Annotated in this window: 36 protein-coding genes (2 of these 36 running past the window's edge); 16 read left to right on the forward strand and 20 right to left on the reverse strand. The window is 67.6% G+C overall.

The window, feature by feature from the left end; genetic code table 11:
- The 8 genes from yddG to YS110_05455 all read right to left on the reverse strand — a co-directional run.
- Positions 1-665, reverse strand: partial view of an aromatic amino acid DMT transporter YddG gene (gene yddG, locus YS110_05420; protein ID UJB64233.1) — the 5' portion only. The gene continues 226 nt to the left of window position 1, outside the view; 665 of the gene's 891 nt are visible here — the first part of the coding sequence; the start codon lies at positions 663-665; its stop codon lies beyond the left edge, outside the window.
- Between the two features lie 96 nt (positions 666-761).
- On the reverse strand, positions 762-2,003 hold the full coding sequence (locus YS110_05425) for an NADH:flavin oxidoreductase/NADH oxidase family protein (protein UJB64234.1): 1,242 nt from the start codon (positions 2,001-2,003) through the stop codon (positions 762-764).
- Between the two features lie 163 nt (positions 2,004-2,166).
- Positions 2,167-2,625: a sel1 repeat family protein gene (locus tag YS110_05430; GenBank protein UJB64235.1), complete on the reverse strand. Its 459-nt coding sequence runs from the start codon at positions 2,623-2,625 to the stop codon at positions 2,167-2,169.
- On the reverse strand, positions 2,622-6,881 hold the full coding sequence (locus YS110_05435) for an RHS repeat protein (protein UJB64236.1): 4,260 nt from the start codon (positions 6,879-6,881) through the stop codon (positions 2,622-2,624). The genes YS110_05430 and YS110_05435 overlap by 4 nt, the downstream gene beginning before the upstream one ends.
- 27 nt (positions 6,882-6,908) lie before the next feature.
- Positions 6,909-11,252 (reverse strand): carboxypeptidase regulatory-like domain-containing protein, encoded by a 4,344-nt coding sequence (locus YS110_05440; protein UJB64237.1) that lies wholly within the window; start codon positions 11,250-11,252, stop codon positions 6,909-6,911.
- 11 nt (positions 11,253-11,263) lie between these two features.
- Positions 11,264-15,022 (reverse strand): hypothetical protein, encoded by a 3,759-nt coding sequence (locus YS110_05445; protein UJB64238.1) that lies wholly within the window; start codon positions 15,020-15,022, stop codon positions 11,264-11,266.
- A gap of 26 nt (positions 15,023-15,048) precedes the next feature.
- Positions 15,049-15,990 (reverse strand): hypothetical protein, encoded by a 942-nt coding sequence (locus YS110_05450; GenBank protein ID UJB64239.1) that lies wholly within the window; start codon positions 15,988-15,990, stop codon positions 15,049-15,051.
- Positions 15,991-16,001: 11 nt separating this feature from the next.
- Complete coding sequence (locus YS110_05455) at positions 16,002-20,501, reverse strand: DUF11 domain-containing protein (protein UJB64240.1); 4,500 nt, start codon at positions 20,499-20,501, stop codon at positions 16,002-16,004.
- A 506-nt stretch (positions 20,502-21,007) separates the two neighbouring features.
- On the opposite strand from YS110_05455, the gene YS110_05460 reads away from it, so the two are divergent.
- The 4 genes from YS110_05460 to YS110_05475 all read left to right on the forward strand — a co-directional run bounded on the left by YS110_05460 (position 21,008) and on the right by YS110_05475 (position 27,845).
- Positions 21,008-22,876 carry a hypothetical protein gene (locus YS110_05460; protein UJB64241.1) on the forward strand — a complete coding sequence of 623 codons (1,869 nt, stop codon included), beginning with the start codon at positions 21,008-21,010 and terminating at the stop codon, positions 22,874-22,876.
- A gap of 106 nt (positions 22,877-22,982) precedes the next feature.
- Positions 22,983-24,087, forward strand: a protein-coding gene (prfB, locus tag YS110_05465) for a peptide chain release factor 2 (GenBank protein UJB64242.1) whose coding sequence is annotated in 2 segments (ribosomal slippage) — positions 22,983-23,063 and positions 23,065-24,087 — 1,104 coding nt in all. Because the reading frame shifts where the segments join, the coding sequence is not laid out codon by codon here.
- A gap of 9 nt (positions 24,088-24,096) precedes the next feature.
- On the forward strand, positions 24,097-26,817 hold the full coding sequence (gene pepN / locus YS110_05470; protein UJB67362.1) for an aminopeptidase N: 2,721 nt from the start codon (positions 24,097-24,099) through the stop codon (positions 26,815-26,817).
- A 17-nt stretch (positions 26,818-26,834) separates the two neighbouring features.
- Positions 26,835-27,845, forward strand: coding sequence for a class 1 fructose-bisphosphatase (locus YS110_05475; protein UJB64243.1), 1,011 nt, complete (start codon positions 26,835-26,837; stop codon positions 27,843-27,845).
- 54 nt (positions 27,846-27,899) lie between these two features.
- On the opposite strand, the gene YS110_05480 is transcribed toward YS110_05475, so the two are convergent.
- Complete coding sequence (locus YS110_05480; GenBank protein UJB64244.1) at positions 27,900-30,074, reverse strand: EAL domain-containing protein; 2,175 nt, start codon at positions 30,072-30,074, stop codon at positions 27,900-27,902.
- Positions 30,075-30,297: 223 nt separating this feature from the next.
- Between YS110_05480 and rimO the strand changes: the two genes are divergently transcribed.
- The 5 genes from rimO to YS110_05505 all read left to right on the forward strand — a co-directional run bounded on the left by rimO (position 30,298) and on the right by YS110_05505 (position 35,201).
- The gene (gene rimO / locus YS110_05485) at positions 30,298-31,710 is read left to right on the forward strand and encodes a 30S ribosomal protein S12 methylthiotransferase RimO (protein ID UJB64245.1); all 1,413 of its coding nucleotides are present in this window, start codon (positions 30,298-30,300) and stop codon (positions 31,708-31,710) included.
- A 123-nt stretch (positions 31,711-31,833) separates the two neighbouring features.
- A complete protein-coding gene (gene dnaX / locus YS110_05490; GenBank protein UJB64246.1) occupies positions 31,834-33,735 on the forward strand; it encodes a DNA polymerase III subunit gamma/tau in 1,902 nt (633 codons plus the stop codon).
- 32 nt (positions 33,736-33,767) lie between these two features.
- Positions 33,768-34,100, forward strand: a complete 333-nt coding sequence (locus YS110_05495) for a YbaB/EbfC family nucleoid-associated protein (protein ID UJB64247.1) — start codon at positions 33,768-33,770, stop codon at positions 34,098-34,100.
- A gap of 3 nt (positions 34,101-34,103) precedes the next feature.
- Complete coding sequence (recR, locus tag YS110_05500) at positions 34,104-34,694, forward strand: recombination protein RecR (GenBank protein UJB64248.1); 591 nt, start codon at positions 34,104-34,106, stop codon at positions 34,692-34,694.
- A gap of 81 nt (positions 34,695-34,775) precedes the next feature.
- Positions 34,776-35,201, forward strand: coding sequence for an MAPEG family protein (locus YS110_05505; protein ID UJB64249.1), 426 nt, complete (start codon positions 34,776-34,778; stop codon positions 35,199-35,201).
- 35 nt (positions 35,202-35,236) lie between these two features.
- On the opposite strand, the gene YS110_05510 is transcribed toward YS110_05505, so the two are convergent.
- Both YS110_05510 and gloB read right to left on the reverse strand, forming a co-directional pair.
- A complete protein-coding gene (locus YS110_05510) occupies positions 35,237-36,742 on the reverse strand; it encodes a transglycosylase SLT domain-containing protein (protein UJB64250.1) in 1,506 nt (501 codons plus the stop codon).
- The gene (gene gloB, locus YS110_05515) at positions 36,739-37,515 is read right to left on the reverse strand and encodes a hydroxyacylglutathione hydrolase (GenBank protein ID UJB64251.1); all 777 of its coding nucleotides are present in this window, start codon (positions 37,513-37,515) and stop codon (positions 36,739-36,741) included. Before gloB ends, YS110_05510 begins: the two co-directional genes overlap by 4 nt.
- On the opposite strand from gloB, the gene YS110_05520 reads away from it, so the two are divergent.
- The 4 genes from YS110_05520 to bamC all read left to right on the forward strand — a co-directional run bounded on the left by YS110_05520 (position 37,514) and on the right by bamC (position 40,957).
- Positions 37,514-38,305: a class I SAM-dependent methyltransferase gene (locus YS110_05520; protein ID UJB64252.1), complete on the forward strand. Its 792-nt coding sequence runs from the start codon at positions 37,514-37,516 to the stop codon at positions 38,303-38,305. The genes gloB and YS110_05520 overlap by 2 nt on opposite strands.
- Before the next feature lie 2 nt (positions 38,306-38,307).
- Positions 38,308-38,757, forward strand: coding sequence for a ribonuclease HI (rnhA, locus tag YS110_05525; protein ID UJB64253.1), 450 nt, complete (start codon positions 38,308-38,310; stop codon positions 38,755-38,757).
- A 156-nt stretch (positions 38,758-38,913) separates the two neighbouring features.
- Positions 38,914-39,810 carry a 4-hydroxy-tetrahydrodipicolinate synthase gene (locus YS110_05530; GenBank protein ID UJB64254.1) on the forward strand — a complete coding sequence of 299 codons (897 nt, stop codon included), beginning with the start codon at positions 38,914-38,916 and terminating at the stop codon, positions 39,808-39,810.
- 43 nt (positions 39,811-39,853) lie between these two features.
- Positions 39,854-40,957: an outer membrane protein assembly factor BamC gene (bamC, locus tag YS110_05535; GenBank protein UJB64255.1), complete on the forward strand. Its 1,104-nt coding sequence runs from the start codon at positions 39,854-39,856 to the stop codon at positions 40,955-40,957.
- A gap of 188 nt (positions 40,958-41,145) precedes the next feature.
- On the opposite strand, the gene YS110_05540 is transcribed toward bamC, so the two are convergent.
- From YS110_05540 to YS110_05550, 3 genes are all read right to left on the reverse strand, one after another.
- The gene (locus tag YS110_05540; GenBank protein ID UJB64256.1) at positions 41,146-41,412 is read right to left on the reverse strand and encodes a hypothetical protein; all 267 of its coding nucleotides are present in this window, start codon (positions 41,410-41,412) and stop codon (positions 41,146-41,148) included.
- Between the two features lie 197 nt (positions 41,413-41,609).
- Positions 41,610-42,113 (reverse strand): hypothetical protein, encoded by a 504-nt coding sequence (locus YS110_05545; protein UJB64257.1) that lies wholly within the window; start codon positions 42,111-42,113, stop codon positions 41,610-41,612.
- 9 nt (positions 42,114-42,122) lie between these two features.
- Positions 42,123-43,247: a cupin domain-containing protein gene (locus YS110_05550; GenBank protein UJB64258.1), complete on the reverse strand. Its 1,125-nt coding sequence runs from the start codon at positions 43,245-43,247 to the stop codon at positions 42,123-42,125.
- Positions 43,248-43,299: 52 nt separating this feature from the next.
- On the opposite strand from YS110_05550, the gene YS110_05555 reads away from it, so the two are divergent.
- Positions 43,300-43,824 (forward strand): FKBP-type peptidyl-prolyl cis-trans isomerase, encoded by a 525-nt coding sequence (locus YS110_05555; protein ID UJB64259.1) that lies wholly within the window; start codon positions 43,300-43,302, stop codon positions 43,822-43,824.
- Positions 43,825-43,836: 12 nt separating this feature from the next.
- Here the strand turns inward: YS110_05555 and YS110_05560 are convergent, their stop codons facing one another.
- Positions 43,837-44,307 carry a glycine zipper 2TM domain-containing protein gene (locus YS110_05560; GenBank protein ID UJB64260.1) on the reverse strand — a complete coding sequence of 157 codons (471 nt, stop codon included), beginning with the start codon at positions 44,305-44,307 and terminating at the stop codon, positions 43,837-43,839.
- Between the two features lie 277 nt (positions 44,308-44,584).
- Here YS110_05560 and YS110_05565 point away from each other — a divergent pair, with 277 nt between their 5' ends.
- Complete coding sequence (locus YS110_05565) at positions 44,585-46,417, forward strand: diguanylate cyclase (protein ID UJB67363.1); 1,833 nt, start codon at positions 44,585-44,587, stop codon at positions 46,415-46,417.
- Positions 46,418-46,468: 51 nt separating this feature from the next.
- Here the strand turns inward: YS110_05565 and YS110_05570 are convergent, their stop codons facing one another.
- The 5 genes from YS110_05570 to YS110_05590 form a co-directional block, all read right to left on the reverse strand.
- Positions 46,469-47,848 (reverse strand): efflux transporter outer membrane subunit, encoded by a 1,380-nt coding sequence (locus YS110_05570; protein UJB67364.1) that lies wholly within the window; start codon positions 47,846-47,848, stop codon positions 46,469-46,471.
- Positions 47,849-47,909: 61 nt separating this feature from the next.
- A complete protein-coding gene (locus tag YS110_05575) occupies positions 47,910-50,999 on the reverse strand; it encodes a multidrug efflux RND transporter permease subunit (protein ID UJB64261.1) in 3,090 nt (1,029 codons plus the stop codon).
- Between the two features lie 792 nt (positions 51,000-51,791).
- A complete protein-coding gene (locus tag YS110_05580; GenBank protein ID UJB64262.1) occupies positions 51,792-54,893 on the reverse strand; it encodes an MdtB/MuxB family multidrug efflux RND transporter permease subunit in 3,102 nt (1,033 codons plus the stop codon).
- Between the two features lie 15 nt (positions 54,894-54,908).
- A complete protein-coding gene (locus YS110_05585) occupies positions 54,909-56,345 on the reverse strand; it encodes an efflux RND transporter periplasmic adaptor subunit (protein ID UJB64263.1) in 1,437 nt (478 codons plus the stop codon).
- A gap of 109 nt (positions 56,346-56,454) precedes the next feature.
- Positions 56,455-57,243, reverse strand: a complete 789-nt coding sequence (locus tag YS110_05590) for a TOBE domain-containing protein (GenBank protein ID UJB64264.1) — start codon at positions 57,241-57,243, stop codon at positions 56,455-56,457.
- Between the two features lie 94 nt (positions 57,244-57,337).
- On the opposite strand from YS110_05590, the gene modA reads away from it, so the two are divergent.
- Positions 57,338-57,671, forward strand: the start of a protein-coding gene (gene modA, locus YS110_05595; GenBank protein ID UJB64265.1) for a molybdate ABC transporter substrate-binding protein. The gene runs 419 nt beyond the window's last position; 334 of the gene's 753 nt are visible here — the first part of the coding sequence; the start codon lies at positions 57,338-57,340; its stop codon lies beyond the right edge, outside the window.

Raw genomic sequence — 57,671 nt, forward strand, 5'->3', positions numbered from 1 at the left:
AACGCCAGCTGGATGGCCGTGGGCACGCTCCAGTGCATGCCGCCGCCCCCGCCCGCCAGGAACTTGCCCCACAGCACCAGGGCCGTGAGCATGAAAAACAGCGTAATGCCGTTCTTGCCCTGCGCGATGCGCGCCGTGACGGCACAGTAGGCCGCCCAGATCACCGCGCCGGAGAAGGCCAGGCCGTAGCTCAGGGGGTTGTCCTGCACGTTCTCCAGCATGCCCGCCAGGTCCACGCCGCGCTCGCCCCCCAGCACCCAGCCAATGCCGGCCAGCGACACCAGCAGCCCCGGCACCACGAGCCAGTTGGCGCGCTGCCCGTTGAACAGGATGGCCGCCACCATGGTGAAGGTGGGCCAGAGGTAGTTGACCATGCCGACCTCGATGGCCTGCTGCCCCGTGTTGGCGTAGCCGATGGACAGCGACAGGCACAGCTCGTAGGAGACGAACAGCACGCTGCCCCAGAGCAGGTAGCGCCGGGGCATGTCGCGCAGCCGCGTGAAGCCCACCGTGGCCAGCAGCAGCACCGAGGCCACGGTGTAGATCATGGCCGCGCCCCCCGTGGCCCCCAGCCCCTGGCTGACGCCACGGATCAGCCCCACGATGGAGGCCCACAGGACGATGGCAATGAGGCCGATGAGCGTGGCTCTGTTCTTGCTGGTCATGGGCAGGGATTATCCGCAGGCTTGGAATATGCGGCATTTTGGCCCGGAAACCGCTTGCAGCAAGCGCGAGCAGCTATCAAAAACGAAGCCCGCACATCACCGCGCCGGGGCCTGCATCCAGCGGCGGTAGTGCCGGTTCTTCACCAGGGTGTCCCACTGCTGCGCCAGCAGCGCGCATCCGGGCAGCACATTGGGGCGGGTGCGCTGGCCCCGGCTCAGGCGGCGCATCTGGTGCTTGACCATGGCCATGTACGCCACCGACGCCAGCACCTTGTTCTTGAAGGTGATGGGCCGGAGCGCCGGCGCCACGGCAGGATCGGCACGCCACGCGCGCGGCAGGTGGGGATCGACGGCCAGCGCGGTGGCCATGCCTGCCATGGCGATGCCGCTGCCCACCACCTGCGCGGCCACCGGATAGCGGCGGATGCCCCCGGTCACCATCAGCGGCATGCGCGCCGCCGAGGCGATGTCCTGGGCGAACTCCAGGAAATAGGCCTCCCGGGCCAGCGTGCGCCCGTCACGCGCCTGGCCGTGCATGGCCGGCGCCTCGTAGCTGCCGCCGGACAGCTCGATCAGGTCCACACCGAGCGGATTGAGCAGCGCGACGACCTGCCGGGCATCGTCGGCGCTGAAGCCACCGCGCTGGAAGTCGGCCGAATTGAGCTTGACCGACACCGCGAAATCCGGCCGCACGGCCGCGCGCACGCCCCGCACGATGTCGATCAACAGCCGCGCCCGGTTCTCCAGCGCCCCGCCCCAGCGGTCCTGCCGCCGGTTGGTGAGCGGGGACAGGAACTGGCTGACCAGGTAGCCATGCGCGGCGTGGATCTGCACGCCGGTGAAGCCGAACGCCTGCGCCAGCACCGCCGACCGGACGAAGCGCGCCTGGACCTCCAGGATGCCGGCCTCGGTCATCTCCCTGGGCGGCGTGAACTGCCTGGAGAAATTGCCCAGGTCCATGGCAACCGCCGATGGCGCCCAGGTCTCCTGCCCCAACGCCGCAGGCATCTGGCGCCCCGGGTGGTTGAGCTGCATCCACACCTGCGCGCCCTGCGAACGCGCCGCCTGCGCCCATGCCGCGAAGCGCTCGCCGAACCGCGCCGACTCCAGCACCACGCCGCCCGGCCCGGTCATGGCGCGGCGGTCCACCATGACGTTGCCAGTGACCATCAGGCCAACGCCGCCCTCGGCCCAGGTGCGGTACAGCCGGATCAGGGCCTGCGACGGCGCATGGTCCGCGTCGGCCAGGTTTTCCTCCATGGCGGCCTTGGCCAGGCGGTTGGGAATGACAGCCCCATTGGGCAATGTCAGCGGTGAAAAAGGGGTGGGCGATGCCATGCCGTGCTCCATGCGTGTTTGCAATGGGAGAACGATAAGCTTCAAGTTCACTTGAAGGTCAAGCGGTTTTTAAGGATTGCCGCGCCCCGGCGGCGAGGTGGGTTTATAGCAAACCTGCTGACAAAAAAATAAATACCCAACCTTTTCTCTGCCTCTCCAAAGATCACAAAGGCGGTAGATCAATATATTTCCTCACAACCAAATTTCGCATCAACAAACTCAATTCAACCGAATTACTGCGAATCATAAATCTATCTGAAGAATAAGCCATTCGATGCCAAAAACAAGCCAATTCACTTTCCATTGGAATACCCAACCTACCCAGCTCATAGCATCGAGACAAGTAAAGACATGCACTACTCTGAAATGCATCTGCCGCAAGCCTTACAAGCAATAATCCTAGTCCTGCATCCTTCTCTATTCCATCCTCTCCATCCAGAAGCATACTGCCTGCATTCCACAAAGCCTCAGCATAGCCAGAGCAGGCAGATTTAAGGTACCATTTAAGAGCCTGCTTGTTATCATTACCATCAGTGGCATAGTAAACACCGAGGTAATTCTGGGCCTCAGCACTTCCTCGGCCAGCAAGAGCCGTCAAATTTTCCAATTCAGTTTTTTTCATTGGGGTTGGGGGCAGTGTATTTCTCTTCCATTAACAAAACAAGCAACTGCTTTACAGTGCCTCGCTTGGCAGCCTTTTGCCCCTTGGTAAGACAAATTTGCATTTGCATCTGATTGAGCTCTAGCATTTGCCTCTGTGAATGTTCCCCCATATGCATTACCTCCAATAAAATCCGGACAATTTTCGCAAACCACTTCTTTCTTCACATGACAACTAACATACACATGCCATGTATCACGTTTTCGCCAGGGACGATCATGGGGGTCAACTACTGGAATAGGAACTGGTACTCGACCTCCACCAGCACTACCTGCGCCAGATCCACCAGTCGCTCCCCCGCCGCTGCGCCCACCGCCACCACCGGTTGGTGACACTACCGCACCGCTGCCTCCGCCAACAGGGATGTGCTCCCATGGCCTCGTCCCTGGTTGAATCGCCCAAAGACCTTCAGGATCAATGCTGCCTAGTGGATCTCCATTCGCATAGGTAAAAATATTTACCCCCCCACTCAAGCCAATTGGATCACTCTGGATATATCTTCCCAATTCCACATTGTAGTCCCGCTGAAAATTGTAATGACTATTTGTTTCCCCATCCCAATATTGCCCTGGAAATCTCAGGTTCATCTCCGTTGCCCAGATATCCGACTTGGTTGCCCCAAATGCTTCTGATACTCCTTTCCATGTTATGTTACCTACCTTGTCCGTCGACAACATCGGCGTTGCCAGATGATCCGTATAAAGGTAGTGGTATGTACTAGCGCTACCAATAAGACTACCGCCACTCACTTCTGCCTGCCAAATAGGGTCTGTACTCCACCCCCCCTGCTGTGCCATCTCGGTGTTCCAACCATACGCTTTGATGAGCATGCCCTGGCTGTCCACCTCTCCCATCAACCCGATATCACTGTACAAGTAGTAAATGGGTTCACCCGAACTAGGATACCCGCTGTCCTTGATTATTCTACGCCCAAAAAGGTCATACCGATAGTTCGTCACCCTTCCATTATGGCTTATTTCCATTAACCGCTCAGCCGCATTATAGCGATAATCTCTCTGCCAAGCTCCAGACTTTTCCTGGGCCATATGTCCCTGCTGCGTGTAGCTCACCTGCGTGTCTTGGGATACCGCCGTGCTGAATGGCGCAATTCTAGGATATTGTGTCAGTTGATTATCCCTGTTATAAATCCAGGTGCCCGGTTGGTGGGCACTGCTCAGGCGGTTACCCACCGCATCGTAGCTGTATTGTTCTTGCGGCAATCCCAGCGCTTGCAAAATATTATCCGGACGGGCTTGCGTCAAGCGACCGAGTGAGTCGTAATTATACTCCACCCCACCTATATCGAACTGAATTTCCGCGATATTCCCAGAGGAATCATATTTATATTTACGACCAATCAAAAGTTGGCTCGTGTTATTGCGCACATCAATACTAATATACCGCTGCAAAGCATCGTATGCGATAGTACTAGTAGCCCCGGGCATCTGAATGCACGTAGGCTGCATCCATTGGTAATCCTGGTAGCTGATTCCACTGCCGTTGGGCAGTGTCACCTTGGCCAGGTGCCCATTAGCATAACTGTAGGTTTGCTGACTGCCATCCGGATAAGTATGACTGGCCAGTTGTCCATCTTGGTTGAAGCTCTGCCCCAGAGTGAAGTTCAATACACCGCTGCCATCCAGCTTGCCATAGGTGATGGCACTTTGGGCGTTTCGCCCCTGCGCATCTTGGGTATACGTAGCACTGCTAATCAGAGATCCGCTGCCATCGTTCTGTACATAGCTGATGAGCAATCCATCCTTGTCATATTGGTAAGAGATACGCTGATCCAGCGTCAATCCATTCAGCTTGTGTTCTTCCTGCACCAACCTTGCGGCGGCGTCATAGGTATAGGCCCTGGTATTACCGCCTGCATCCGTCCTCTGATTTATATTGCCTACCGCGTCATAGCTGTACAGGATGGCGCCGCCCATGGGCCGAGTTTCCTTGGTCTTATTCCCCCTCTTGTCGTATTCAAACCAGTGCGTATTGCCATTGGCATCCGTCAGACTCACAAGCTGGTCATGAGCATTCCATCCTTGCCGGGTGTGCTGTGCCATAGGGTCAGTGGTTTGCGCCACGCGGCCCAGGCCGTCGTATTGGTACAGCGTGGTGCGGCCTGCCGGGTCGGTGCTGCTGATACGCTGCCCCATGGCGTCGTAACTCTGGCGCTGGGTTCTGGTCTGGTCTGCGCTCAGGTGCTGGGTGGCGGCGGTCTGTCTGCCCCGCTGGTCGTACTGGTAAGTTTCCTTGTAGGTGGGGTAGTTGGTTGCTGTGAGTAAACCCGCCAGCGGACTGCCCTTGGCCCCGTATTCGTAGGTGGTGACGTTGCCCGCCGGGTCTTCTATTCGCGTGATACGCCCCTGGCTGTCGTAGCTGGTTTTCGTTACAAGGCCGCTCGGACTGGTGATCTGGCTCTGGTTACCTGCCTGGTCGTACCCGATGCGCGTTCCCTGGCCTGCGCTTTGTCCGGGGGCCATGGTTTCGGTAACCCGGCCTGCACTGTCATAAACCACGGCCTGTTTCCGCCCTTCGGCGCTGACGGTCTGCGTCTTGCGCCCCCTGGCGTCGTAGCCGTAGTTGACGGTTTCATTCAGCGCATTCGTGCTGCTGGTCCGGTTACCCGCCGCGTCGTAGGTGTAGGTGGTGGTGTAGCCCAGCGCGTTGGTCTGGCTCAGCACTTGGCCCAGACTGTTGTAGCTGTAGCGGGTTGCGTGTCCTTCCCCGTCGATGACCTTGGTCACGTTGCCCGCGTCGTCGTATTCAAACCTCTCGGTGATAGCGTCTGGCCCCCGCCCATCGCCAGCGCCTCTTGTTTTTGTGGTCATCTGGCCCCACTGGTCGTAGCCGTAGTGCGTGGCGCGCTGCTCCGGTTTTCCTTGCGCTTCCACGTATTGGGTGGTGTTGCCCTGCGCATCGTAGGCCCAGGTGCTGACGATGCCCAAGGCGTTGGTGTGCCGGGTCTTGCGGTTGTACACCGGGTCGTAGCTGCTGGTTTCGCTGCTGCCATCCGGGTGGATGGTCTTGATGGGCCTTTTGCTGCTGGCGCTGTCGTATTGGATGGTGGTGACCAGGCCGCGCGCGTCGGTGATGCGTTCCTGCGTGGCGCTGACTTTGCTGACTACGCTCAGCTCCATGCCGTCCACGCTGTTTTGCAGCAGTTTGCCGCCGCTGTCGTAGCGGCGCTGGTGCACGCTGCCGCCGGGCTGCTGGATGTTGACCAGGTATTCGCGGCGCACGCGGTCGTAGTCGATGCGGTAGTTGGTGACGCCGCCGGTTTCATCCGTCAGGCTGGCGATGCGCGGGGCCGGGGGCAGGCTGACTTTGGTGCTGCCGGTGCCTGTGCTGGCCATGCCGGTGGCCATGACGACGCGCGCGGGCTGGGTCATGTAGCTCAGGCGGATTTGCCCGCCTGCCGGGTCGGTGCGGGTCTGGATGTAGCCGCCTGCGGTGTAGGTGTAGCGCCAGGTGCCGCCGCGTGTGTCGGTGACCTGGGTGAGCAAGGCGGTGCCTATGCTGCCGTTGGGGCCTGTGCCTGCGCTGGCGCCGGGCACGCTCCATTCGTAGCGCACGCTGCGCCCGGTGTTGTCGCTGATGGTGGCGGGCTGGCCGCTGGCGTTGTATTGCAGGGTGAGGACTTCGCGCCCGTGGTGGTCCTTGACGGCGCTCAGGCGGCCCTGGCTGTCGCGCGCCAGCGTGACTTTGACGCCTGCGGCGTTGGCCCAGCCGAGCATGCGGCCCGTGGCGTCGTAGTCGATGGTGTTGCCTTCGCGGTCGTACCACTGCCAGCCGGTGAGGGGGGCGGCGTCCGGGCCGGTGGCCTTGATGATGTTGTTTTCGTCGAAGCGGTAGGTGGGCTGCGCGGTGCCGCTGACGCGGGTGTAGATGCGGTCGGCCCGGTTGACTGCGAGTACGCCGCCCAGCGGGTCGGGCTGCAGTACCAGGTCGGCCCAGCGGTCGTTGAGGTACCAGCGGCCGAATGTCCAGGTACGGTTGATGGCCACTTGCCCGCCCAGTACCTTGACCGCCAGGTCTTCGGTGCTTTCCGTGTAGTCCTGGTTGGGCAGGCTGACCTGGCGTGTGCTGGGTTGGGCGTGGGCCAGGCCGGTGCCCAGGCTCAGGGCCAGGCTCAACGCCAGGGCAGCGATGGATTTTAAGAAGAATGGGCCTCCAGCCCTTATGCAGCAAGCGCCAGCAGCTATTGTTTTGAGAGTCATTGCTTGTCCTGTGATGTTGTTTGTCTGTCAGTTGGCGCCCATGCTGGTGCTAGGGCCGCCTCCTGCGCCACCGCCTCCCGGGCCTGCGGAGCCTCCACCTCCGCCACCGCCGCCCCCTCCTCCGCCCGGGCCGCCTCCGGCCGAACAGTCAGTGCAGGTGGGCATGCAGGTGGGCACCAGGGGCATGGCGCCGCCAGCAGCCCACGCGCCGCCGCCCCAGACGTCTCCAATGCCTGATGTGGGGCCGCTGGTGCCGCCACTGCTGCCAGGCCCGCCGCACCCGCTGCCCGTGACCCGGCTGATGCTGCTGCATGCGCTGCCGCTGCGCTTGTCGCCCGCCGCGCAGTCGTAGTCGTAGGCCACGCACCCTTGCGTCTGGTAGCTGCTGCAACTGGCGGCCTTGGCGGCGGCCTGCACGGTGGCGGCGCTGCTGGCGGTTTTGTCGATGGCCTGGCTGTCACCCGTGCGCAGGAAGGCGCGTATGGCGTTTTGCACCGGGCCGGCGGGCTGCGGGGGTTTGCCGCTGGTGAGTTGCTCGAGCTTGTGCGCGGGCGCCAGGTTCAGCGCCACGCCGCTCTTGAGCGCCTGCAGCGCGGTGATGCGGTACGGGATGCTGACGCGGCTCTTGGCGGCGAGCTGGGTGGGGAGCTGGCCGAAGTATTCGTACTTGTAGTTCGCGTCGCTGGCGGGCAGCGCGTATTGCAGGTTGTCCGCGCGCACCAGGCCGTAGTTGCTCAGGGTGAGTTCGCCGGTGTGTTCTTCGCCTTGCTGCAGCGCGGGCAGGCTGATGCTCATGGGCTCCAGCAGGACGACAGGGGCCGGTACCTGGGTCTGGTACGTGGCGTCGAGCACGATGGCGTATTCGTCCTTGATGGTGGTCTCGGTCACGCTGAATTCGATGCTGACGACCTGGTAGTCGAGGAAGACGCGTTCGTTGGCGGTGACGCCGGGGTACACCGTGAGGCGCCCGCTGGCGTCCTGGTGGCGTGGGGCGCTGGCGCGCCAGCGGTAGTTGCCGGGTGGGATGGCGCTGTATTCGGCGATGCCCTGGGCGTTGCTGGTGGCGCTGCGGATGTCGCCGGTGAGGGCTTCGTTTTGCAGGGTGATGCGTGCGCCGGCCAGGCCTTCCACGGGCTGGCCCTGGGCGTCGAGGGTACCGGTGTAGATGTCCACGAGCTTGAAGCGCGCGGTGCCCTGGCCGTCGCGCGCGACGGCGATGGTGATGGGCACGGTGCCGCCGGCGTCGTTGGCGGCGCTGATGCGCAGTTGCAGCTGGTGGTAGCCGTCGGCCACGTCGGTGCCGGGGCGGGCGGTGATTTGCACCAAGGCGCTTTGCCCCAGGTCGATGGCGCCGATGTCGGGGGCGCTGTCGAGGCTGACCCATGCGGGGGCGGCGCCGCCGCCGCGTGCCTGCAGGGCCACCTGCACGTTTTGCGCGGGGGCGTAGCCTTTGTTGGTGAGGGTGAGTTTGCCGCTGATGCTCTTGCCTTGCTGCACGCCCAGCTCCAGCGCCGTGGGGCTGGGGGTGAGGCCGGGGCGCGCTTCGTGCAGGCGGTAGTCCAGGCGCAGTTCGGCGCGTGGCTGGCTGCCGCTCTCGGTGGCGAAGAGCTTGAGGAGGATGGTGCCGCTCTCGCCCGCGCCGGGGCCGCCGGTGAGCTGGATGTTGACGGGGGCGCTGGTGCCGGCGGCGATGTTGACGGGGCTGCCCAGGTCCAGCGTGATGCCGGGCGGCAGCGCGCCCGAGGGCTGGTCAGCGGCCAGCGCCTGCCAGTGCACGCCGGTGGCGCCGGTGCCGCTGCTGGCCGTGACGCTGAGCTGCGCCGTGCTAGCGAAGCCGCGGATGGCGTTCAGCGTGTACTGCGCGTAGTTCACACCCAGGCGGTTGATGGTGAAGACTGCCTGGGGCGCGTCCTTGGCGTAGGTGGTGACGTCGGGGTGGATCACGCGCACTTCGTAGCTGCCGGCGTCGTTGGCCTGCGGCGCGAAGGTGTAGGCGAAGCGCCCGGCGGCGTCGCTCACCAGGTTGAAGCGCCGCTCGAAGCCCTGCACGCGCAGCACCATGCGCAACGCCGCGTTGGGCATGGGCTGGGCGCCTTCGCTGGAGACGGCTTCGCCCTGGATTTGCACGCTGCTCTGGCCGAAGGAGAGCGCGGGCGTGGCGGTGACGCTGCGCGCCACGTAGGGCGGCGGGGGCGGGGGTGGCGGGGGCACCACCTTCTGCACCTGCACGCTGCGGCTGGCCTGGGCGGTTTTGCCGGCGGTGTTGGTGGCGATGGCCTGCAGGGTGTAGGCGCCGTCGGCCAGCGTGGCGGCGGGCCAGGACACGCTCCAGGGGGCGCTGGTGCGGCTGGCCAGGGGCTGGCCGTTGGCGAGGAATTCCACCTTGGCGATGCCGCCCGCGTCGAGGGCGCTGACTTCGAGCGTGGTATTGGCGCTGAGCACCGCGCCTTCGGGCGGGTTGACGAAGACCACGGTGGGCACGCTGGGCGCGTAGGTGACGGCCACGGCGCTGCTGGCCGGGCCCTGGCCCCGGCTGTTGCTGGCGCGCGCGCTGAGCTGGTGCGTGCCTTCGGCCAGGGTGACCTGGCCGGAGAAGGCGCCGCTGGCGCTGGCGGCCAGGGGGTTGCCGGTGCTCTGGCCGTTCAGGTAGAGCTGCACGCTGGCACCGGGCTGCGCCGTGCCCGCGACGCCGACCTGGGGCACGCTGACCTTGGCTCCGCCCGCCGGGGCGGTGATGGCCGGCGCGGGCGGCGCGTTCATGTCCAGCGTGAAGGGGATGGTGAGCAGCGTCTGGCCGCTGTCGGCGTCGGTGGCGGTGATGGCCAGGGTGTGGGCGCCGTTGGGCAACTGGGCGAAGTCGATGAACTGGCTGGCCGTGGCCGTGGGGGTGTTGGCGTAGGTCTGGCTGTAGAGGGGCGCGCCGTTCACGCTGGCCTGGATGCGCGCCACGCCCACGGGGCTTTGCGCGGTGATGGCGAGCAGGCCGGGGTGGGTGAGCATGGCGTTGGCCACGAGCGGGCTACCGCCAAAGGTGGCGCTGACCACGGCGCTGGGGCCGCCTTGCTTTTGCACGACCACGGAGCGGCTGGTGGTGCTGGTGATGCCGCTGGTGCCGGTGGCCTTGGCGTTGAGCACGTAGGTGCCGTTGGGCACGCTGGCCAAGGCCCAGGTGGTTTGATAAGGGGGCGCATTCCAGAGCGCGAGGCGCTGGGTGCCCAGGAGCAATTCGACACTGGCCACGCCATCGGGGTCGGTGGCGGAGAGGGACACGAGGGTGTCTTGCGCCAGCACAGCCCCGGCGGCAGGCTGATCGATGGTGACAAGCGGGCCCGCCGGGGCGTAGCCGATGGGCTGCGCCAGGGAGAAGATGTTGGCGCTGCCCTGCGCCGTGCGGAACTCGACGTGGAGCATCTTGTCGCCCGGCGTGGACGAAAGGGTGTAGCCGGCGAGCGTGGGCGTGCCCGCCATGTTCTGCCAGGGCTCGGTGGTGAAAGGGGTTTGCTCGGCAATGCGGTACTGCGCGGCCTGCGGGCAGTCCAGCCGCAGCGCGATCTGCCGCGTGCGGGTGAAGTAGCCCGCCGTGGGTGCCATGGTGCAGGTGAGCACGGGCTCGGCCTGCAGGTGCTGGCCGTAATCCACACCCGATGAAACGGCGCTGCCCTGCCCGCCTGGGTTGGCCACTGGGTCGCGCGGGCCGGTGGCGTGGCCCCACCAGTTGCCCTGCGCGCGCACCACGGCGGCAGGCTGGGTATTGCGCACACCGTAGTCGGTGTTGGCGGAGAGGTCGGATGCTTCTACCGCCGGGGCCGCGCCCTGCTCGGCCAGCAAGCCGGTGGCGTTCTGCACCAGGCGCGATTGGGAGAAGCTGGGCGCACCGCTGCCGATAACGCGCACGCCCACGGTGCTGTGCGTGGCCTGCAGGTTGGCGATGCCGTAGCCACCGCCCGGCAGCACCAGGGCCGCACCGCCTTGCACGCCTGCGGGCAGCCCAGTGGAGCCGCCACCGTAGCGCAGGGCCAGGCCGTTGATGCCCAGGGCCTGGGGTGTGACGCTGCCTTCGATCAGCAGGCCGAGCCAGTCGCCCCGCTGGGGCGTACCGGGAGCGGCCCGCACCTGGCCGCCCACCGAGTCGTCGGCCATGCTGGTGAAGGTGACGCCGGCGCCGGTGAAAAGCCGGTCGCGCACCTGCAGGCCCGCGCCGGGGCCGAACTTGACGACCACGCCGTTGGCGATGGTGAGCTGTGCCGGATCAGCGGCATGGGCTGGCGCGGTAGCCAGCGTGCCCACCAGCAGGGCTGCGGCGGCCAGGCTGGCGCGGGCCATGGCAGCAAACGACGTGGCGCAATGGCGCAGACGGATCAGGTTTGGCATGTCTGCGGCCCTCAGGGGTTGACGGTGATGTCACCGCTGGTCACGGGGGCGAAGCCCGGTGCGCTGGCGGTGATGCGGGTAGTGCCAGGGGCTGTGGCGGTGATGGTGCCGTAGGCGGATGTGTTGCTGCCCGCTGACCAAACCACGCTTGATGACACCGTGGCCGCCGAAGGGACGGAACTGGTGAGCGTGATGGTGATGGGCTGGGCCGGAACCGTGTTGGAGTTGTTGTAGATCGCACCCGGCACATAGGCGTGGAAATACGTGGAGGTGAATTTCTGGCCCACGGTCATGCTGCCTGGCAAGGCTGCGATGAATACCAGTTGCGGCGAGACGGTTTCCACGTTGATGGTTGCCGGCTCAAAGCCGGAGGCAGTCGCCTCGATCTGGGTACTGCCAACGTCCACTCCCGTTATCTGAACCGCGGCCTCGGTGCTGCCCGCTGGAATGGTCACCGTGGTGGGCACGGTGCACACGGTTTCCGCCACGCAGCGCAAGCTCACCGTAACGGCATCGGCTCCCGAGGCAACGGTACCGTTGATGACGCGCTGGACGCTCAGCTCCGATGCATAGCTTCGGAGTGATTTGCCAACGATGACCTTGGACTTGTTTTCTGCCTGCGACAACCGCAAGCCTTGGTTGGCCTCGGCCACGGTCTGCACGACGGACTGGCCCAAGGCAATCCCCGCAATGTCTGCGGCCACCCGGTAAGTCCCCGCCTGGGCGGGCTGCGCAACATAGATTGTGTCCGTATAGTTTCTCGATGCACCAATCACAATCTGGTTCACCACCGCACCGCCCGTGGCAGCGTTATAAATACCGCTCACCACCCCCGCAGGCATTTGCTCCGCCAAGCTCAGGCTGACAGTCAGAGGCGAAACAGCGTATTGCGACGTCGAGTAATAGGCACCTGGAACGCTCAGTTGCAAAGTGAAGTTGTCCCGCACGCTGGCCGTCGTGCGGGTGCCGTCCAGATTGCTGAAATTGACGACAGGTGACACCACCTCCACCGGTATCGGCGTAGCCGCTGTCACTCCCTGCGCCGTGGCTTCGATCACGGTGCTGCCAACACCCGTCCCAGTGACAGAAACAACCACCTGACTACTGTCGGCGGGAATCGTCACACTCGCTGGCACGCTACACACGCCGATATCAACGCAGCGCAAGCTCACCGTTAGCGGCTGTGCACCATTGGCCACTACCCCATTGACCACGCGCTGTACATACAACTCTCCCAAGTAGTCATAGTAGTTGTAGCTTCTCAGTCCTTTGCCGACCACGACCTTGGGTTGGTTGTTGGCTTGGGCAAACTTCAGGCCCATGTGGGCCTCGGCCACGGTCTGCACAGCAGACTGGCCCGAGGCAATCCCCGCAATGTCTGCGGCCACCCGGTAAGTCCCCGCCTGGGCGGGCTGCGCAACATAGATTGTGTCCGTATAGTTTCTCGATGCACCAATCACAATCTGGTTCACCACCGCACCGCCCGTGGCAGCGTTATAAATACCGCTCACCACCCCCGCAGGCATTTGCTCCGCCAAGCTCAGGCTGACAGTCAGAGGCGAAACAGCGTATTGCGACGTCGAGTAATAGGCACCTGGAACGCTCAGTTGCAAAGTGAAGTTGTCCCGCACGCTGGCCGTCGTGCGGGTGCCGTCCAGATTGCTGAAATTGACGACAGGTGACACCACCTCCACCGGTATCGGCGTAGCCGCTGTCACTCCCTGCGCCGTGGCCTCAATGACGGTACTGCCGATTCCGACTCCCGTCACAGGAATGGCCGCGTACCCGTTGTTGGCAGCAATCGTTACCGTAGCAGGCACTGTGCAAATGCTCACATCTACACAACGCAAACTAATGGTCAGCGGCTCCGCAGGATTGGAAACCACCCCCTTGACCATGCGCCCCACAAAAAGCTCTGCAGAAGAGTCGTAATAGGTATAGGTGCGCATCCCTTTGCCCACCACCACCTTTGATTGGTTATTCGCCATGAAGAACCTGAGGTCGATCTTCTCGCGCACCAGGACAGGCACGGCCTTATTTATCAACCCCGGAGCCGACAAATTGATCGCCACAGTACCCAGCCCGATTCCTTTCACCGTCAGCGGAACAAGCCCCAGGATCTGCCCCTGCGGCACGAACACCTCTGCCGGGCTCACGGTGGCAATGGCGGGATCGGCCGAAGCCACCTTGACGATGACGCCACCCGGCGGAGCCGCTTTGGACAGGATGACGCGGCGCGTCAGCACCTGGTCGATGCTGAGTGCCAGGTTGCCGCCCGGCTCGATATCGATTCCGATGGCATCGACCCGCACCGTGGCCTGCGCTGCCTGGTAGCCGCTTGCGCTGGCCTGCAAGGTGGTGGAGCCAAGGGCCACACCGGCGACGCTGAAACTGGCCTGGCTGCTGCCCGCCGCGACGGTGACGGTTTCAGGAGCGGAAGCAATGGATGACGCGCCCGTGTTCAGGCTCACGCTGAGGCCGCCTGCAGGCGCGGGCTCGGTCAGCTCCAGCGTTACAGGTGTCTGGGCACCGGGGGCAACCACTACGCTCCCCGGCAGCACCAGCGACTTGCTGCGCACGGTCACCGTCGCCAGGCCAGTGGCAAAGCCTTCGGCCTGGGCGCTGACCCTGCTGACACCCTCGACCAACCCGGTGACCTCGAAACTCGCGCCCTGCTGCCCTGCTGGCACGAACAGGCTTGCGGGGGCACGCACGACGGAGGTGTCGGAACTGCTCAACAGCACGGACAGCCCCCCAGCAGGCGCGGGCTGCGGCAGCTTAAGCAGCATGGGATAGGGCCGCTGAACCCCCACCGTGGGAGCGCCGGGTGCAATCTCCAGCATGGGCAGGTTGACCACTTCCACTTGCGCCACTGCCGTGCCCAGCGCGCTCTGGCTGGCCGTGATGGTGGTGGTGCCCACGGCGTTGGCCTGTACTTCCACGTCAGCACCCGCCTGGCCTGCAGCCACGGTGGCACGGGCCGCCACGGACGCGACGGAAGGCACGCTGCTGGTCAGGTCGACATTGAAGCCTCCCGCCGGAGCCGGTGCATTCAACGACAGGCGCAACACGGCGACCACGCCCGGACTCAACCGGAGCCGGGCGGGGTCGAGGGCCAGCGGCGCCTGGCCCACCTGCACCAGCCCGGACTGCACCAGGTAGGGTATGCCGACCAAACCCCACACGACCTGGCTGCGAATGGTGCCGCTGGGCACGGCGATGGCGTTGAGCGTGTTGCCGCTGGCGCTCAGGCCCTTGCCGATGGGGGACGCGGCAAGGTCGATGCCGATGGCCGGGCCGCTGTGGTTCTGGATGGCGACGTTGTTCAGCACCGGAGACGCGCCTTCGATGACCACGCCGCTGCCGTAGGCGATGCGCACGTTGTCCAGTTGCGTCTGTGCGCTCACGGTTCCGGCCGTGAAGCGCCACTGGCTCCAGTCTCCGGGCGCCGGTGTGGCTGCGTTCGATGTCACCACGATGGGCTGCGCAGCCGTGCCCAAGGCCTGCAACGCACCCCGCCTGAGCGTGAAGCTCGCCCCCGCCTCCATGCGCACTTCCACGCCGGGCTCGATGACCAGGGTGGCGTTGTTGTCGAGGATCACGTCGCCCTGCAGCACGTAGGGCGACTGCGCCGCCCGCCAGGTGGTGGAGGAACCGATCAGGCCCGACACCGGGGTGGCCGCATGCGCATGCGCCATGAGCAACGCCAGGGCACAGCACAGCCGCAAGCACCATTGCAAGAAGTTCACGGGGTTCCAGGTCAAGCGCATGGAGAGGTTTCCGTTGATGGGTTGTTCTAGAAGCCGCATAAACGCGGCAAGGCGTGGCCCGCATGGGCGGCCAGCCGGTGTTGTTGGGCGATGTAGCTGCGGTAGCCATCCAGGCCCCCTTGCAGCCACAGCACGGGCGGTGCCGATGCGGGTTGGGCGGGTTGCCGCTGCTCCCACAGCGCCTGCAGCCGGGCTTGCGCCGCAGCATCGGCGGCCACCGTGAGCCAGGCCGCTGGAGGTGCCGTCTCGCTGGCCGCTGCATCACCCGCCCCCGCAAGCGCCTGGCCCAACGCGCCCAGCCCTGCAGCGTCGGCGGCCGGCAGGGCGAGCACGGGCGGCTGTGCCAGGGCATGCGCATCCTCCGGCGCAATGCCCAAGGTGACGACGCGCCACAAGCCATCGGCCACGCCCTGCCGGTATTCGGCTGCGGATACCACGGTGGGCGGCTGCAGCGGCGTGGCGGCATGCGGGTCGGGCTGCACCGGCATGCCTGCCAGGCGCCAAGCCCGCACGCCGCCGAGGACGACGTGCACCGCGCCGAAACGGCCGCTTTGCCGCCAGGCGGCGCACTGGCGCGACAGTGCGCGCAGGTCGCCCGCGTCGCCCACGGCCAGCAGGTCCAGGCCGCGCAGCGCGGCCTTGTCGGCCACCTCGGCGCGCGGCACGGCCAGTGCGCCCGCCAGGCGCAGGCGCTGGGCCGCCCCGGCTTCGCGCACATCCACCCACGATGCGCCTTGGGCGGCGCGCTGCCGTGCCTCGCTCCAGCCGATCCAGCAGGCGCGCTCGGCCTCGGTGTAGGGCGCGGGGGGTGCCAGCGGCGCCAACGGCATATCGACGGGGTTGGGCGCCTCGGCATCGGCCCGGCGGCAGGTCTGTTCGGCGGGCGCAGGATCGGCCGCAGCCGCGCCTGGCCCGCTGGCCGCCAGCGGCAGGAGCGCTGCCGCGGCCAGGCGCAAGCGCCATTGCATGGGGCGGCCCATCACACCCGGCGGCCGCGCCACCCGGCAACGGCCATCCATGCCAGGACGCAGGACAGCAACGCGACCGCCCAGGGCGCCAGCCCGGGAATGGGGCGCAGCGCCGAGCCGTCGTCCATGCCGATGTCGCCCTGCGCGGGCCCACTCGGGTCGCGGATGGTGCCGTTGGCGACAAGGTCGTCGTCGCCCACCCCGCCGTCGCGGATGGTGTAGGTGACGGTGTTGCCCTGGATGCGCAGGTTGCTGGGCACGTACCAGATGGCGCGGCCGCGCGATGCCGGGGTCTGGCCGTACTTGAGGTAGCCGCTCATGCCGCGCAGGTCGGGCCAGGTCACGCTCACGGTGACTTCGCTGCCGGGCTGGCAGCCCACCAACTCGAAGTCGAACAGGCCGTGCGGTAGCAGGAATTTCTGCAGGGGCGTCCACACGCCCTCGGGCGGCACCATGCGGGTGGCCAGCGGGTTGAACGCGCAGGCATCGCCGCCGCCGCTGACCTGGGCCTGCACGGCACCGGTACCCGTGGCCGTGGTGCCGTCGAATTGCTTGCCCGCGCTGCCCAGGGGCAGGTTGGCCAGGTCGGCGGTCAGCACGGTGGCGGCGCCTGCCGCCGTGATGCGGGCCTGGTGCGTTCCCGGCACCGCGTTGGCGGTGAAAAGGGGCGAAATGGCCATGCCACGGGCATCGGTCACCAGCATGATGCGTTGCAGCCCGCCCGCGAAGGTGGCGCTGGGCCCCGCGTCGGCAAAGGCCATTTCCACGCTGGCACCTGGCACGGCGAGGCCGCTGGCGTCGAGCGCCTGCACGGACAGGGGGACGGCAAAGGCGCTGCCGGCCTGGGTGGCCTGGCCCATGCCGGATACGAGGCGCAAGGCCGCGGGCACCGGCCCCGTGCTGGCGGGCAGGTTGGTCAGCGCAAAGCGGGCTGCCTGCGCCACGCCCTCGACGGAGGCCGTGGCGTGGTAGCTGCCGGCGGTGGCATTGGCCGTGAGCGCCGGGCTTTGCGCCAGGCCCTGGGCGTCGGTGGCAACGTCCTGCGCCTGCGCCAGGGCCTCGAACACGGCTCCGGGCCCTTGCTCGGGCAGCCGGAAACGGACCAGCACGCCCGCCACGGGGTTGCCTTGGCCGTCCACCACCTTGGCCACCAGGGGCGCGCCGAAGGCCATGCCCACGCGGGCGCTTTGGCCCGTGCCGGACTGCACCAGGATCTGCGCCGCACCCGTGTCTGTGCCCGTGCCGGGCTGCCAGCGTGCCTGGGCCAGGCCCATCCAGCGCGCGGCGTCGAGCTGGAGCGCATCGAGGGCCAGGCCATGGGGAGGCTGCGCAAGCTGGCGCAGCGCGCTTTGCAGGGATGCGAGCGCCGTGAGCGCGGCGTCCCAATCGGGGGGCTGCGCCTGCTGCCCGGCGTTGGCAGCAGCAGCGGCGGCGTCGCGCGCATGCTGGATCAGCGCCAGGGTCTGCGGTTCGGCGCCCACGAGCGCCGCCAGGGCGGCGGTGGTTTGCGGGGCGAGCGTATCCAGGCCCACGGTCTGTACAGGCATGTCCTGCGTGGCGAGCACCTGCTGGCCCGTGGCATCCAGCAGCGTGGCCTGGAGCCGCAGGCTGGACGATGCCTGGGGCAGCACCAGGGTGACTTCGCCAGCTTGGGTCTGGCCGGGTGCGAGGCGCATGTTCCACCGCACCTGGCGGGACTGCGCCTGCGACGGCGCGGGCGTGGCGTTTTCGTGGGCCACGCCGTCGGGGATGTCGATGCGCAGGCTGACATCCTGGGCCGCCGTGCTGGCCGGCGCCATGTTCTCCACGGCAGTGCGCAGCGCCAGCCGCGCGCCGGCAAGCGCGGGGTCGCCACGGCCGGCCGGGGTCATGGCCTGCAGCCGTTGGTTCAGGAACCCGTCCCAGAAGGCGGCGGCTGGCCCTTGCAGCGTTTGCAGCACGTCGAAACCAGCCAGCCACGCCTGGCCCAGGCCGAAGCGGTGGCTCACCATGACGGGCTGGTCTCCGCTGCCGCCTTGGGCCAGGACGACGGCGCCAGGCGCCAGGGCCTCCAGGGCGTGCAGCGGCCCTACCGTGGCTTGCGCCAGGGCTTCGCCAGGCAGTTTCAGCGGCTGGCCGCTGCCCATGGACGGCAGCACCAGGCGCGCGCCCAAAACGTCGTCCAGGTGGTGGCTGCGGGGCTGCCCTGCGTCCTCTTCCACGGCCGCGCCTTCGATGACCAGGGTGGCGCCACGGCGCACGGCCGCGCGCACTTCAGCGAGCTGCTGGGCGTCGAGCTTGCCCGCGCCCGCATGCAGCCACAGCAGGTTATAGCGGCCGCCGCGCAGCGCCGTACGCCATGCGGCCGCGTCGGACACCACGGCCAGATGGCGCACCCTTGCCGCCAGTTGGGCATGCGCCTGCTGCTGCAGGCCGGATTCGCACGCGGCCTGCTCCTGCGCGGCGTGCGAGGGGCAGGAGACGAGCATCAGCACGTCGGCATGCGCTGGCAGGCTCTGGGTCAGGCCGAACTGTGCGGGCGCTTCCCCGGCCACTGTGATACCGAGCAGCGCGCTGTTGTTTGCCATCTGCGGGTCCGGGGTCTGGCTGGCGACGCTGGCCGGCCAGGAGATGGCCGCGTCCTTGCCGCCGCTCACGGCGTCGGCCTTCACCGTGAGGGTGAGCGTGGCTTCCTGGCCCTTGGCCAGGTCGCCAATGTTCCACGTGCCGCTGGCATAGCTGCCCAGCGCTGCCGCACTGCCTTGCAGGCTCAGCCCCGCCGGCACGGCCACCTGCGCCGCCACGGACTGCGCCTTGCCTTCGCCCAGGTTGCGCACCGTGGCGGTGACGGTCGTGGTCTCCCCGGCATGCAGCTGCGCGCGCACGGCTTTCAGGGCGATCGACAAGTCGGCCGCCGTTTCGCCGGTGTCCGGCTGGGGCAGGCGCTTGGCAATCCAGTAGCCCTGGGCGGCGGTTCCGGCAGCGAGAACGATGTCCGTGATCGCGCCGGGCTGGGCCGTGCCGCCGGCGGAGCCCGCGGCCCAGGCGCCGTCGATCCACCCGCTCACGGACGCGGCTTCGAGCTGGTAGCGGCCAGGCGCCAGGCCGGTGAAGCTGAAGGCGCCGTCCACGCCGGTATGCGCCGTCACCAGCACGTTGCGCCCCAGCCCATCGACGCCCTTGAGCGTGACGGCCAGATTGCCCTCGGCGGCCTCCCCGGCGTCACGTGTGCCGTTGCCATTGGCGTCGCGGTAGGCCAGGCCGGAGAGCGTGGCACTGGTGCCGCCTTGCGCGAATTCCAGCGTGTAGTCGCCGGTGGAGCCGCTGTCGAAAATGTGGAGGAAGTGCGACCAGCTCAGGTCGGCATTGCGGGTCTTGGAGAGCCAGTGGTTCTGCGGCGGCAGCACCTTGCCATCGCTGCGCACCACGCGGGCGATGGACAAGGCGCCCCCATGGGGATCGGCCACCTTGGCATGCACCAGGCCGGGGGACGGTGCGAAGGTCAGCCGCAGCTTGCCGCCGCTGGCGCTGGCAAGCCCGGCCTGGCGCGACACGTCGGCCACGGAGGCATCGCCACCCAGGGAGTCGTACACATGCACGTCGCTGCCGGCCTCGGCCAGGAAGTCCAGCACGTCGTCGTGTCCCGGCAGGTCGATCAGCACGTCATGCACCAGCCTGTGGGTGCGCACGCCCTGGATCAAGGAGGTGACCGCCCCGCCCAGCGAATCCGCATGGGTGTAGCTGGCGTCGAATTCCGTGAAGCGCCCCGACAGGGACGTCTGCATGGCCCAGCGCCCCATGCGGGCCTGCTGCCCGGGAATATCGCCAAAATCCAGCAGCAGGCTCTTGCCCTGCATGGCATTGCCGACGTAGCCGCCCAATATCTGGAAGTCGATCAGCAGCCCCTGCCTGTTTTCGACGATTTTTGGCTGTGCCGATTCAATGCTGGTCTTGGCCGAAATGCCGGCTCCGGCATTGAGAATGCGCACGCCCAAGGTGAATGGCACGGGAGGCTCGGTTTCGGGCGTGAAGGGGTCGTCGCCATACACGTCCCCGGGCAGAAAATAATCGAGCGCCAGCGACGGCTGGGGGCGCACGACCACATAGTCGGGAGTGACCTCCACGGTGGTGGTTGCCCCGTCCAGGGTATAGGTGACCCTGGCTCCCACGTAATACATGCGGCCGGAGGCGGTGTCCCCACCGGCCCCCTGCGCCGGAATGATGAGCCAATGGACATCGGCCGTGCTCTTGGGTGCGATGCTTGCTGAACCGTCCAGGGCGCCCAGGCCCGTGATCTGGTCGGTACGCTGAAAGAAAACCGCCCCCACGGCATTCGGGTCGGTGGTGACGGCCACCGGCTGCTGGTTCTGGTCGAGGTAGGTCAGCTCGATCTTGACGTTGCCGAGCGCGCTGGCATCCATGCCGTTGCGAATCACCATGCGTGCATCGAATGCCTGGCGTTCCAGCGAGAGTTTCTGTTCGATGACGATCTTGACTTCCGCGCAATCGGCATCCTGCGCCCGCGCCGTCAAGGGCCACCCTGCCAGCCATAGAAGCAGGAAACAACACGCCAGCCACCAAGGCGCCATGCGGTGCGCGGCCACCAGGCCCAATGCTCGGAATCTTTCCATACGCCTCCCCTTTGCTCCATGGTTTTATGCACGAATGGCTGTCATGGATACAGCGGAAAATACAAACCGCGCCTCTTTCCCCAAGAGGCCGATTCAATTCCGGAGGGCATTTGATATTCAAACCACCCATTCGATGTTGATTTACCGCAAATCCACGAACCAATGGGTGGGGCGTATCAGCTCTGCGATAAACCTGCGCTGCAGATATGAGAAATACCCTTTTGGCGGGGATGCTTGCGCTGTCCTTGCGAGATGGCGGGGGGTGCAGAGGCCACCGATTCCTGGGCGGCCTTTCCGGTGAAAAAAGGCGCCAACTTCCGTGGCCGTGCGTAATGCATTTGTACGATAGACGCCCCTGGCCCCGTTATCCAGACTCCAACGCACTCTCCAACACCAAGGATCTCCGCATGAAACGACGTACCCTGCTCCAGCACACCGGTGCCCTGCCCCTGCTGGGCCTGCTCACTGCCTGCGGCGGCAGCGGCCCCAGCGATGATTTACCGAGCACGGCGCAGACCACGCTGCTGGTGTATCTGGTGGCCTCGGACCTGCTGGATGGCAGCGGCGCCGAGCGCGACCTGCTCAACATGCTCAAGGCACACAACAGCGCCAACGTGAGCGTGGTGCTGCAGATCGGCGGCGGCGCCACGGCAGGCCAGTACCCGGGCATCGACATGCAGGAAACGCGCCGCTACCGCCTGGTGCCGCGCGCGGGCACGGCCGAAGGCTGGGCGCTGCAGGCCCTGCCCGATGTCCAGCAGCCGCCCGCCGTGGCCATGAACCTGCCGCAGACGCTGCAGGATTTCATCCAGTGGGGCACGCGCCTGTTCCCGGCCAGGCAGTACGCATTGGCGCTGTGGGACCATGGCGGCGGCCCCATCCACGGCTTCGGCAACGACAAGGCCCTGGGTGGCGGCAAGGCACTGTCGCTGGCGGACATTGCCTCGGCGCTGAAGAACGCGGGCGTGGGCTTCGAGCTGATCGGCTTCGACTGCTGCCTGATGGCCAGCCTGGAGGTGGCCTCGGGCCTGGCCCCGCACGGCCGCTACCTGGTGGGCTCCGAGGAGGTCACCACCGGCTGGGACTGGACCAAGGTGGTGGATTTCATCGCAGCCAACCCGCAAGCCAGGGGAGACGCCCTGGGCCGCGCCATCGTGGACAGCTACAAGGCGTTCGACGAAACCGGCCCGCTGGATTTCACGGCCTACTCGGTCTCCGATCTGGGCAAGACCGCGGCGCTGGTGCAGGTGCTGGACCAGGTGGCGCTCACGCTCCAGAGCGCCATTGCCTCCCAGGGGCTGCAAGCCTGGTGGGCCATCGCCGTGGCGCGGCGCGCGGCGCAGGACTTCCAGTCCAATCTGTTCCAGACCCAGGCGGATCTGGTGGACGTGAAGTCATGGATCCATGAACTTGCCAAGGTGGACATGCTGCCTTCGGCGCTGGTCAGCCAGTTCGACGCGGCCTTCGGCGCGATGGTGGTGCACGCCGATGGCGGCGAAGACGACGCCCACGGCCTGATGATGTACTTCCCGCTCTACTCCACGCTGAATGTCCAGCTGCTGGCGAAATACCGCGCGGTGCCGTTCTCATCGACCTACCACGCGCTCATCGATACCTATACGGCCTTTGCCGCCAGCGACCAGATGCCGTACATCGGCGTGGGCACGCCCCGCATCGAGGGCGGCGTGGCCGTGGCCGACGTGCGTACGGTGCCCCGCCCCACGCAACCAAAGGCGCTGCCGGTGCTGACGCGCCCGTTCGACGAAGGCTTTTGCGCCCTGGCCGTGGACGGCATGGCGGTGTCGATGCAGGCGGCCACCGTCCAGGACCAGCAGATACGCATGGCGCGCTACCAGCTCTGGCCCATGGTGCAAGGCCAGTTCGTCACGCTGCTGCCGGAAGACCCGCAGGACGACAGCCTGTTCCAGATTCCCGTGCTGCGGGTGGACGGCGGCCGCGACGACAACGGCCTGCTGATGGCCATGCGCGAAAGCGACGGCCGCCTGCGCATCCGCTGGTTCGTCGCGCACGACACGCTGGCGGGCTCCTCCGCCGCCATGCTCACGCTGTCCCCTGGCGAGCAGTACCAGCCGCAGCGCCTGAACCTGGAAACCCACGCCTGGGAACCCGCCGACGTCACCCTCACGGTGCCCGCGGGCGACTGGCTGGTGACCTTGCAGACTGCCCCGGCCCCGGTGGAGTACTACACCCTGCACATGGTGGCGTCGGACCTGACCGGCCAGTTGCGCAGCTCGGCCCCCGGGCTCGTGCTCTAACCCCAGCCCCCCGCCGCGCGCCCATGCCACGCTGCGCGCCGGGGGGAAAGGCATCCCATGAGAAAATCGCGGGTTATTTCACGTCAAGAATCAGGACACCCGCACCATGGAAGCAGAACGCACCAACCTCATCGGCACCACCCTCGAAGACCTGTCGAGCCGGACGCAAGAGTTACGGAGGTATCTTTGACTACGATGCCAAGTACGAACGCCTGCGCACGGTAAACGCCTCGCTGGAAGACCCCGGCGTCTGGAACGACCCGAAGAAAGCCCAGGAACTGGGCAAGGAAAAGAAGTCGCTCGACGCCGTGGTGCTGACGCTGCAAAAGCTCACCGCCGAACTGGCCGACAACGCCGAGCTCTACGAAATGAGCAAGGAGGAAGGCGATGACACCGGCCTGGAAACGATCGAGGCCGAGACCGCCAAGCTGCGCCCGCTGATCGAGGAGCTGGAATTCCGCCGCATGTTCAGCAACGAGGCCGATCCGCTGAACTGCTTCGTGGACATCCAGGCCGGCGCTGGCGGCACCGAGGCCTGCGACTGGGCCAGCATGCTGCTGCGCCAGTACCTGAAGTACGCCGAGCGCAAGGGCTTCAAGGCCACGGTGGAAGATGAAACCCCCGGCGACGTAGCGGGCATCAAGAGCGCGACGATCAAGATCGAGGGCGAGTACGCCTACGGCCTGCTGCGCACCGAAACCGGCGTGCACCGCCTGGTGCGCAAGAGCCCGTTCGACAGCTCGGGCGGGCGCCACACCTCGTTCGCCTCGCTGTTCGTCTACCCCGAGATCGACGACTCCATCGAGATCAACATCAACCCCGCCGACGTGCGCACCGACACCTTCCGCGCTTCCGGCGCGGGCGGCCAGCACATCAACAAGACCGATTCGGCCGTGCGCCTGACGCACATCCCCACCGGCATCGTGGTGCAGTGCCAGGACGGGCGCAGCCAGCATTCCAACCGCGACGTGGCCTGGCAGCGCCTGCGCTCGCGCCTGTACGACTTCGAGATGCGCAAGCGCATGGAAGAGCAGCAAAAGCTCGAAGACACAAAGACCGACGTGGGCTGGGGCCACCAGATCCGCTCGTACGTGCTGGACAACAGCCGCATCAAGGATCTGCGCACCAACGTCGAAGTCTCCGCCACGCAAAAAGTGCTGGACGGCGACCTGGACGTGTTCATCGAAGCCTCGCTCAAGCAGGGCGTTTAAGGAAGCATGATGAAAGAAGGACAAGCCACCGCCACCCACCGGCTCGACTATGCGCCTCCGGCGTACTGGATCGACACGGTGGATCTTGCATTCGACCTCGACCCCGCCAAGACCCGCGTGCTGAACAGGATGCGCCTGCGCCGCAACCCAGCCGTGGCGCCCCAGCCCCTGCGCCTCGATGGCGAGGAGCTGAACCTGGCGCGCGTGCTGGTCAACGGCAGCGGCACCTCGTTCAAGATGGAAGGCGGCCAACTGGTGCTGGAGAACCTGCCCGAAGGCGACGCGCCTTTCGAGCTGGAGATCTTCACCACCTGCGCCCCGGCCAAGAACACCCAGCTGTCGGGCCTGTACGTGAGCGGCGACGCCTTCTTCACGCAGTGCGAGGCCGAGGGCTTCCGGCGCATCACCTACTTCCTCGACCGGCCCGACGTGATGGCCAGCTACACCGTCACCCTGCGCGCCGACAAAGCCGCGTATCCGGTGCTGCTGTCCAACGGCAACCTGGTGGACAGCGGCGCGCTGGAAGACGGCCCCAACGGTCCCCGGCATTTCGCCAAATGGGCCGATCCGCACAAGAAGCCCTGCTACCTGTTCGCCCTGGTAGCCGGCAAGCTGGTAGCGCGCGAGCAGAAGATCAAGAGCCGCGCGGGCCGCGACCACCTGCTGCAGGTGTACGTGCGCCCCGGCGACCTGGAGAAGACCGAGCACGCGATGAACTCGCTCATGGCCAGCATCGCCTGGGACGAGGCGCGCTTCGGCCTGAGCCTGGACCTGGACCGCTTCATGATCGTCGCCACCAGCGACTTCAACATGGGCGCGATGGAGAACAAGGGCCTGAACGTCTTCAACACCAAGTTCGTGCTGGCCAGCCAGTCCACCGCCACCGATGTCGATTTCGCCAACATCGAGAGCGTGGTCGGCCACGAGTACTTCCATAACTGGACGGGCAACCGCGTCACCTGCCGCGACTGGTTCCAGCTCTCGCTGAAAGAGGGCCTGACGGTGTTCCGCGACCAGGAATTCAGCATGGACATGGCGGGCTCCCCTTCGGCGCGCGCCGTCAAGCGCATTGAGGACGTGCGCGTGCTGCGCACCGTGCAGTTCCCAGAGGACGCGGGCCCCATGGCCCACCCGGTGCGGCCCGACAGCTACGTCGAGATCAACAACTTCTACACCGTCACCATCTACGAGAAGGGTGCCGAGGTGGTGCGCATGCAGCACAACCTGGTGGGCCGCGAGGGCTTCGCCAAGGGCATGAAGCTCTACTTCGAGCGCCACGACGGCCAGGCCGTGGCCTGCGACGACTTCGCCCAGGCCATGGCCGATGCGAATCCCGGCAGCGAGCTGGCACAGCGCCTGGACCCGTTCAAGCGCTGGTACAGCCAGGCCGGTACGCCGCGCGTGCAGGCCGAGGGGCACTATGACGCCACCGCCCGCAGCTACACGCTCACGCTCACGCAAAGCTGCCCCGCCACGCCAGGCCAGCCCGGGAAGCTGCCCTTCGTCATCCCCGTCACGCTGGGTCTGCTGGCGCCCGACGGCACCGCCCTGCCCCTGCAACTGGCAGACGAAGCCGTGCCCGGTGCCGCCGAGCGCACCGTGGTGCTGGCCGAGCCGCAACTGACGCTCACCTTCGTGAACATTGACAGCGCGCCCGTGCCCTCGCTGCTGCGCGGCTTCAGCGCCCCGGTGGTGCTGGACTGCGCCTACAGCGATGCCGAGCTGCTGACCCTGCTGGCCCACGACGGCGATGCCTTCAACCGCTGGGAAGCGGGCCAGCGCCTGGCGCTGCGCGTTGCTATCAATGCAATAGCTGCTAGCGCAAGCCAGGAAAGCGCTGGAGCCGAAAAACTCTTGCAACCCGCGTTCGTGCAGGCCATGCGCGACGTGCTGCGCCACCCGCAGCTCGACGCCGCGTTCAAGGAGCTGGTGCTCACCCTGCCCTCCGAGGCCTACATCGCCGAGCAGCTCGGCGAGGTCGATCCGCAGCGCGTGCATGCGGTGCGCGAAGCCATGCGCGCCCAGTTGGCCCAGGAGCTGCACGCCGACTGGGCCTGGGCCTGGGAACAGCACCAGGACTGCGGCGCCTACCGGCCCGACGCTGTGAGCAGCGGCCGCCGCGCGCTGGCGGGCCTGGCGCTGTCCATGCTGTGCCTGGCGGCCCGCGCCAGCGGGGACACGGTATGGCCCGGGAAGACCTACCAGCGCTTCAAGATCGCTGCGAACATGACCGACCGCTTCAACGCGCTGTCGGCCCTGGTCGGCAGCGGCCACGCACTGGCCCAGCCGGCGCTGGCGCGTTTCCATGCCCTGTTCAAGGACGAGGCGCTGGTCATCGACAAGTGGTTCGCCCTGCAGGCCAGTGCGCCAGACCGTGGCGGCGACGTGCTGCCCGCCGTGCGCCAGCTCATGAAGCACCCGCAGTTCTCGCTCAAGAACCCCAACCGCGCGCGCAGCGTGATCTTCAGCTACTGCAGCGCCAACCCGGGCGCCTTCCACCGCGCGGACGCGGCGGGCTACGTGTTCTGGGCTGATCGCGTGCTGGAACTCGACGCCCTCAACCCCCAGGTGGCCGCCCGCCTGTCGCGCGCGCTGGACCGCTGGCGCAAGCTCGCCGAGCCCTACCGCACCGCCGCCCGCGAAGCCATTGCCCGCGTGGCCGCCAAGCCCGACCTGTCCAACGACGTGCGTGAAGTCGTGACGCGCGCGCTGGCCGACGGGACCGATTGACCAAGGAGTTTGAAACCATGAAGCAAAAGAACATCAGCCTGACCCGCTACCTGGTGGAGCAGCAGCGCGTGGACGGCCTCATTCCCGGCCAGCTGCGCCTGCTGCTCGAAGTGGTGGCGCGCGCCTGCAAGCGCATCGCCCTCGCCGTCAACAAGGGCGAGCTGGGCGAAGTCATGGGCTCCGCCGGCACCGAGAACATCCAGGGCGAAGTACAGAAGAAGCTGGACATCATCGCCAACGAAACCCTGATCGAAGCCAACGAATGGGGCGGCCACCTCGCCGCCATGGCCAGCGAGGAGATGGAAGGCATCTACCTGGTGCCCAACCGCTACCCGCTGGGCGAATACCTGCTGATGTTCGACCCGCTCGACGGTTCGTCCAACATCGACGTCAACGTCAGCATCGGCACCATCTTCAGCGTGCTCAAGAAACCCGAGGGCCACCCGGGCGTGACCGAGGACGACTTCATGCAGCCCGGCAACCAGCAGGTCGCCGCCGGCTACTGCATCTACGGCCCGCAGACCACGCTGGTGCTCACGGTGGGCGACGGCGTGGCCATGTTCACGCTGGACCGCGAGCAGGGCTCCTTCGTGCTCACGCGCGAGAACGTGCGCATTCCCGAGGACACCAAGGAATTCGCCATCAACATGAGCAACATGCGCCACTGGGACGAGCCCGTGCGCCGCTACATCGACGAATGCCTGCAGGGCAAGGAAGGCCCGCGCGGCAAGGACTTCAACATGCGCTGGATCGCCAGCATGGTGTCCGACGTGCACCGCATCCTGTGCCGCGGCGGCGTCTTCATGTACCCCTGGGACAAGCGCGAACCCAACAAGCCCGGCAAGCTGCGCCTGATGTACGAGGCCAACCCCATGGGCTGGCTCATCGAACAGGCCGGCGGCGCGGCCACCAACGGACGCCAGCGCATCCTGGACATCCAGCCCACGCAACTGCACGAACGCGTGAGCGTGATCCTGGGCTCGAAAAATGAAGTGGAACGCGTGACGAGCTACCACAACGGCGCATAAGCGCCACGCTGGGCGTGTTATGAGCCTGGGCTTGCCCCGAGCTCGTAACCCGCGCTAGGACCGCCCGGCAAGCCGATCAAAGTACGAGGCGAACGATTCCGCCGGCATCGGTTTCCCGAAAAGATAACCCTGCGCCTCCTTGCAGCCATACTGGCGCAGCTTTTCCCGTTGCGCCTCCGTCTCGACGCCTTCGGCGATCACCTCCAGATCGAAATTGCGTGCGATGTCGAGGATGGCCCGCACAACCGCGTCGTCCTGCCGTGACTCCAGGATCTGCTGTACGAAGGCGCGGTCAATCTTGAGGCGCGTCAACGGATAATGCTTGAGCAGGCTGAGCGATGCGTATCCGGTGCCGAAATCATCAAAGGCGATGCCGACGCCAATACCGTGCAGCGCCCGCAGCGGAGGAAGTACGATTTCTTCATTATCGAGTGCAATGTTCTCGGTGATCTCCAACTCCAGCGCGTGTGGAGGGAGCCTGTGCCGAGCAAGGGCATCCATCACCTTCTGCGACAGGTCTCCTGCCCGGAACTGTATGCCGAACAAATTCACCCCGATGCGAAAACGCTCCATGCCTGCTTTTCGCCAAAGCGCTGCCTGAGCGCAAGCGGTATCCAGAATCCAGTCTCCCACGGTCACCGCCAGCGGACCGCTCTCCAGCATGGGGAGAAATTCTCCGGGCGCGAGCAACCCGCGTTGCGGATGCGCCCAGCGGATCAACGCCTCGGCCCCGACAAGCGCGCCATCTTCGATATGGACTTGCGGCTGGTAGTGGAGCCGCAATTCACCGTTGTCCACTGCACGGTGCAGTTCGCTGTCGTACAGCCTGCGCGCGCTGGCGGCGGCCCGCAGCGCGGGCACGAAAACAGAGGCATGCCCCTTCAGTGCCCCCTTGGCATGGAAAAGCGCAAGGTCGGCATTCTCAATCAGCTCGATCGCTTCTGCCGCATGCCGTGGCGCCAAGGCAATACCACAACTGACGGCGACATGCACGTCTTGTCCATCGATGCCAATGGGGCGATTGATCGCCATGATCGCTTCGTCGGCAACTTGCTGGGCCTCCTTCACACTGTCCACATCGGAAAGATGGAATGCGAACTCATCGCCACCGATGCGTGCGACGACATCGCCAGGCCGGGCCACATTGCGCAACCGGTCGCCAATCTCGCAGAGGATGCGGTCGCCAACGGAGTGCCCGAGGGTATCGTTGATGTCCTTGAAATCATCCAGATCCAGCACCAGTGCCGCACTCACCCGGCCTGCAGCAATGCTGTCTTGAATCGACCGGTGGTAAAGCCCGCGGTTGGCCAGGCCCGTCAACATATCGAAATTGGCCAAGCGGGTCAGTTCCTCCTGCTGCCGCAGCCGTTCGCTGATGTCCTGGACAATGGCGCCAAACCGGATGCGGCCCTGCTCTTCCCAATAGGAAGCCGCCAATTCCGCGGGAAATTCGGAACCATTCTTGCGCAGGCCCGTGACTTCAATCGGCGTGCTCGATTGAATCTTCCGAAATGCCACCGCACTGGCAATGCGCAAACGGAACGCTGCCCGCTGGTGTTCAGGCATGAGTATTTCGATGCTGCGTCCCATCAATTCGGCGGGCTGGTAGCCAAACATTCTGGTGGCCGCAGCATTCCACGCAATGATCCGGCAGTCCCCGCCAAATGACACGATTGCCGATGGCGAATGTTCGGCCAAGGCATCGAAGCGGGATGCTCCCTGGTGTCCCGCCATCTCGATGCGCCGCAATTCCAGCTTGTCGCAAACGATGCGGGCCAGTTCACGCATGGCGCTCTTGTCGGCGTCCGATAGCCCGGCGCGGGGCTGATGGTCTATGACGCACAGCGCGCCCAGAGGAAACCCGTTGGGAGATATCAAGGGCACACCGGCATAAAACCTGATGCCCGACTCCCCTTGCACCAGGGGATTGTCATGAAAACGCTCGTCGTGCAGCGCATCGGGCACGACCATCACATCGTCCTGGGCAATGGCGTGGGCACAGAACGACACGTCCCTGCGCATATCGGCTTCGGCAATGCCGCTGCTGGCGGCAAAGAACACATGGTCATTCCCGACCATATTCACCACGGAAACCGGGGTATTGAAAATCCGGGTGGCCATGGATACCACAGGCCCCAGGCTGGGAAGCTCCTTGCCCTCGTCGAACTCGTACTCCGCCAATGCCGCCAGGCGCTGCGGTTCGTTATCGAGAATGGGTGGGCATCGCATGGGCTTCCTCCCGAAAAAGTGCGGCCCAATTTAGCGTAAACCTCTCCCTGCCTCAAGTTGATTTGGCCTTGCGCCGAATAATGAGGGCTCAATTACAGAAGTGGGCAGCATGATGCATTGGGCACACCCCTGCGGGTTGGGCCGTCGGCCTCCCGGGCAATCCGGCGGCCTGGCATAAAATACCGCCCCCACCTCATCCGCCAGGCCGCCCTGCGGAATTCCAATGAATTCAAATGCTTACGACGCAGCCGCGACTTCTGCGGCCGCCAAGACACCCAAGGTCGGGTTCGTCTCCCTCGGATGCCCGAAGGCGCTCACCGACTCCGAACTCATCCTCACGCAGCTCTCCGCCGAGGGCTACCAGACCTCCAAGACGTTCGAGGGCGCGGATCTGGTGATCGTCAACACCTGCGGCTTCATCGACGATGCCGTGAAGGAAAGCCTCGACACCATCGGCGAAGCGCTGGCCGAGAACGGCAAGGTCATCGTCACGGGTTGCCTGGGTGCGCGCGCCGACGATGGCGGCGGCAACCTGGTGAAGGGCGTGCACCCGAGCGTGCTCGCCGTCACGGGCCCGCATGCCACGCAGGAGGTGATGGAGGCCGTCCACACCCACCTGCCCAAGCCGCACGACCCGTTCCTCGACCTGGTGCCCGGCGCCTTTGGCGAGGCGGGCATCAAGCTCACGCCGCGCCACTATGCCTACCTCAAGATCAGCGAGGGCTGCAACCACCGCTGCACGTTCTGCATCATCCCCTCGATGCGCGGCGACCTGGTGTCGCGCCCCGTGGGCGACGTGCTCAAGGAGGCCAAGGCGCTGTTCGAGGGCGGGGTGAAGGAGCTGCTGGTCATCAGCCAGGACACCTCGGCCTACGGCGTGGACATGAAGTACCGCACCGGCTTCTGGGATGGCAAGCCGGTCAAGACACGGACGCTGGAGCTGGTGCGCACGCTGGGCGAGATTGCCGCGCCCTACGGTGCCTGGGTGCGCCTGCACTACGTGTACCCGTACCCGAGCGTGGACGACATCATTCCGCTCATGGCCGAAGGGCTGGTGCTGCCCTACCTGGACGTGCCCTTCCAGCACAGCCACCCCGACGTGCTCAAGCGCATGAAGCGCCCGGCCAGCGGCGAGAAGAACCTCGAGCGCATCCAGCGCTGGCGCGCCATGTGCCCGGACCTGGTGATCCGCAGCACCTTCATCGCCGGCTTCCCCGGCGAGACGGAAGAAGAATTCCAGCACCTGCTCGACTTCATGCGCGAGGCGCAGATCGATCGTGCGGGCTGCTTCGCCTACAGCGATGTGCATGGCGCCGACGCCAACCACCTGCCCGGCATGCTGCCGCAGGAGGAGCGCGAGGCGCGGCGCGCGCGCTTCATGGCCGTGGCCGAGGAGGTCTCCACCGCCAAGCTGCGCGGCCGTGTGGGCGCCACCATGCAGGTGCTGGTGGACCATGCCCCGGCCATGGGCCGCAAGGGCGGGCGCGGGCGCAGCTATGCCGATGCGCCCGAGATCGATGGCGTGGTGCACCTGCTGCCGCCCGAGAAGATCAGCAAGCAGTTCAAGGTGGGCGACTTCGTGCGCGCGCGCATCGTCCAGGCGCAGGGGCATGACCTCGTTGCGCAGCCGGTCTGAAACTTCATTTTTGATAGCTTCCAGCGCTTGTCAGCAAAGTGCTGGAGCCCGATTTCATGCCTAAACCTTGCCCCGGCAGGCCCCAGCGGGCCCCGGGATAGGGGCGGCTAGAATCCCCCTCCTATGTCCTATCTCGTACTCGCCCGCAAGTACCGCCCGCGCAATTTCTCGGAAATGGTCGGGCAGGAGCATGTGGTGCAGGCGCTGACCAACGCCCTCACGCAGCAGCGGCTGCACCATGCCTACCTGTTCACGGGTACGCGCGGCGTGGGCAAGACCACCGTGTCGCGCATCCTGGCCAAGTCGCTGAACTGCCAGGGGCCGGACGGCCAGGGCGGCATCACCGCCACGCCGTGCGGCGTGTGCCCGGCCTGCACCGCCATCGACAGCGGGCGCTTTCCCGACTACACCGAGCTGGACGCGGCCTCGAACCGTGGCGTGGACGAGGTGCAGGGCCTGCTGGAGCAGGCGGTGTACAAGCCGGTGCAGGGGCGCTTCAAGGTCTTCATGATCGACGAAGTGCACATGCTCACGAACACGGCGTTCAACGCCATGCTCAAGACGCTGGAAGAGCCGCCCGAGTACCTCAAGTTCGTGCTCGCCACCACCGACCCGCAGAAGGTGCCGGTCACGGTGCTGTCGCGCTGCCTGCAGTTCAACCTGCGGCCCATGGCGCCCGAGACGGTGCTGGAGCATCTCGCGCGCGTGCTGGCGCAGGAGAGCGTGCCCGCCGAGCCCCAGGCGCTGCGCCTGCTGGCGCGCGCGGCGCGCGGCTCCATGCGCGACGCGCTCTCGCTCACCGACCAGGCCATCGCCTTCGGCAGCGGCCAGTTGCAGGAAGCCGGCGTGCGCCAGATGCTGGGCGCCGTGGACCGCTCGCACGTGCTGCGCCTGATCGAAGCCCTGGCGCTCGGCGATGGCCGCGCGGTGGTGGAAACGTCGGACACGCTGCGCGTCAACGGCCTGTCCGCCGCTTCCACGCTGGAAGACATGTGCGCCGTGCTGCAGCGCATGGCCGTGCTGCAGGCCGTGCCGCAAATGGCCGAGGCCATGGACGGCAGCGACCCCGAGGCGGCGCAAACCGTGCGCCTGGCCCAGTTGCTGCCCGCCGACGAAACCCAGTTGCTCTACAGCATCTGCCTGCACGGGCGCACCGAGCTGGGGCTGGCCCCGGACGAATACGCCGCGCTCACCATGGCGCTGCTGCGCCTGCTGGCGTTCAAGCCTCCGGGGTTCGTGCCCGGCAGCGTGGAAAAAAAAACTCTGACGCCGGCTGAACCCGCGCCCCCGGCCGCCACGGCAACGCCTTCCACCAGCGCCGAGCCGGAACCTGCACCGGCCCTCAACGCGGAACCCGAGCCGCCTGCGCCCGCCGATAACGAGGCATTTGGCGCAACCGAAGCCCCCTTCGAGGAATCGTTCACGGCGCCGCAGCCCATGCCAACGGACGCCCCAGCGCCCATTGCCCTGCCCGTGCGCTCCATCGAGGAAGTGGCGCAGCGCGTGCCCGTGGAGCCCCCGGCCGTGCACGAGCCGCCGCCGGTCATGCGCATCCCCGTGCGCGAGACGCCCGAGCCTGGGCCGCGCCTGCAGCCCCAGGGGGCAGGCGGCGCCGCCGCCGCGCGTTTCACGCCCACGCCCGAAGGCACGTTCTGGCACACCACGGTGCAGGGGCTGATCGCGGCGGAGGCCATCACCGCGCTGGTGCGTGAGCTGGCGCTGCAATCCCAGCTCGTGGCCCGCGATGGCGGACACTGGATGATCCGCGTCGAGCGCGAGTCGCTCAACCAGCCCACCGCGCGCGAGCGCCTGCGCGCCGCACTGGAGGCCGCCGGCCACGCGCAGCAGCTCACCGTGGAGGTGGGCACCGTCACCGACACCCCGGCGCGCCGCAACGCCGCCGCCGCCGCCGAGCGCCAGCGCGTGGCCGAAGACATCGTGAACAACGACCCGACCGTACAGGCCCTGGTGCGCGAGCACGGCGCGAAAATCGTGCCCGGCAGCATCAAGCCCGTTCAACCCTAGACCATTCAAAGCACAAAGCAAGGAAACACGCCATGTTCAACAAAGGACAACTCGCCGGCCTCATGAAGCAAGCCCAGGCCATGCAGGAGAACCTCAAGAAGGCCCAGGACGAACTGGGCAACATCGAGGTCGAAGGCGAATCGGGCGCCGGCCTGGTGAAGGTCGTGATGACCTGCAAGCACGACGTCAAGCGCGTGACCATCGACCCCAGCCTGCTGGCCGACGACAAGGACATGCTCGAAGACCTGGTGGCCGCCGCCTTCAACGCCGCCGTGCGCAAGGCCGAGGAAACCTCGCAGGAAAAGATGGGCAAGCTCACCGCGGGCATGCCCGGCCTGCCCGGCGGAATGAAGTTCCCGTTCTGACCCATGGCTGACGCGGGCGCGCTCGATGCGCTGGTCCAGGCCCTGCGCATTCTGCCGGGGGTCGGCATCAAGTCCGCGCAGCGCATGGCGTTCCATCTGCTGCAGCGCGACCGCGCCGGGGCCGGGCAACTGGCCCTGGCCTTGCAGACGGCCGCCTCCTCGGTGCACCACTGCGAGCGCTGCCACACCTTCACCGAAGCGCCGGTGTGCGCCACCTGCCTCGACCCCGCGCGCGACCGTGCCCGGCTGTGCGTGGTCGAGACCCCGGCCGACCAGGCAGCCATGGAGCGCACCGGGGCCTATGCCGGGCTGTACTTCGTCCTCATGGGACGCCTGTCGCCCCTGGACGGCGTGGGGCCCAGGGAAATCGGCCTGACGCAGCTCATCGAGCGGGCCTGCGACGGGCAGGTGCAGGAAGTGATCCTGGCCACCGGCTTCACGGCCGAGGGCGAAGCCACGGCCCATGCCATCAGCGAAGCGCTCAAGCGGCGCGGGCTGCACGTTACCCGGCTGGCGCGCGGCGTGCCGGTGGGCAGCGAGCTGGAATACGTCGATCTGGGTACCATTGCCCATGCGCTGGTGGACCGGCGCTGAGTGCTCCGCGCCTCTCATCGCTCACCTATTCATAGCACCTGGCGCACGGCTGGCGGGCGCTGGAACCCTCAAAGGCTTGAAATGAACACCACCTTGCATGTTGCACGCTTCACGGTGGCCTACTGGTGCGTGCTGGTGGCGGCCGTGCTGCCGCTGGCGTGCGCCTTGCTGGCCAAGCGCGCGGGCATGGGCAGATCCTCCCGCGAGGGCGGCTACGACAACCACGACCCGCGCGGCTGGCTGGCGCGCCAGACGGACTGGCGCGCCCGCGCCAATGCGGCGCAGGCCAACAGCTTCGAGGCGCTGCCGTTCTTCATTGGCGCGGTCGTCATCGCCCATCAGCTGGGCGCGCCCCAGACCCCGCTGGATCTGCTGGCGTGCCTGTACATCCTGCTGCGAGGCTTCTACATCATGATGTACGTGGCCGACATGGCCACGGCGCGCAGCGCCGTGTGGGGCGCAGCCTTTCTGGTGAACATCGGCATTTTCTTCATCGGCTACCGCTGACGGCCGCCGGCGCCACGGCCAGCGAGCCCGATGCCTCAGCGTCGCTTCACCTTCGAGGGCGTGCCGCCCCGGCGCTTGGGCTTGCTCTCCTTGGCCGGCGCCTGGGCGGTCTTGCGCGTGCCGCCGCTGCCCTTGCCGGCGCTGGCACGCACGGGCAGGTGCAGCACCACCTGCTGGCCCGCCTTGAAGGCAGCGCCCAGCTTCACGTCGTTCCAGTCCGCCACGCTGGCGGCACTCACCCGGTAGCGCTGCGCAATGCTGGCGACGGTGTCGCGCTTGCCAGCGCGCACCGTGGTACGCCTCGTGACGATTTCCGGCGCGAGCGCGAGCTGGCCGTTGTCGGCCAGGCGGCTGTTCACGTCCTCCTGGATGGCGCTGCCGCGCGGCACGATCAGGGCCGAGCCGGCCTTGATGAGCATGCGGGGAGGGATGTCGTTGAGGCTGCGCAGCGCGCTTTCGCTCATGCCCACGCGCTGCGCTGCGTCGGTCACGCTGAGGGTGCGTGGCGCGGTCCAGACGGTCCAGCTCGCGTACTGGCCCTGGTCATAGGCCTCCAGGTTGCGGCGGAACACCTGGGCGTTGTCCCAGGGCAGCAGAACCTGCGGCGTGCCTGCTGCGAAGATCACCGGCTTGTTGAGCGACGGGTTCAGCGCGCGGAAGTCCTTGAGGTCCACGCTGGCCAGCCTGGCCACCAGTTCCACGTCGATGTCCCGGTCGATCTCCACGCTCTGGAAATAGGGGTGGTTGGCGATCAGCGGCAGCTCGGCGCGGAAGCTGTCCGGGTCGGCCACGATGTTCTTCACCGCCTGCAGCTTGGGCACGTACAGGCGGGTCTCGGCGGGCATGTTCAGCTCGGTGTAGCTGGTGCCCAGGCCCAGGCGCTGGTTGCGGGCGATGGCCCGGCTCACGCTGCCCTCGCCCCAGTTGTAGGCGGCCAGGGCCAGGTGCCAGTCGCCGAACATGCCATAGAGCTTTTGCAGGTAGTCCAGCGCCGCGCGGGTGGAGGCGAGCACGTCGCGCCGGTCGTCGCGGAAGGCGTTCTGCTTGAGGTCGAAGTAGGTGCCCGTGGCGGGCATGAACTGCCACATGCCGGCGGCCTTGGCGCTGGAGACGGCCTGCGGGTTAAAGGCGCTTTCGATGTACGGCAGCAGCGCCAGCTCGGTCGGCATGCCGCGGCGCTCCAGTTCCTCGACGATGTGGAACAGGTACTTGCTTGAGCGCTGCGTCATGCGCAGGATGTAGTCGGGCCGGGTGGAGTACCACTGCTCGCGCTCCTGCACCAGATCGGTCTGCAAATCGGGCATGGCGAAGCCGCGGCGGATGCGCTCCCACAGGTCGGCAGGCGGCGTCAGCGAGGCCACGCCGGCGCGGCGCGCCTGCGCCGGTGTGATGGGCTGCAGGGGCTGCGAGGGGATGAGGCTGGTGGAGGTGCTTTTCAGCTCCGCAGCGGCTTCGCCGGAGGGGTTGCCACCGCCCTGGGTGGTGGCGCAGCCCGTGAGCCACAGCAGGCCGGCGAGCAAGAGAACGTGCAATGACTTCATCGAAAATCGTTTTTCCAAGCACGCAGCGCGGCCAGCACCGCAACTGCATTGTGGGGATCCACCTGGGGGTCATGCGCCTGGGCGCTGGCAGCCACCGCCTTTTCGCGCGTGCGCAGGAAAGGGTTGATGGCACGCTCCTGGCCCATGCGCGCGGGCAGCGTCGGCAGGCCCTGCGCGCGCAGGGCCTCGCAATCGGCCTGGTAATGGAGCAGCGCTGCGTTGCCAGGTTCCACGGCATGCGCGAATCGCAGGTTGGAAAGTGTGTATTCGTGCGCGCAGCACACACGGGTGTCGTCCGGCAGCGCCGCCAGTTGGTCGAGCGAGGCCAGCATCTGGGCCGGCGTTCCCTCGAACAGCCGGCCACAGCCGCCGGAGAACAGCGTGTCGCCGCAAAAGAGCAGCGGCGCGGCATCGCCCGGCGCGGCGTAGTAGGCGATGTGCCCGGCCGTGTGGCCCGGAACGTCGAGCACCTGCCAGGAGTATCCCAGGAGATCCAGGCGCTGGCCCTGGGCCAGGCCGGTGAAGGGCCCCGGGATGGCTTCGCGCGCCGGGCCATACACGGGCGCCCGGGTCGCCTCGCGCAGCCGTGCCACGCCGCCGACATGGTCGCCATGGTGGTGGGTGACTAGAATGGCCTGCAACTGCAGCCGGTGGCTTTGCAAGGCCTGCAGCACCGGCGCGGCATCGCCTGGATCGACCACGAGGGCCTCGCGCCCATCGTGCAGCATCCAGATGTAGTTGTCGGCAAAAGCAGGCAGTGGCAGCAAATACATGAGCGACGAAATTATAGGTTTGCACCATTGGTTCGAGTCCGCCCCGGGCCGTTACCTGCTCGAATGGGAACAGGCGCGCCTGGACGATACCGTGGCCGATGTCTTCGGCTACCACGCATTGCAGCTGGGCATGCCCTGGCTGCAGGGGCTGCGCGCCAACCGCATGCCGCACCGCTGGCTGGCGCTGGGAATGGAATACCAAACACAGCCCGTGCAGCAGCCTGCGCTGTGGGCCGATCCCGTGGCCCTGCCCTTTCCTGCCAACAGCCTGGATCTGGTGCTCCTGCCCCACGCCCTGGAGCACAGCCCCGACCCGCATGCAGCGCTGCGTGAGGTGGCGCGCGTGCTGGTGCCGGAGGGACGGGTGGTGGTGTGCGGCATCAACCCGGCCAGCCTGTGGGGGTTGCGCCAACGGCGCGCACGCCTGTGCCAGCGCCTGGGCTGGGGCCAGCTGTACCTGCCGGATGCCGGCGAGTTCATCGGTTACTGGCGCCTGCGCGACTGGCTGCGGCTGCTCGACTTCGAGGTCGAGAGCGCCAGCTTCGGCTGCTGGCGCCCCGCCGTGCGCAGCAGCCAATGGCTGGAGAGATTTCGCTGGTTTGACGCCTGGGGCAGGCGCTGGTGGCCGATACTCGGGGCCGCTTATTTCGTGGTGGCGGTCAAGCGCGTACATGGCATGCGCCTGCTGGAGCCCGCATGGCGCGGCCAGCGCCAGCGTGCCGGGGCTTCCGTGCCGCTGGTCAGCCGCGCACCGGGCTCTTGGGCCGGCCACCACCTTCACAAGGACTGAGTTTGAACCAAGTCGAGATCTATACCGATGGCGCCTGCAAGGGCAATCCAGGGCCCGGAGGCTGGGGCGTGCTGCTGCGCGCGGGCAGCGTGGAAAAAGAGTTGTTCGGCGGTGAGCTGGGTACCACCAACAACCGCATGGAACTGCAGGCCGTGATCGAAGCCCTGTCCGCACTCAAGCGTCCCTGCGCCGTCACGCTGTACCTGGACAGCGAGTACGTGCGCAAAGGCATCACCGAATGGATCCATGGCTGGAAGGCCAAGGGCTGGCGCACAGCGTCCAAGCAGCCGGTGAAGAACGTCGAGCTGTGGCAGCAGCTCGACCACCTCGTGGGCCAGGCGGGCCACCGCATTGAGTGGCGCTGGGTGAAGGGCCACGCGGGCGACCCTGGCAACGAGCGTGCCGATGCCCTGGCCAACAAGGGCGTGGACCAGGCGCTGGGACGGCGGTAGAGCGGCAGCACGGACCGCCATGGCGAGCCCGAAGGGCCTTGATGAGGCTTTTGTCGGGGACAAGTTTCATTTTCCAGGCGGACGCAACACCCACGCGAGTGGTTCGTACAGACCATCCCTGGCTAGAATGCTCCTTTACCGTTTTTTCCTGCGGACATGACCTCTCCCAGCGCCCCCCTCACCGGCAGCATCGTCGCCCTCGTCACGCCCATGCACGAGGATGGCAGCGTGGACTACCCCACCCTGCGTACATTGATCGACTGGCACATCCAGGAGGGCACGGACTGCATCGGCGTGGTCGGCACCACCGGCGAGTCCCCCACGGTGAACGTGGAAGAGCATTGCGAGATCATCCGCGTGGCCGTGGAACAGGCCGCCAGGCGCGTGCCCATCATGGCCGGCTGCGGCGCCAACTCGACGGCCGAAGCCATCGAACTGGCCAGGTTCGCCAAGAAGGTCGGTGCCGACAGCCAGTTGCAGGTCGTGCCCTACTACAACAAGCCCACGCAAGAAGGCCAGTACCAGCACTTCAAGGCCATTGCCGAAGCCACCGGCGACCTGCCCATCGTCCTGTACAACGTACCCGGCCGCTCGGTCGCGGACATGCAGCACGACACGGTGCTGCGCCTGGCGCAAGTGCCGGGCGTGATCGGCATCAAGGAAGCCACGGGCAACATCGAGCGTGCCCAATGGCTGATCCGCGACGTGCCCAAGGGCTTTGCCGTCTACTCGGGCGATGATCCGACGGCCGTGGCGCTGATGCTGTGCGGCGGCCAGGGCAACATCAGCGTGACGGCCAACGTGGCGCCGCGCCTGATGCACGAACTGTGCGTGGCCGCCATCGCGGGCGACGCACGCCGCGCCATGCAGATCCAGTTCCAGCTGATGCCAGTGCACAAGCACCTGTTTGTGGAAGCCAATCCCATCCCCGTGAAGTGGGCGATGTCCCGCATGGGCCTGTGCAAGGGCACCATGCGCCTGCCCATGACCCCCCTGAGCACCGCCAACGAACCAGTGGTCGAAGGCGCGCTGCGCGCCGCCGGCCTGCTGTGACCCGGCACCGCTTCACCCGTACCAGACAACCGAGGACGACCGCGTGAACACAACGACCCGTGTAGGCCTGCTGGGCGTAGCCCTGGCCCTGAGCGCCTGCGCCAGCAGCTCCTTCGAAGGCGACAAGATCGACTACAAGAGCGCCGTCAAGGGCTCCACCCTGGAGGTGCCGCCCGATTTGACGCAGCTCTCGCGCGACAGCCGCTACACCACGCCCGACGGTGTGGTATCGGCCGCGGCCTACCAGGCCGGCCAGGATGCCAAGCCGGCCTCGCCCACCGCCAAGACCGGTGCCGTCAGCCTGGGCGATGTGCGCATCGAGCGCGACGGCAACCAGCGCTGGCTGGTAGTCAAGCGCCCGACCGAGGCCCTGTGGGATCCGGTGCGCACCTTCTGGGCCGACAGCGGCTTCAACTTGGCCACGGAAAATCCCGACATCGGCATCATGGAAACCGAGTGGGCCGAGAACCGCGCCAAACTGCCGCAGGATGTGATCCGCCAGACCATCGGCAAGGTGTTCGACTCGCTGTACTCGACGGGCGAGCGCGACAAGTTCCGCACCCGCCTGGAGCGCAACGCCAACGGCGACACCGAGATCTATATCAGCCACCGCGGCATGGTCGAGGTCTACAGCTCGGAGCGCAAGGATTCGACCGTGTGGCAACCGCGTCCGGTCGATCCCGAACTGGAGACCGAATTCCTGCGCCGCCTCATGGTCAAGCTGGGCGTGAGCCAGGAAGAGTCCAAGGCCCTGGCCAGCACCCCTGTGCAGCGCCCGGCCTCGGCGCGTTCCGTGACCTTGAACGGTGCCCCGGCGATCGAAATGGACGAAGGCTTCGACCGCGCATGGCGCCGCGTCGGCCTGTCGCTGGACCGGACCGGCTTCACCGTGGAAGACCGCGACCGCAGCCAGGGGCTGTACTTCGTGCGCTACGTCGACCCCGGCAGCGCCGACAAGAAGGAACCCGGCTTCTTCGGCAAGCTGTTTGGCGGTTCGTCGGCCGCCACCCCGCCGCTCAAGTACCGCGTTCAAGTGCGTGGCGAAAGCGCGAAGTCCACGGTCACGGTGCTCAACGCCACTGGTGCCCCAGACAGCTCCCCCAATGCGGCACGCATCGTCAAGGTGCTCGCCGACGACCTCAAGTAATTCCCCTTTCTCCATCCGTCGATCCAGATCTCGGATCTCGATGAATGGAGAAACGGCATCGCGTTGATGCGCAGTGCCGCGCGGCCTGAAACCCAAACCCCAATAAAAAACCCGATCACAGTTCATGCGATCGGGTTTTTTATTGGCCTGCACCAGGCCCCGCGGAGGCCGTGGTGCAGAGACAGGAATTACTTGGCTTCGGAAGCAGCGCCAGCGGCAGCCGTGGCGGCCGCATCGGCAGCAGCCTTGGCAGCGTCCGCAGCAGCATCCGTGGCGGCGGAAGCGGCAGCCTCGGCAGCGGAAGCCGCTGCTTCGGGAGCGGGGGCCGCTGCTGCGGGTGCTGCTTCAGCGGGGGCAGCAGCAGGAGCCGGTGCCGGAGCGGGTTCTTCCTTCTTGCCGCAAGCAGCGAGGGCAGCAGCAGCGATCACGGCAGCCAGGACGAGGGACTTGTTCATTTCAGTTTCCTAAAAAGGGAGGGAGAGAATCTGGAAATGCCATAACGGCCCGGTTTTCAGCCGCAGTCGCTCTGGCAGAGTCGCTAGGTACGCGAATTTGACTCAGCTCAGAATTATAAGAATATTCTGTCAATAGTGGCTAACACCGAGGGTTAGACCTCACGTTCCAAAACGCAAATTTATGCAAACGCTCGATGCTAAAGCCCCAGGACCGTCGCCGGAAAGCCTGGTGCACTGCGCCGCAGCAGCCACTCATCCAGCGTTTCCCGGAGCAACACCCGGCGATCCGGCTCGTTGCCCGTCACGCCAACGCAGCGCTCGGCATCGAGCCGGTGCAACACCCAGGCAGGGGACCACAACGCGCTCGGCACATCGGCAGGGTTGGCGGCTGGGCTGCGCCGGCAGGTGATCTTGTGGTCCCAGGTGCCACGCCAGCGCACGAAGCGCGCATGGCGGCGCACCACCTCGTCGTAGGTCCGGGCGAGCAGCGTCAGGCGCCGCCCCTGGCGGACCCAGGCATTCAGCGCGTCGATCACCACGCTTTCACCCAACGGCCAGTCCCAGAAATCCGCGTCGCTCAAGACCAGCTCGGACCAGCCTTCGCGCGCGGCGCAATCCAGTGCGGCACGCACCAGTCCCTGGAAATCCTCACGTCCGGCGAAACGCCCCAGGGGCAACAGCGCTGGCTGCGCGTCCGTCATGGCCGCAACTCAGCGGGCGTGCGCCCAGCCCGCCTCGCACCAGGAAGCCAGCAATTCCAGCGCATCGTCGCTGGCCTTTGCCAAGTCAGCGGGGGACAGAGTTCGCGCATCGGCCAGCCGGCGCATCAATGCGGCATCCTTGCCCGAGGCAAGGTAGCTTTCGCCATTGACGAATACGTGCTTGGCGTCGTACATCATGCGCGTGCGCCGGTCGAGCGCCACGGCCTCCATCATGCCCCTGGGCTCGCCCGGCTCGAACCACACGTTCGGCTTGGGCTCGGTCATGTATTCGCCCAGCGCACGCTCCAGTGCCAGGGGCTGGGCCAGTGCACGTTGCAGGGCCTCACGGGCGAATTCCTGGAGTGCGGCGGGAATGGCGCCAGGCTGGCTCACTGCCTCCTGCTGCGGGTCGCGGTAAACGACCGGATGCTTGCCGTCATCCTCTTCATCCTCATCGGTCAGCCGCAGCAGCAACTCGCGCGCCATCTCGCCGCGCTCGGGCGAGCGAAAGCCGATGGAATAGGTCATGCATTCCCCTTCCGCGATGCCGTCGTGCGCCCAGCGCGGCGGCAGGTAGAGCATGTCGCCCGGCTCCAGCACGTACTCCTGCTCCGGCACGAAGTCGGTGAGGATCTTCAGCGGCACGCCCTCCTGCAGGTGCAGGTTCTTCTGGCGCCCGATGCGCCAGCGGCGCTTGCCATGGGCTTGCAGCAGGAACACGTCGTAGCTGTCGAAGTGCGGCCCCACGCCACCGCCGTCCGTGGCATAGCTGATCATCAGATCGTCCAGGCGTGCCTCGGGCACGAAACGGAACTGCTGCATCAGCGCATGCACGGCATCGTCGTGCAGATCCACGCCCTGCACCAGCAGCGTCCAGCGCGGTGTTTGCAGCGTGGGCAAGGCCCGGCGCGCGAAAGGGCCGTGGCGCAGGGTCCAGCCCGCCTCCTGGTGCTGGATCAGGCGCGACTCGACGCCCTCCTGTCCCGCCAGCGCCAGCAACTGCGTGCGCAGAACCGGCGGCGCGAAGCCCGGGATGGCCTGGCGTACCAGCAGGGGCTTCTTGTGCCAGTGGCGCTGCATGAACTGCGCGGGCGTCAGGCCGCCGAGCAGGGTGAGGGGTTGGTCGGTTTTCATGGCAAAGGCAGTCAGCCCCGCGGGGCATGGGTCAAGCTGCGACAATTCTCCTATGGAAATCACCCCCCAATGCGTGGTCGCTTTGACCTGGATCTTGAAAGACACACTGGACGAGGAACTGGACGTCCTGGCCGAGCCCGTCGAGTTTCTCGTGGGCGGCGACGATCTGCTCGCCCGCATCGAGGAAGCCCTGCAGGGCCACCGTGCGGGCGCCACCGTGGCGCTGCACCTGGAGCCCGAGGAAGCCTTCGGCGACTACCAGGACCAGCTCATCTTCCTGGAACCCCGGGGGCTGTTCCCCGATGCGCTGGAGGAAGGCATGACGTTCGAAGGCAGCGCCCTGCCCCAGGGCTGCAGCCCGGCCGCACCGCGCGATTCCCTCTACACCGTGACGGACATCTACCCCGAGCATGTGGTGCTCGACGGCAACCACCCGCTCGCCGGCATCGCCCTGCGGCTGACCCTGATGGTGCATGGGGTGCGCGAGGCGACCGAGGAAGAGATCGGCAGCGGCTCTGCGGGCACGGGGTTCTTTCGCATTCAGCCCGGTGCCGCAGGAAGCGGCCTGCTGCACTGAGCCAGAGCTGCGTCAATAGCGCGAGATCTGTCCATTGACCATGCGCACGCGGTCGCCCACGCGCAGGTCGCCGGGCGAGCTGACATCGTAGGCGCGCATGCCGCCCTGGTCGAGCTGGATGCTGATGCGGTAGGCCTGGGTATAGCCCTGGTTCATGCGCCCTTCGATGGTGTTGCCCGCCACGGCACCGCCCACGGCGCCCAGCACCGTGGCGGCCGTGCGGCCGCTGCCGCCGCCGATCTGGTTGCCCAGAATGCCCCCCACCACGCCGCCGAGCACGGCACCGCCGCCCGAGGTGTTGCCGCCCTGCGGCACCTGCATGACGTCGATGCGCGAGACACGGCCATACTCGGTCGGGTAGGCCTGCTGCGGGTACGAAGGATAGGACTGGTGGTGCTGGCGCGGCGGCGCGGCGCATGCCGCCAGCGTGGAGGCCAGCACGATGCTGGAGATCAGGGATACACCGCGAGGGATGGAAGGCATGGAATTCTCCTGTGTTGTGGCAGCCGCCGGTTTCGGTGGCGCTGCGCTTGGTGGGTGGGATGGGCCCTTCGCGGCAATGTTCCCATGATTTTGTTGCAGAGTTGCACATGCCGGCCCGCCTGCCCTGGGGGCATCGGTGCCGCCAGGCCTTCCAGCGCTACCATGCGCCAAGACAAACCATCGCCCGCCCCAAAGCCTGGAAAGCCACGCCATGACGCCCCACCCGCCAGGTGATGACCCCGGCCGCGATGCGCCTGCCGCCCCGTGGCGTGGCCGCATGGCCGCACCATGGCGCTTCACCGTCGTGCTGGTGTGCGCCCTGGCCGTGGCCGGCATCTGGCTGGCCACGCTGCAGCGCATCACATTCGAGCGCGAGCAGGCCGCCAGCGCGGCCATGCAATCCAATGCCAACCTGGCGATCGCCTTCGAGCAGCAGATGTTCCGCACCCTCAAGGCGGCGGAGCAGATCGCCGCCTTCGTGCGCGAAGAATACCTGCGCAGCGGCCCCGGCATCCCGCTGCAGCGGTGGGTGCAGGACGATGTGATCCGCGAGGAAATGTTCACCATCGTCAGCGTGGTGGACGAAGCCGGGAACGTCGCCGCCAGCAGCCGCCCGCCCACGGGCCCGGTGAACTATGCCGACCGCGATTTCTTCATGGCGCAGCACAACGAGCGGCCCGACCACCTCTTCGTCAGCCCGCCGGTGCTGGGCCGCATCTCGGGCCTTTGGCAGGTGCCGATGTCGCTGCGCATCACGCGCCCGGACGGCAGCTTCGGCGGGGTGGTGGTCATGTCGGTCGATCCGTCCCACCTCACCGACTTCTACCGCCAGGCGCGCCTGGGCACGCAGGGCCTGCTGGAAGTGAGTGGCCTCGACGGCATGGTACGCGCCCGGGAAACCGGCGGACAAGCCCGCTTCGGCATGCCGGCGCACGCCATGCCCTGGATGCAGCGCCAGGCCGCCATTCCCGAGGGCAGTTTCGTGGACAGCGGCCAGGCCAGCGACGGCGTGGCGCGCATCGTCAGCTACCGCACCATGCGCGACTATCCCCTGGTGCTCGCCGTGGGCACGGCCTATGCGCAGGCCATGGCGCCGGCGCAGCAGCGCCGCAGCAGCTACCTCGCCGTCGCCGGCGGCGCCACGGCGACGCTGCTGGGCGGCACCGGGCTGCTGCTGTGGGTGCTGGCACGCCAGCGCCGCGTGGCGCAGGCCCTGCACGCCAACGAGGCGCTGTTCCGCGCCACCTTCCACCAGGCGGCCATGGGCATCGCGCACATCACGCCGCAGGGGCAGATCCTGCGCGCCAACGAGAAATACTGCCGCATGCTGGGCTACGACGGCGAGGCGCTGCGCACGCGCACCCTGTTCGACCTCAGCGAAGGGCCAGCCCGCGACGCCGCCCGCCAGTTCCTGGCCGAGCGCCTGGCCGACCACTCCCAAGCGCTTTCGCCGGAGATCGAGAAGCCCTACCTGCGCAAGGACGGCTCGACCCTGTGGGCCTGCGAGGCGCTGGGCGTGGTGCGGGACGCCGGCGGCAAGCCCGACTTCCTGGTGGCGGTGGTCCAGGACATCACCGCGCGCAAGAACCTGGAGGCGCGCCTGGCGCACGACGCGCGCCACGACGCCCTCACCGGCCTGCCCAACCGGCTGCTGTTCCAGGACCGCTTCACGCAGGTGCTCGATTCGGCGCGCCGCCATGGCCGGCGCGCCGCCGTGCTTTACCTGGACCTCGATGGCTTCAAGGCCGTGAACGACCTGCACGGCCACGCGGCGGGCGACCTGCTGCTGCGCCAGGTGGCGCAGCGCCTGCAGGGCTGCGTGCGCGCCGAGGACACGGTGTCGCGTTTCGGCGGCGACGAATTCGGCATCGTGCTGGCCACGGCCGACGCAGCGGACGACTGCGCCCAGGTGGCCGCCAAGGTCCTGCGCGTGCTGGCGCTGCCCTTCGACCTGGATGGCGTCCGGGTGCAGGTATCCGCCAGCGTGGGCGCGGCGCTGTTCCCCGACCATGGCGACGACATCGACACGCTGGTGGCGCGCGCCGACGGCGCCATGTACGCGGCCAAGAAGGCCGGCAAGAACCGCTTCTGCAGCCACGCTCCTGATTGAATAGCTGCTAGCGCTTTCTGGATAAGGGTTTGCGCCGTTTTCCATACCCAATCACTGCGCCGCCGCCACCTCCCAGCGCCCCGCCACGTTCTTGAGCAGCGTGGCCGCCGCCGCCAGGCGCCGGTTGCGCACGCCGATCAGGCCGTTCTGCGCCGACAGCACCTGCGCCTGGGCGCTGAGCACGTTCAGGTAGGCCACGGTGCCGGCGCGGTACTGGTTGTTCACCACGTCGAGCGCACGCTGCGCGGCCGCCACGGCCTCGGCCTGCACAGCCTGTTCGCGCTCCAGCGCGGCGCCGGCCACCAGGTTGTCCTCCACCTCCTGCAGCGCCGTCAGCACCGTCTGGCGGTAGCTGGCCGCTGCCTGCGCCTGCGCGGCGCGGGCAGCGTCCACGGCGGCACTGCGTGCCCCGCCGTCGAACAGCGTGGCCGCCAGCGCCGGGCCCAGGGACCAGACCAGGTTGGGCGCGCTCACCAGGTCGCCCCAGGACGTGCCGCGGTAGCCCGCCGAGGCCGAGAGCGTGAGCGCGGGGAAGAACGCCGCACGCGCCGCGCCCACCTGGGCGTTGGCCGCGGCCACGCGCCGCTCGGCGGCGGCGATGTCGGGGCGGCGCTCCAGTAGGCGCGAGGGCAGTTGCGCCGGCACCGGCGGCGGCACGGGCAGCGCGGCCGTGGGCGCCAGGCTGAACGCGGCGGGCGCCTGCCCGGCCAGCGCGGCCAGCGCGTGCTCCAACTGCGCGCGGCTGGTCTGCGCCTCGATGCGCTGCGCCTGGGTGGACAGGTAGGTGGCCTGGGCCTGCGCCACGTCGGCACTGGAGGCCACGCCGGCGCGGTAGCGGTTTTGCGTCAGGTCCCAGTTGCGCTGGTAGGCCGCCAGGGTTTCGCCCAGCAGGCGCTCCTGCGCCTCGGCGGCGCGCAGCGCGAAATAGGTCTGCGCCACACTGGCCTGCACCGACAGGCGCATGGCGGCCAGGTCGTCGGCGCTGGCCTGCAGGCTGGCCTGGGCAGCCTCGGCGCCGGCCGAGAGGCGCCCCCACAGGTCCAGCTCCCAGCCCGCCGCCAGGCCGATGCTGTCGGCCGTGGCGATGCTGCGGCCCGCGCTGCCATTGCTGCGCGCGCGCGTGCTGCCGGCATTGGCCCCGAGCGTGGGCGCCAGCGCGGCGCGGCTGCCGTCCAGCGCCGCATGGGCGGCGCGCAGGCGGGCCAGCGCCAGGGCGATGTTCTGGTTGGCCTGCTGCGCCTGCTGCTGCAGTTGGTCGAGCACCGGGTCGTTGAACAGCCGCCACCAGTCGTCGGGTACGGCATCCTGCGGCTGGGCGGCCTGCCACACGCCGCTGCCCGGCACGCCCTCCTTGAAGGCGGCGGGCACGTCCAGCGCCGGGCGTTCGTAGGGCTGCACCGTGCCGCAGGCCGCCAGCCCTACCAGGTTCATCAGCAAAAAAGCCCTCCAGCCCTTGCTGGTCAAGCGCTGGCAGCTATCAAAACGGGAGTCGTCAAACGGCATGGGGAATCTCCTTGCGGCGCGGGCGCAGCACGCGCTGGCGCAGGCGGTCGAGCACCACGTAGACCACGGGCGTGGTGTACAGCGTGAGCAGTTGGCTCACCAGCAGGCCCCCGACCACGGCGATGCCCAGCGGCTGGCGCAACTCGGCGCCGTCGCCCCGGCCCAGCGCCAGCGGCAGCGCGCCCATGGCGGCGGCCAGCGTGGTCATGAGGATGGGGCGCAGGCGCAGGCTGCAGGCGCGGTAGATGGCCTGCGCGGCCCCGGCGTGGCCCTGGCGCTGCCGCGCGAGGGCGAAGTCGATCATCATGATGGCGTTCTTCTTCACGATGCCGATGAGCAGGATCACGCCGATCAGCGCGATGAGCGAGAACTCGGTCTTGAACAGCATCAGCGCCAGCAGCGCGCCCACGCCGGCCGAGGGCAGCGTGGACAGGATGGTGAGCGGGTGCACCAGGCTCTCGTAGAGCATGCCCAGCACCAGGTAGATGGCCACCATGGCCGCCAGGATGAGCAGCGGCTGCCCCGCCAGCGCCTGCTGGAAGGCGCCCGCCGTGCCGCTGAAAGACCCGCGCACCGACACCGGCACGCCGAGTTGCGCCACGGCCTGGTGGATGGCCTCGGTGGCCTGCGACATCGACACACCCGGCGCCAGGCTGAAGCTCACCGTGCTGGCGGGCGTGCCGCGCTCGTGGTTGACGGACAGCGGCGTGTTGGTCTGCGTGATGCGCGCGAACGCCGTCAGCGGCACGCGCTCGCCCCGGCCGTTGACGAAGAAGAAGCCGCGCAGCGTCTCGGGGCTCTGCAGGAACCGGGGCGCCGCCTCCATCACCACGCGGTACTGGTTCAGCGGGTTGTAGATCACGCCCACCTGGCGCTGGCCGAAGGCATCGTTCAGCGTGGCATCGATCTGCGCCATGGTCAGGCCCAGGCGCGCCACGGCGTCGCGGTCCACCTCCAGCGTGGTCTGCACGCCGTAGTCCTGCACGTCGCTGTTCACGTCCTCCAGCTCGGGCAGTTGCGCCATGGCCTGGCGGATGCGCGGCTCCCAGGTGCGCAGGTCCTGGATGTCGTCGGCCTGCAGCGTGAAGTCGAGCGAGCCGCTGCTCTGGCGCCCGCCGATGCGGATGTCGCGCTGCGGCACCATGAACAGGCGCGCGCCGGGCTCGTCCTTGAGCTGCTGGCGCAGGCGCTCGATCACCTGCTCGGACGACGCCTGCCGCTCGGCCAGCGGCTTGAGCGACATGAACATCATGGCCGCGTTGCGCTGCCCACCGCCGGTGAAGCCGGTGACATGCTCCACCGCCGGGTCGGCCTGCACGATGGCCAGGAAGCGCTTGAGGCGCTGCTCCATGGCCTGGTACGAGCTGGCCTGGTCGGCGCGGATGAAGCCCATGACGCGGCCCGTGTCCTGCTCGGGCATGAAGCCCTTGTCGATGGCCACGTACAGGTGCACGTTCAGCGCCACCACGCCCGCCAGCGCCAGCAGCACCAGCGGCTGGTGGCGCAGGCACCAGGCCAGGCTGCGCCGGTAGCCGCGCAGGCAGCCCGCCGCCAGCGCATCCAGCCAGCGCCCTGCCCGGCCGCGCTGCGGCGCGCGCAGGGGCTGGCGCAGCAGGTGCGCGCACATCATGGGCGTGGTGGTGAGCGACACCACCATCGACACCAGGATGGCCGCCGACATGACGATGGCGAATTCGCGGAAGAAGCGCCCGACGATGCCGCCCATGAACCAGATGGGCACGAACACGGCGATCAGCGACAGGCTCATCGACACCACGGTGAAGCCGATCTCGCGCGAGCCCTGCAGCGCTGCCTCGAGCGCGCCCATGCCGCGCTCCATGTGGCGCATGATGTTTTCCAGCACCACGATGGCGTCGTCCACCACGAAGCCCGTGACCACGGTGAGCGCCATGAGCGAGAGGTTGTCCAGCGTGTAGCCCGCCAGGTACATCACGCCGAAGGTGCCGGCCAGCGACGCAGGCACGGCCACGCTGGGGATGAGCGTGGCGCGCCCGTTGCGCAGGAACAGGAACACCACCAGGATGACCAGCCCCACGGCCAGCGCCAGCGCGCGCTCCACCTCCACCAGCGAGGCGCGCAGCGTGGGCGTGCGGTCGGAGACGATGGTGATGTCGATGGCCTCGGGGATCGAGGCCTTGAGCTGCGGCAGCAGCGCGCGCACGCGCTCCACCGCCTCCAGGATGTTGGCGCCCGGCTGCTTGTACACCTGCAGCAGGATGGCCGGCTTGCCGTTGGCCACGCCGTAGTTGCGCACGTCCTGCACCGAATCGGCCACGTCGGCCACGTCGGACAGGCGCACGGCGTTGCCACCGGCCCAGCGCAGCACCAGCGGCGCGTAGTCGGCGGCCTGGCGCGCCTGGTCGTTGGTGGCCACCTGCCAGTAGTGGTCCTCGCGCTCCACCGCGCCCAGGGGGCGGTTGGCGTTGGTGCCGGTGATGGCCGCGCGCACCTGCTCCAGCGAGATGCCGTTGGCCGCCAGGCGCACCGGGTCCAGTTCCACGCGCACGGCGGGCAGCGCGCCGCCGTTCACGGTGGCCTGGCCCACGCCCTCGACCTGCGAGAGCTTTTGCGCCAGCACGGTGGAAGCGGCGTCGTACATCTGCCCGCGCGTGAGCGCGCCCGAGGTGAGCGCCAGGATCATGATGGGCGCGTCGGCCGGGTTCACCTTGCGGTAGGTGGGGTTGCTGGGCATGCCCGAGGGCAGCAGCGTGCGTGCGGCATTGATGGCGGCCTGCACGTCGCGCGCGGCGCCGTCGATGTCGCGGCTCAGGTCGAACTGCAGCGTGACGCGCGTGCTGCCCTGCGAGGAACTGGAGGTGATCTCGTTCACCCCGGCGATGGCGCCCAGGGCGCGCTCCAGCGGCGTGGCCACGGTGGCGGCCATGGTGTCGGGGCTGGCGCCGGGCAGGCTGGCGGAGACGGAGATGGTGGGGTAGTCCACCTGGGGCAGCGGGGCCACCGGGAGCAGGAAGAAGGCCACCGTGCCGGCCAGGACCAGGCCGAGGGTCAGCAGCAGTGTGGCGATGGGGCGGTGGATGAAGGGGGTGGAGAGGCTCATGGGTGCTCTCCAATTTGGCGCAAAGGCTTATCTGTCTTGCGCGGGCAGCTCTCTTTTTTGCAGTATTTTTGTGGGTTTGCTTCCCGGGGCCGGGACTCGCCCCGGCGGGCGACCTCCTTTTCTTGCTCGTGCAAGAAAAGGAGGCAAAAGAAGCACGCCCCTGCTGTCCGTATCCCCTTCGCTGGCGCGAAGGGGCAGCCTGCGGTGCTCGGGCGCGGGGCGGTGCCGCGTAACTCGCTGCGCGCCTGCGGCGCTCCGCTCAAACAGACGCGGCAAGTCAGTTCACGAAGCGCGTGTGTCCTTCGGCACACGCGCCCGCCCCACGCCCTGCGCTCCTCGGTACGGCCAGAAGGGGGTTGACGCCCGACACGGGCCATCGCTGCGCTCGGCCTGGCGCGCAGCGCCTGCGTGTTGGGGGCCGAGCGCAGCGATGGCCCGTGTCGTCTCCACCCCCTTTCAGGCTGCGCCTGGGGCGAGGCGCTGGCGGGGTGGCATGCGCGAAGTCGCGCATGCTTCGTGAACTGACTCGCTGCGGCTGTTTGAGCGAAGCGCGCAGCGCGCAGCGAGTTCCGCAGCGCACCCCGCCAGCGTCTCGCCCCAGGTGTGCCCCCACGCTCAGCGTGGGGGTCGCAGACTGCGGGGCGCGTTTCTTTGGGTACTTTCTTGTCGCGTGACAAGAAAGTACCTCGCCCGCCGGGGCGAGTCCCGGCTCCGGGAAACAATCTCACAAAAACACTACAAAAAAGAGAGCTGCCAGCGCAAGCCACATAAGCTCTGGATCCCCAAAAAGCATCAACCATCACGCCACCTCTGCACCCACCCCTCGAACGTGAGGTAAATGACCGGCGTGGTGAACAGCGTGAGTAGCTGGCTCAGGATCAGTCCCCCCACCATCGTCACCCCCAGCGGATGCCGCAGCTCGCTCCCCACCCCCGTGCCCAGCATCAAGGGCAGCGCCCCCAGCAAGGCCGCCAGCGTGGTCATCAGGATGGGCCGGAAACGCAGCAGGCACGCCTGGTAGATGGCATCGCGCGCACTCAGCCCCTCATGCCGCTGCGCGTCGAGCGCGAAGTCGATCATCATGATGGCGTTCTTCTTCACGATGCCGATCAGCAGCACGATGCCGATGATGGCGATGATGTCGATGGACAGCCCCGCCAGCAGCAGCGCCAGCAGCGCTCCCACCCCGGCCGACGGCAGCGTGGACAGGATGGTGACCGGGTGGATGGTGCTCTCGTACAGCACCCCCAGCACGATGTACATGGTGACCACCGCCGCCAGGATCAGCAGCAGCGTGTTGGTCAGCGACGCCTGGAACGCCAGCGCAGCGCCCTGGAACGACATCTCCACCGACAGCGGCATCTGCCCCTCGGCGTGCAGCGCGTCGTGCGCGCGCTCGATGGCCTTCACCGCCTGCCCCAGCGACACGCCCGGCGCCGTGTTGAACGACAGCGTGGCGGCGGGCAACTGGCCCACATGGTTCACCGCCAGCGCGGTGCTGCGCTCCTCGATGCGCGCCACCGACGACAGCGGCACCGGCGCCCCCAGGCTGGAGGGCACGTGGATGCGCTCCAGCGCCTCGGGCCCGAGCTTGAACTGCGGAGCGACTTCGAGCACCACGCGGTACTGGTTGGACTGGGTGAAGATGGTCGAGATCAGGCGCTGGCCGAAGGCGTTGTACAGCGCCGTGTCGATGCCCGCCACCGTCACGCCCAGGCGGCTGGCCTGCGCGCGGTCGATCTGCACATACGCCTGGCGGCCCTGGCTCTGCAGGTCGCTGGCCACGTCGGCCAGCTCGGGCGCGGCGCGCAGGCGCTCCAGCAGCGCGGCGGTGCTGCGCTGCAGCTGCGCCATGTCGGCCGACGACATCAGCACCTGGTACTGGGTGCGCGCCACGCGGTCCTCGATCGTCAGGTCCTGCACCGGCTGCGCGTACAGGCGGATGCCGGGCAGGTCCGCCGTGTCCTGCGCCAGGCGCCGCAGCACCACGCCCAGCGCGTCGCGCGCGCCATGGGGCTTGAGGTCGATCTGCATACGCCCGCTGTTCAGCGTGGTGTTGGTGCCGTCCACGCCAATGAAGGACGACACGCTCTGCACCGCCGGGTCGCGCAGCACGCGCTCGGCCAGCGCCTGCTGGCGCTCGGCCATGGCGGCGAACGAGATCGACTGCCCGGCCTCGGTGGTGGCCTGCAGCGTGCCCGTATCCTGCGCGGGAAAGAAGCCCTTGGGCACCACCAGGTACAGCAGCGCCGTGAGCGCCAGCGTGGCCAGGAACACCAGCCAGGTCAGGCCCCGGTGCGCCAGCACCCAGCCCAGGGCGCGCCCGTAGTGGGCGATGGTGCGCTCGAAGAACTGGCCCGTGGCCCGCGCCAGGCGACCCTGGCGCGCCTCGCCGCCGGGCTGGTGGCGCAGCAGGCGCGCGCACAGCATGGGCGTGAGGGTGAGCGACACCACGGCGGAGATCAGGATGGCCACCGCCATGGTGATGGCGAACTCGTGGAACAGCCGCCCCACCACGTCGCCCATGAACAGCAGCGGGATCAGCACCGCGATCAGCGAGATGGTGAGCGAGATGATGGTGAAGCCGATCTGCCGCGCGCCCTTGAGCGCGGCCGCGAGCGGCGGCTCGCCCTGCTCCACGTAGCGCGCGATGTTCTCGATCATGACGATGGCATCGTCCACCACGAAGCCGGTGGAGATGGTCAGCGCCATCAGCGTCAGGTTGTTGATGGAAAAGCCCATCAGGTACATCACGCCCAGGGTGCCGATGAGCGACAGCGGCACCGCCAGCGCCGGGATCAGCGTGGCCGTGCCGCTGCGCAGGAAGACGAAGATCACAGCCACCACCAGCGCGATGGCCAGCAGCAGCTCGGCCTGCATGTCCTTCACGCCGGCGCGGATGGTGACGGTGCGGTCGGTGAGCACCTGCACGTCGAGCGAGGCCGGCAGCGTCTCCTGCAGTTGCGGCAGCAGCGCCTGGATGCGGTTCACCGTCTCGATCACGTTGGCGCCGGGCTGGCGCCGGATGTTCAGGATCACCCCGGCCTTGGCGCCCGCCTGCGGCGTGCCGGCCCAGGCGGCCAGGCGCGTGTTCTCGGCGTCGTCCACCGTCTCGGCGATGGCCGACAGGCGCACCGGGCTGCCGTTCTTGTAGGCGATGATGAGGTCGCGGTACTCCTGCGCCGACTGGAGCTGGTCGTTGGCGTCGATGGTGGAGGCGCGCTCCGGCCCGTCGAAGCCGCCCTTGGGCTGCTTCACGTTGGCCGCGGTGATGGCGCTGCGCACGTCCTCCAGCGTCATGCCCAGCCCCGCCAGGGCCACCGGGTTGGCCTGGATGCGCACGGCCGGCCGCCGCCCCCCGGCGATGGCCACCAGCCCCACGCCGTTGACCTGCGAGAGCTTGGGCGCGAGGCGGTTTTCCACCAGGTCGTTGACGCGGATCACCGGCAGCGACGGCGAGGTGATGGCCAGCGTGAGGATGGGCGCGTCCGCCGGGTTCACCTTGCTGTACAGCGGTGGCATGGGCAGGTCGCTGGGCAGCAGGTTGGAGCCCGCGTTGATGGCCGCCTGCACCTGCTGCTCGGCCACGTCCAGCCCGTAGTCCAGCGCGAAGCGCAGCGTGATGACCGAGGCACCGCCCGAGCTGGTGGACGACATCTGCGCCAGCCCCGGCATCTGGCCGAACTGGCGCTCCAGCGGCGCGGTGACGTTCGAGGTCATCACGTCGGGGCTGGCGCCCGGGTACAGCGTGGTGACCTGGATGGTGGGGTAGTCCACCTCGGGCAGCGCCGAGATGGGCAGCAGCCGCCAGGCCAGCAGCCCGGCGATCAGCACCGCCACCATGAGCAGCGACGTGGCGACCGGGCGCAGGATGAAGATGCGCGACAGGTTCATGGCATCCGCCGGGGGTCAGCGCGAGGCAGCGGGGGCCGGGGCCGCGCCCTGCGCGGCCCGTGCGTCACGTGCATCGCGCAGGCTGCGGAAGTAGGCGCGCCGCTCCTCCTGGCCCATCCTGGCGAGCTTCTCGCGCTGCTCGGGCGTCAGGTTCTTCAGGAACTCGGCGCGGCGCTGGCTCGCCTCCTGCGCGCCCTGCTCGGCCTTGGCGGCGGCGGCCGGGGCGTCGATCACCGTCACCCGGGTGCCATCGCGCAGGCGGTCCATGCCGTCGATGACCACGCGGTCGCCCTCGGCCAGCTCGCCCTGCACGCTCACGCGGTCGCCGTCGGCCACGCCCGCCTGCACGCGGCGCAACGCCACCGTGCCATCCTCGCGCACCAGGTACACGGCGTTGTTCTGCAGCGCCGAGGCGGGCACGGTGAGCGCACCCTCGATGCGGTCCACCTGCAGCTTCACGTTGACGAACTGGTTCGGGTACAGGCGCCCGTCCTCGTTGGCGAACGCGGCCTTGACCTTGATGGTGCCGGTGCCGGTGTCGATGGCGTTGTCCAGCGCGCTCACGCGCCCGCGCGCCAGCAGCTGCTTTTGCCCGCCGTCCCACAGCTCCACGGGCAGCGTCGCGCCCTGCCCCAGGCGCTCGCGGATGCGCGCCAGGCGCGCCTCGGGCACCGAGAACACGGTGTCGATGGGCCGCACCTGCGTGATGGTGACGATGCCGTTGGCATCGCCCGGATTCACCACGTTGCCCAGGTCGGCCTGGCGCAGGCCCAGGCGCCCGCCGATGGGCGCGGTGACGCGCGTGTAGTCGAGCTGCAGGCGCGCGGCATCGACCTGCGCCTTGTCGGCCGCCACCACGCCCTCGTACTGGCGCACCAGCGCGGCCTGGGTGTCCACCTGCTGGCTGGCGATCGAGTCCTGCGCCTTGAGCTCCTGGTAGCGCTGCAGGTCGTGGCGCGCGTTCTGCAGCAGCGCCTGGTCGCGCTGCAGCGTGCCCTGGGCCTGGGCCAGCGTGGCCTGGTAGCTGCGCGCGTCGATCTCGGCCAGCAGCTGGCCGGCCTTGACCTCCTCGCCCTCCCTGAAGCGCAGGCTTTTCAGCTCGCCGCCCACCTTGGCGCGCACCACGGCGGTGGCGCGCGCGTTCAGCGTGCCGATGGCGCTGACCAGCACGCGCACGTCCTCGCGCCGCACCTGGCCCACCGACACCGGCTGCGCCTGCCCGCCAGGGCCAAAGCGTGGCCCGCCGCCGGAAGGGCCGCCCGCCGGGCCCATGGCCCCATGCGCCGGGGCGGACGCTGCCTGGCGCTGCTGCCACCACCAGGCGCCCGCGCCCGCCGCCAGCGCCACGGCCAGCAGCACGCCCCACAGCACAGGCCGGGAGCGGCCCGCCTGGCGGCGCCGCGAGAGAGGGAAGGAACGGGGGGAGGCGGGCTGGAGCGGATGGGCGGGCATGGACAGGGCAGCGAATGCGCGGGGAAGCCAATGGTAGCCAGCCGCGCGCCCCTCCACGGGCCCCGGCCGGGGCTTTTTACCCCGGCTTTAACCCTGCTTTACCCCGCTTTTACAAGGCCAGGACGATAGCCGACGCATCGGCCCGCAGGCACACGCGGGCGCGGGCGCGCAGGCCGCTGCGGGGCGGCGCGAAGCCCACCATCTGCACCCCGGCGTCAAGCGCGGCAGCCACTTCGTCCCCGGCCTCGCCGCGCGCCACGCGGGTGACGCGCCCGGGCCAGGCATTGGGCACGGCATCGCCCTCCCCGCCCTCCCCGGCCTCCTTCATGCCGCACACCTGCACCGCCGTGGCCTTGCACAGCGCCAGCACGGGCAGGCCCGGCGCCAGGCCCAGCAGCTGCGCGCTTTCCTGGGTGATGCGCGCCGTCAACGCCAGCGCCTGGGCCGCGCCGGCCCCGCCCAGGTGCACGTGCACCAGCGGCCCGGCCGCCTCCAGCGCCCGCACCACGCACGGCCACTGGTTGCGCATGCTGGTGCGCACCGCCAGCCGCGCCGCGGCGGCGGGCTGCGCGCCCTGCCCGGCCAGGCGCTGCAGCACCTCGGCGCGCGCCTGGGCCATGGCGTCGGCCGCCGCCAGCAGCGCGTGCCCGGCCTCGGTCAGCACCGCGCCGCCGCCGCCCGCGCCGCCCACGGCGCGGTGCACCAGGGGCACGCCGGCCAGGTTGGTCAGGGTGTCGATGGCCTGCCACGCGGCCTTGTAGCTCACGCCCACGGCGCGCGCGGCCTGCGAGATGGAGCCGCCCTGGCCGATCTGGCGCAGGATGTCGATGCGCTTGTCCGCCATGCCGTGGCCCAGCGCCTGCGCAAAGGAAGGAAGGGAAGAAGAGGCTTGCTGCATGCCCCCATCATGCCCCGGCCCATACCCGCCGTGGCGGGAGTGGCTGGCTATACTTGCCCGCTATTCATCCACAGAATAGCGAAGGAATCTTTCCATGGCCTCCCTGCTCCGCCCCCTGGCAATCGCTGCCGCCGCTCTTTTCAGCCTGCACGCCCATGCCGACGAGGTGGCCGTGGCCGTGGCGGCCAACTTCACCGCGCCGATGCAGAAGATCGCCGCCGAGTTCGAGAAGGACACCGGCCACAAGGCCACGCTGTCGTTCGGCGCCACGGGCAAGTTCTACGCGCAGATCGCCAACGGCGCGCCCTTCGGCATCCTGCTGGCGGCCGACGACACCACGCCCGAGAAGATCGGCAAGGAAGGCCTGGGCATTGGTGCCACGCGCTTCACCTACGCCATCGGCCAGCTGGTGCTGTGGAGCAAGCAGC

The organism is Acidovorax sp. YS12 (assembly GCA_021496925.1).
Taxonomy (GTDB): Bacteria; Pseudomonadota; Gammaproteobacteria; order Burkholderiales; family Burkholderiaceae_C; genus Paenacidovorax.

Coding starts and splice junctions, on each gene's coding strand:
- YS110_05460 (UJB64241.1), top strand. CDS start 21,008: ATGAAACGACGTACCCTGCTCCAGCACACCGGTGCCCTGCCCCTGCTG.
- YS110_05440 (UJB64237.1), bottom strand. CDS start 11,252: ATGCCAAACCTGATCCGTCTGCGCCATTGCGCCACGTCGTTTGCTGCC.
- dnaX (UJB64246.1), top strand. CDS start 31,834: ATGTCCTATCTCGTACTCGCCCGCAAGTACCGCCCGCGCAATTTCTCG.
- YS110_05550 (UJB64258.1), bottom strand. CDS start 43,247: ATGAAAACCGACCAACCCCTCACCCTGCTCGGCGGCCTGACGCCCGCG.
- YS110_05530 (UJB64254.1), top strand. CDS start 38,914: ATGACCTCTCCCAGCGCCCCCCTCACCGGCAGCATCGTCGCCCTCGTC.
- YS110_05590 (UJB64264.1), bottom strand. CDS start 57,243: ATGCAGCAAGCCTCTTCTTCCCTTCCTTCCTTTGCGCAGGCGCTGGGC.
- YS110_05555 (UJB64259.1), top strand. CDS start 43,300: ATGGAAATCACCCCCCAATGCGTGGTCGCTTTGACCTGGATCTTGAAA.
- gloB (UJB64251.1), bottom strand. CDS start 37,515: ATGTATTTGCTGCCACTGCCTGCTTTTGCCGACAACTACATCTGGATG.
- rimO (UJB64245.1), top strand. CDS start 30,298: ATGAATTCAAATGCTTACGACGCAGCCGCGACTTCTGCGGCCGCCAAG.
- recR (UJB64248.1), top strand. CDS start 34,104: ATGGCTGACGCGGGCGCGCTCGATGCGCTGGTCCAGGCCCTGCGCATT.
- YS110_05445 (UJB64238.1), bottom strand. CDS start 15,022: ATGCGCTTGACCTGGAACCCCGTGAACTTCTTGCAATGGTGCTTGCGG.
- YS110_05520 (UJB64252.1), top strand. CDS start 37,514: ATGAGCGACGAAATTATAGGTTTGCACCATTGGTTCGAGTCCGCCCCG.
- YS110_05450 (UJB64239.1), bottom strand. CDS start 15,990: ATGCAATGGCGCTTGCGCCTGGCCGCGGCAGCGCTCCTGCCGCTGGCG.
- YS110_05565 (UJB67363.1), top strand. CDS start 44,585: ATGGCCGCACCATGGCGCTTCACCGTCGTGCTGGTGTGCGCCCTGGCC.
- YS110_05475 (UJB64243.1), top strand. CDS start 26,835: ATGAAGCAAAAGAACATCAGCCTGACCCGCTACCTGGTGGAGCAGCAG.
- YS110_05480 (UJB64244.1), bottom strand. CDS start 30,074: ATGCGATGCCCACCCATTCTCGATAACGAACCGCAGCGCCTGGCGGCA.
- YS110_05570 (UJB67364.1), bottom strand. CDS start 47,848: ATGAACCTGGTAGGGCTGGCGGCCTGCGGCACGGTGCAGCCCTACGAA.
- YS110_05545 (UJB64257.1), bottom strand. CDS start 42,113: ATGACGGACGCGCAGCCAGCGCTGTTGCCCCTGGGGCGTTTCGCCGGA.
- YS110_05435 (UJB64236.1), bottom strand. CDS start 6,881: ATGACTCTCAAAACAATAGCTGCTGGCGCTTGCTGCATAAGGGCTGGA.
- YS110_05560 (UJB64260.1), bottom strand. CDS start 44,307: ATGCCTTCCATCCCTCGCGGTGTATCCCTGATCTCCAGCATCGTGCTG.
- pepN (UJB67362.1), top strand. CDS start 24,097: ATGAAAGAAGGACAAGCCACCGCCACCCACCGGCTCGACTATGCGCCT.
- YS110_05540 (UJB64256.1), bottom strand. CDS start 41,412: ATGAACAAGTCCCTCGTCCTGGCTGCCGTGATCGCTGCTGCTGCCCTC.
- YS110_05505 (UJB64249.1), top strand. CDS start 34,776: ATGAACACCACCTTGCATGTTGCACGCTTCACGGTGGCCTACTGGTGC.
- YS110_05425 (UJB64234.1), bottom strand. CDS start 2,003: ATGGCATCGCCCACCCCTTTTTCACCGCTGACATTGCCCAATGGGGCT.
- YS110_05580 (UJB64262.1), bottom strand. CDS start 54,893: ATGAACCTGTCGCGCATCTTCATCCTGCGCCCGGTCGCCACGTCGCTG.
- YS110_05575 (UJB64261.1), bottom strand. CDS start 50,999: ATGAGCCTCTCCACCCCCTTCATCCACCGCCCCATCGCCACACTGCTG.
- YS110_05430 (UJB64235.1), bottom strand. CDS start 2,625: ATGAAAAAAACTGAATTGGAAAATTTGACGGCTCTTGCTGGCCGAGGA.
- YS110_05510 (UJB64250.1), bottom strand. CDS start 36,742: ATGAAGTCATTGCACGTTCTCTTGCTCGCCGGCCTGCTGTGGCTCACG.
- YS110_05495 (UJB64247.1), top strand. CDS start 33,768: ATGTTCAACAAAGGACAACTCGCCGGCCTCATGAAGCAAGCCCAGGCC.
- YS110_05585 (UJB64263.1), bottom strand. CDS start 56,345: ATGCCCGCCCATCCGCTCCAGCCCGCCTCCCCCCGTTCCTTCCCTCTC.